The sequence below is a fragment of the Pseudomonas sp. LF-5 genome (genome assembly GCF_037626295.1).
Taxonomy (GTDB): domain Bacteria; phylum Pseudomonadota; class Gammaproteobacteria; order Pseudomonadales; family Pseudomonadaceae; genus Aquipseudomonas; species Aquipseudomonas monsensis.
Genome location: NZ_JARKMT010000013.1, coordinates 1 through 57,671 on the forward strand (window position 1 = coordinate 1; position 57,671 = coordinate 57,671).

Genomic DNA, 57,671 nt, shown 5'->3' on the forward strand with positions numbered 1-57,671 from the left:
AAATCCTGAGCGCCCTGAAATTAAGGGCGCAATGGACTAGCAACCGTAAGACCAAGGCGACAGTTACCTTGACACGTACCGGTTTGTAAAAAAAGTGAGTCGCCGTAAGGGCGAAACCGTAATCAGCAACACCCGCAGCAACGGATATACACCCAAAGCGCTAGATATACCGAGATAGACACTCCCCCAAGAAAAACGATATTTCCGAAGCCCCCCAAATCCCCGCTACCCTAAAAACACAACCACCTCCAACTCCCCGGGGACTCCATGGAAAGATTCACCCTCAAGCCACTATTAATCACCCTCGCACTAACCGCCATAGCCCCGATCGCCAACGCCGCCACCACCCTGGTCTACTGCTCCGAAGCCAGCCCCGCCGGCTTCGACCCCAGCCAATACACCAGCGGCACCGACTTCGACGCCTCCGCCGAAACCGTCTTCAACCGCCTCACCCAATTCAAACGCGGCGGCACCGACATCGAACCCGGCCTGGCGACAAAATGGGACGTCTCCAGCGACGGCCTGCAATACACCTTCCACCTACGGCAAGGCGTGAAATTCCACACAACGGAATATTTCACCCCGACCCGCGACTTCAACGCCGACGACGTCCTCTTCACCTTCCAGCGCCTGCTCGACCCGGACAACGCCTTCCGCAAGGCCTACCCCGCCGAGTCCCCGTACTTCACCGACATGGGCCTGAACACCACGATCAAATCCGTGGAAAAGATTGACGACCAGACCGTGCGCTTCAACCTGAACAACGTCGACGCCGCGTTCGTGCAAAACCTCGCCATGAGCTTCGCCTCCGTGCAATCGGCCGAATACGCCGCGCAACTGTTGAAGGAAGGCAAAGCCGCCGACCTCAACCAGAAACCGGTGGGCACCGGCCCGTTCGTGTTCAAGCGCTACCAGAAGGACTCGCAAATCCGCTACGCCGCCAACACGGCGTACTGGAAACCCGAAGACGTCAAAATCGACAACCTGATTTTCTCGATCACCCCGGACGCCGCCGTACGCTTGCAAAAACTCAAGGCAGGCGAATGCCAGGTCAGTGGCTACCCACGCCCGGCCGACATCGAAGTGATGGAAAAAGACTCGAACCTGCGCGTGCTCAAACAAGCCGGTTTCAACCTCGGCTTCCTCGCCTACAACACCACTCACCCGCCACTCGACCAGCTCAAAGTGCGGCAGGCACTGGACATGGCCATCGACAAACCGGCGATCATCAAAGCCGTTTACCAAAGCGCCGGCCAACTGGCCCAAAACGCCTTGCCGCCGGCGCAATGGTCGTATGACCCGAACATCAAGGATGCTCCGTACGACCCGGTCAAAGCGCGGGCGCTACTGAAAGAAGCCGGGGTTGCACCGGGTACAACCATCAATCTCTGGGCGATGACGGTGCAGCGCGCCTCGAACCCGAATGCGCGAATGTCGGCACAAATGATCCAGCAGGACTGGGACAAGATCGGCATCAAGGCCAACATCGTCAGTTACGAATGGGGCGAGTACATCAAACGCGCCAAGAATGGCGAACACGACGCGATGATCTATGGTTGGACAGGTGACAACGGCGACCCGGACAACTGGCTCGGCGTGCTCTACAGCTGCGCGGCAGTGAAAGGCAGCAACTACGCCAAATGGTGCGACCCGGCATACGACAAACTGGTGCAGCAGGCCAAGGTCTCCACCGACAAGGCGCAACGGGTAAAACTGTATCAACAGGCGCAACTGATCCTTAAACAGCAGGTGCCGATCACGCCGATTGCCAACTCCACGGTGTTCCAGCCGCTGCGCAAGGAAGTCACTGACTTCCGCATCAGTCCGTTCGGGCTGACCCCGTTCTATGGCGTGGGTATAAATAAGTAACACCAAGCCCCAAGGCGGCGCGCATAACGTGACCCGCGCACCAATTTGGGGCCTCGTTTGCACCGTAAAAACCACCCGCAAACGGTCAAATGCGTCAGAAGTTACACAGATGCGACATTAAGGTACGTTCGTGCCACGCTTTGAGGCCAGCAGCCGCTCTGGATCTTGCAATGGGTATGGTCGCTGCATAAGTATCCGCAGGCACGACTCACGAGGTCGTACCTCAAATCAAAAAATGACAACAAATCATGAGGCCAACATGCTTAAACACGCGGTCATTCCGTTTTTAGTCGGCGCAGGCTTGTTAGCCTCCGCACCTTTCGCATCCGCTGCGACTAACCTGGTGTTTTGCTCCGAAGGGAGCCCGGCTGGATTCGACCCAGGCCAATACACCACCGGAACCGACTTCGACGCCTCAGCCGAAACCATGTTCAACCGCCTGACCCAGTTCGAGCGCGGCGGCACCGCCGTGATTCCTGGTCTGGCGACCAAGTGGGACATTTCCGAAGATGGCCTGACTTACACCTTCCACCTGCGTGAAGGCGTCAAGTTCCACACCACCCCGTATTTCAAGCCGACTCGTGAGTTCAACGCCGACGACGTGCTGTTCACCTTCAATCGCATGATTAACAAGGATGACCCGTTCCGTAAGGCGTACCCGACCGAATTCCCGTACTTCACCGACATGGGGATGGACACCAACATCACCAAGATCGATAAAGTCGACGACCACACCGTCAAGTTCACGTTGAAAGAAGTCGATGCCGCGTTCATCCAGAACATGGCCATGAGCTTCGCCTCGGTTCAGTCCGCTGAATACGCAGCGCAGCTGTTGAAAGAAGGCAAGGCAGCCGACATCAACCAGAAACCGGTCGGCACCGGCCCGTTCGTGTTCAAGAGCTACCAGAAAGACTCCAACATCCGCTACACCGGCAACAAGGACTACTGGAAGCCTGACGACGTGAAGATCGACAACCTGATCTTCGCCATCACCACCGACCCGTCGGTACGTATCCAGAAGCTGAAAAAGAACGAGTGCCAGATCACCCTGTTCCCGCGTCCAGCGGATCTCGCGGCCCTCAAGGCCGACAAGACCCTGAAGATGCCTGACCAGGCCGGTTTCAACCTGGGCTACATCGCCTACAACGTGATGGACAAGGTCAAAGGCAGCAACGAACCGAACCCGCTGGCTGACCTGCGCGTGCGCCAGGCGCTGGACATGGCCGTGAACAAGCCACAGATCATCGACTCGGTTTACCAGGGCGCCGGCCAGTTGGCCGTCAACGCCATGCCGCCGACCCAGTGGTCTTACGACACCACCATCAAGGACGCCAAGTACGACCCTGAGAAAGCCAAGCAGCTGCTCAAGGAAGCCGGCGTCAAGGAAGGTACCGAGATCGTGCTGTGGGCGATGCCGGTGCAGCGTCCGTACAACCCGAACGCCAAGCTGATGGCTGAAATGCTTCAGTCCGACTGGAAGAAGATCGGCCTGAACGTGAAGATCACCAGCTACGAGTGGGGCGAGTACATCAAGCGCTCCAAAGGTGGCGAGAACCAGGCCATGATCATTGGCTGGAGCGGTGACAACGGTGACCCGGACAACTGGCTGAACGTGCTGTTCGGCTGCGATTCGCTCAGCGGCAACAACTTCTCCAAGTGGTGCGACAAGAAGTTCGACGGCCTCGTCAAGGAAGCCAAGCGCACGACCGACCAGGCCAAGCGCACCGAACTGTACAAAGAGGCGCAACACGTCCTCAAAGATGCAGTCCCTATGACACCTATCGCTCACTCGACGGTGTACCAACCCATGCGCGCCAACGTGCAGGATTTCAAGATCAGCCCATTCGGCCTGAACTCCTTCTACGGCGTCAGCGTCAGCAAATAAGGCACGGCGACGGCGACGTTTTTAACGTCGCCGTTGTTTTTCCTGCCGGGAAGTTAGGAATTTGCCTACATCCAAATCCGCTGCGGATGACTGCATCGGTATAGGACGTGTCGCCTTTTCCTACGAGTATTCAGGCAATTACGCATTTACTGCCAGACCCACGGCCCCTACCGTCGGGATCCGACCAGTTTCTGCGTGGGCCACCGGCTTGCCGTACGCACTGGATTGAGCTCAATGCGACCACACCGTCTCCGGATGAGACTGCGGCGCATTGCACAACACTAAAAAAGAGGGAGCGTCATATGCGCCATACCTTGGTTTTTTCCGCATTGCTGGGCGCCGGCCTGTTGGCCGCCACGTCCGCCAGTTACGCCGCCAGCAACAGCCTGGTGTTCTGTTCCGAAGGCAGCCCCGCTGGTTTTGATACCGCGCAATACACGACGGCGACGGACAACGACGCCGCCGAGCCGCTGTATAACCGTCTGGTGGAGTTCGAAAAAGGCGCAACCAATGTCGTCCCAGGCCTGGCAACCAAGTGGGATATTTCCGAGGATGGTCTCAAGTACACCTTTCACCTACGTGAAGGTGTGAAATTTCATACCACGCCTTATTTCAAACCGACCCGCGATTTCAACGCCGACGACGTGCTGTTCACGTTTAACCGCATGCTCGATCCGCAACAGCCCTTCCGTAAGGCTTATCCGACCGAGTTTCCGTATTTCAACGGGATGAGCCTGAACAAGAACATCGCCAAGGTCGAAAAGACCGGGCCACTGACCGTGGAGTTCACGCTCAACAGCGTCGACGCCGCGTTCATCCAGAACATCGCCATGAGCTTCGCGGCCATCCTGTCCGCCGAATACGCCGACAAACTGCTGGCAGAAGGCAAGCCGAGCGACATCAATCAGAAGCCGGTCGGCACCGGGCCGTTCGTGTTCAAGAGTTATCAGAAAGACTCGAACATTCGTTACACCGGTAATAAACATTACTGGGACCCGAGCCGGGTCAAACTCGACAACCTGATCTTCGCGATCAACACCGATGCTTCGGTCCGTGTGCAGAAACTCAAGGCCAACGAGTGCCAGATCACCCTGCATCCGCGTCCGGCCGATGTCGATGCGCTGAAGAACGATCCGAAACTGCAACTGATCTCCAAGCCGGGTTTCAACCTCGGCTACATCGCCTACAACGTACGCCACAAGCCTTTCGACCAGCTCGAAGTGCGCCAGGCGCTGGACATGGCGGTGAATAAACAAGGGATTCTCAACGCCGTTTACCAAGGCGCCGGCCAACTGGCCGTCAACGCCATGCCGCCGACCCAGTGGTCCTACGACGATACGATCAAGGACGCCGCCTACAACCCGGAAAAAGCCAAAGAGCTGCTCAAGGCTGCCGGCGTGAAAGAAGGCACCGAGATCACCCTGTGGGCGATGCCGGTGCAGCGTCCGTACAACCCCAACGCCAAATTGATGGCCGAAATGCTCCAGGCGGACTGGGCGAAAATCGGTCTGAAGGTGAAGATCGTCAGCTACGAATGGGGCGAATACATCAAGCGCACCAAGAACGGCGAGCACGACATCAGCCTGATCGGCTGGACCGGTGACAATGGTGACCCGGACAACTGGCTCGGCACGCTGTACAGCTGCGACGCCATTGGCGGCAACAACTACTCCATGTGGTGCGATCCGGCGTACGACAAGCTGATCAAACAGGCCAAAGTCGTCACCGACCGCGACCAGCGCACCACGCTCTACAAACAGGCACAGCAATTGCTCAAGCAGCAAGTGCCGATCACGCCTGTCGCCCACTCGACGGTCAACCAACCGTTAAGCGTCAAAGTTGAAGGGTTCAAAGTCAGCCCCTTCGGCCGCAACGTGTTCTCGGGTGTCGGTATCGATTAAACCAGCCGAATAGCCGCAACGCTGAGGGGGGCCGTCTACCCCCTTCACGCAAGCGCTTTGCCGAAATTCGCCAATCCGGCGCTTTGCAAACGTTTGCGATGTGTGAACGAGTTCTAAACCAAAAACCGGCATACCAAAAAAAGCCGGCATAAAAAGAAAGTAAAGGAGCTTCACCCATGAAACTGAGCAGCACCGCGATACTGGCTCTGGCCATTAGCAGCATCACCGCCACGGCTTATGCGGAACCCCAAAGTCAGGCGTTCACCCCGGTCACCGTTAACACCAAGAGCGCCCAGGCAGAAGCGACCGGCTTTGTCGAAGGACAGTCGATTACCGGTACGACGCGTAACTGGTACGCCAACGAACAACTGAAGCGCGGCGGTAAGTTCGCCTACAAGAAGAATGGTTCGCTGGCCGAAACCGACCGCCGGATCAACTGGGTTCAGGGCACCATAGTCAAGTACAACTCGGGCTTCACCGAGGGCACCGTAGGTTTCAGCACTGAAGTGGCAGCCTATAACGCGATCGCCCTGGAGCGTGACCGCGAGAACCTCGCGGCCGGTAACGGTGGCGCGCCAAAAACTGGCACGGCGTCGGGTAACAACCGCACCCTGACTCACAAGAACAACGGTGAAGCCGTCGATCAGTGGAGCAAAGTCGGTCTGGCTAACATCAAGGCCCGCGTCTCCAACACCACCCTGACCGCCGGCCGCATGGGCTTCAGCAGCCCGCAAGTCGACGTGATCGGTAACCGTGCTCTGCCTTCAAGCTTCGAAGGTATTTCCCTTCACAGTGAAGAACTGAATAACCTGTCCTTCGATCTGGCCACCTTTGACCGCGTGTCGCCACGTTCGGAACAAAGCCTGCAGAAATTCCGTGCTGAATATGCCAACGGTCGTGTCGAATCCGACCACGTCAATACTGCCGGCATCAGTTATCAGCCGCTCGAAAGCCTGAAAACCAGCCTGTGGGGCACTCAGGTCGAAGACCTGTGGAACCAGTACTACTTCGGTGCCACCCATGAATTGGGTGACAGCAGTGTCCTCGCCCTGACCACCGGCCTGAACTACTACAAGACCGTGGATGAAGGCAAAAAGCTGCTGGGCGACATCGACAACGATACTTACTCGCTGTCGTTCGGCCTGACTCACCAGGCCCACAACCTGACCTTCTCCTACCAGCAAGTGAACGGTAACGAGTACTTCGACTACCTGCACGAAACCAACGGCATCTACCTGGCCAACTCCCTGCTGTCAGACTTCAACGGCCCGAACGAGAAATCCTTCCAGGTTTCCTACGCCATCAACATGGCTGAATACGGCGTTCCAGGCCTGAAGTTCAACATCTACCAGGCGCGTGGCTGGGGCATCGACGGCACCCACTACAACGGCAACAAAGGCGTGGCAGGCAAGGGTTATGACGGCATCCAGGAACAGGATGGCGAACACCACTATGAATACGGTATCGGGGCGACCTATGCCGTACAAAGCGGTCCTCTGAAGGCCACGACCATTCGCGGCACTTACACCGCGCACCGTGCAAGCGAGTTCCAGTCCGATGGCAGCATCAACGAGTTCCGTCTCGTGACCACCATTCCGTTCAACATCCTGTAAAAACCGCCAACCGACGGCTGACTCATGATGAGTCGGCCGTTCGGTTTTTGTCTTCAACCGATTGCAGAGGGTTATCGATGAAAATGCTTCCCCTACGTGCGGCCGTCGCTGCCGCGTTGTTGAGCGCCGCCATCGGCGTCTCAGCCAAACCCTTGGTGGTCTGCACCGAAGCCAGTCCGGAAGGCTTCGACATGGTCCAGTACACAACTGCAGTCACTGCCGATGCGGTGGCCGAAACCATCTTCAACCGTCTGGCGGACTTCAAGCCCGGCACCACCGAGGTGATTCCGGCGCTCGCCGAATCCTGGGACATCAGTGAAGACGGCCTGACCTACACGTTCCACCTGCGCAAAGGCGTCAAGTTTCACACCACCGAATACTTCAAGCCGACCCGCGACATGAACGCCGACGACGTGGTCTGGAGCTTCCAGCGTCAGCTGGACCCGAATCACCCATGGCACAAACTGTCGAGCGTGGGCTTCCCGTACTTTGAAAGCATGGGCTTCAAAGAACTGCTCAAAAGCGTAGAAAAAGTCGACGACAACACGGTCAAGTTCACCCTGACCCGCCGCGAAGCGCCGTTCCTGGCCGACATCGCCATGGCGTTCTCCTCGATCTACCCGGCCGAATACGCCGACCAGTTGCTCAAGGCCAACAAGACCGGCGACCTCAACAACAAGCCTGTCGGCACCGGCCCGTTCATCTTCCAGCGTTATGCCAAGGATGCGCAGGTGCGCTTCAAGGCCAACCCGGACTACTTCCGTGGCAAGCCACCGGCCGACGCGTTGATTCTGGCGATCGCCACCGACAACAACGTGCGCCTGCAGAAGCTCAAGGCCAACGAGTGCCAGATCGCGCTGTATCCGAAACCGGATGACATCCCGAGCATCAAGAAAGACAGCAACCTGAAAGTCGACGAGCTGGACGCGATGACCGTCTCGTACATCGCCATGAACACCCAGCACAAATACATGAGCGACGTGCGCGTGCGTAAGGCCATCGACATCGCCTTCGACAAGGAAGCCTACGTCAACGCCCTGTTCGGCAAAGGCAACGCCTCGGTTGCGGTCAACCCGTACCCGCCGACCCTGCTGGGTTATAACCACGACCTGAAGAACCCGCCTCGCGATCTGGACAAGGCCCGCGCCCTGCTCAAGGAAGCCGGGGTTCCGGAAGGTACTGTGTTTACCCTGTTTACCCGTAACGGCGGCGGTCCGACCAACCCCAACCCGATGCTCGGCGCACAGATGATGCAGGCTGACCTGGCGAAAGTCGGGATCAAGATCGACATCCGCGTGATGGAATGGGGCGAAATGCTCAAGCGTGCCAAGGCCGGCGAACACGATATGGTGTCGGCCGGATGGGCGGGCGACAACGGCGACCCGGACAACTTCCTGACGCCTATGCTCAGTTGTGAAGCGGCCAAGAACGGCGAGAACTACGCGCGCTGGTGCAATGAGAAATTCCAGGCGCTGCTGGACGAAGCACGGGCTAAAGTAGATCCGGCCGAACGTGCGAAACTCTACGAGCAAGCCCAGGTCCTGTTTAATCAGGATCAGCCATGGATCAGCATGGCCCACACCCGGATGTTTACCGCAATGCGCAACAACGTAGAGGGTTATCACATCAGCCCTCTCACCACTAATAACTTCGCCACTACCCAGGTGAAGTAGATAAGAAACTCCCGGCCTCCCTGACCCCAGGGAAGCCGGGCACGCCTAACCGGCTGATGAGGTACCACACACGATGTTTAGTTTTATTGCCCGCCGACTGGGGTTGTTGATCCCCACGTTTTTCGGCATCACCTTGCTGACTTTCGCGTTGATTCGCATGATTCCGGGCGACCCCGTGGAAGTGATGATGGGCGAACGTCGGGTCGACCCCGAAATGCACGCTCAGGCAATGGAACGCCTAGGTCTGAACAAGCCACTGTATGCCCAGTACCTGGACTACATCGGCAAACTGGCCCACGGCGATCTCGGCGAATCCCTGCGCACTCGTGAGAGCGTATGGACCGAGTTCACCTCCCTTTTCCCGGCGACCCTGGAACTGTCCATGGCCGCCCTGCTGTTCGCCGGCATCCTGGGCCTGTTGGCCGGGGTGATTGCGGCCCTCAAGCGAGGATCCCTGTTCGACCATGGGGTGATGGGTATCTCCCTGGCGGGGTACTCGATGCCGATCTTCTGGTGGGGCCTGATCCTGATCATGTTCTTCTCGGTGAGCCTGGGCTGGACTCCGGTGTCCGGGCGGATCGACCTGCTCTATGACATCGAGCCGCGCACCGGTTTCATGCTGATCGACACGCTGCTGGCCGATGACATGGGTGCGTTTCTCGATGCCCTGCATCACCTGATCCTGCCGGCCATCGTGCTCGGCACCATTCCGCTGGCCGTGATCGCGCGGATGACCCGTTCGTCGATGCTCGAAGTGCTGCGTGAGGACTACATCCGCACCGCCAAGGCCAAAGGCCTGTCGCCGTCGCGCGTGGTGTTCGTGCACGGTCTGCGTAACGCGCTGATTCCGGTACTCACCGTGGTCGGTCTGCAAGTCGGCACCCTGCTGGCCGGTGCGGTCCTGACCGAAACCATCTTCTCCTGGCCCGGTATCGGTAAATGGCTGATCGAAGCCATCGGCGCCCGGGACTACCCGGTTGTGCAAAACGGCATCCTGTTAATCGCCTGCCTGGTGATTCTGGTCAACTTCGTAGTGGACATCCTCTACGGCTTTGCCAACCCACGCATCCGTCATCAGCGCTGAGGTCCATACCATGAGCACTCCAACATCCTCAGTAGCCACTTCCGCCCCAAACGCGGATCAAAGCCTGCTGTACCCGTCTCCGTACAAAGAATTCTGGCAAGCCTTCTCCAAGAACAAGGGCGCGGTGGCCGGCCTGCTGTTCATGCTGCTGATCATCTTCTGCGCGATCTTCGCGCCATGGGTCGCGCCGCATAACCCGAGCGAGCAATACCGTGACTTCCTGCTGACGCCGCCGGCGTGGCTGGAGGGCGGGCAGTTGCAGTTCCTGCTCGGCACCGATGAACTGGGCCGTGACCTGCTGTCGCGTCTGATCCAGGGTTCGCGCCTGTCGCTGCTGATCGGCCTGTCGTCGGTGGTGATGTCGCTGATCCCGGGGATCCTGCTGGGTCTGTTCGCCGGTTTCTTCCCGAAGATGATCGGCCCGACCATCATGCGTCTGATGGACATCATGCTGGCCCTGCCGTCGCTGCTGCTGGCGGTGGCGATCGTCGCCATCCTCGGCCCAGGCCTGATCAACACCGTGATCGCCATTGCTGTGGTATCGCTGCCGTCCTACGTGCGTCTGACCCGTGCAGCGGTGATGGGCGAACTGAACCGCGACTACGTGACCGCTGCGCGCCTGGCCGGTGCCGGCCTGCCACGCCTGATGTTCATCACCGTGCTGCCCAACTGCATGGCACCGCTGATCGTTCAAGCGACCCTGAGCTTCTCTTCGGCGATTCTCGACGCGGCGGCGCTGGGCTTCCTCGGCCTTGGCGTACAACCGCCAACCCCTGAGTGGGGCACCATGCTGGCCTCGGCCCGCGACTACATCGAACGCGCCTGGTGGGTGGTGAGCCTGCCTGGTTTGACCATTTTGCTCAGCGTGCTGGCAATCAACTTGATGGGCGACGGCCTGCGCGATGCGCTGGACCCGAAACTCAAGAACGCCGCCTGAGGAGATTCCCATGTCACTGCTAGAAATCAAGAATCTCAATGTTCGCTTCGGCGACAAGACCGCGACGCCCGTTGTCGACGGCCTCGACCTGAAAGTCGACAAGGGCGAAGTACTGGCCATCGTTGGCGAATCGGGCTCGGGTAAATCCGTGACCATGATGGCGCTGATGGGCCTGATCGAGCATCCCGGCATCGTCACCGCCGACGCGCTCAGCTTTGACGGCAAGGACATGCTCAAGCTGAGCAATCGTCAGCGTCGGCAAATCGTCGGCAAAGACCTGTCGATGGTGTTCCAGGACCCGATGACCGCGCTCAACCCGAGCTACACCGTCGGTTTCCAGATCGAAGAAGTGCTGCGCCTGCACCTGAAGATGTCCGGCAAGCAAGCGCGCAAACGCGCCATCGAGCTGCTGGAAAAAGTTGAAATCCCGGGCGCCGCCAGCCGCATGGACGCCTACCCGCACCAACTGTCCGGCGGCATGAGCCAGCGTGTGGCGATTGCCATGGCGATTGCCGGCGAGCCGAAACTGCTGATCGCCGACGAACCGACCACCGCGCTCGACGTAACGATTCAGGCGCAGATCATGGATCTGCTGCTGGCGTTGCAGAAAGAACAGAACATGGGCCTGGTGCTGATCACCCACGACCTCGCGGTCGTGGCCGAAACCGCCCAACGCGTGTGCGTGATGTACGCAGGGCAAGCCGTTGAAGTCGGTCAGGTGCCGCAACTGTTCGACATCCCGGCGCACCCCTACAGCGAAGCGCTGCTCAAGGCGATTCCCGAGCACAGCCTGGGCGCCTCGCGCCTGTCGACCCTGCCGGGCATCGTTCCGGGCCGTTACGACCGTCCGCAGGGTTGCCTGCTGTCGCCGCGCTGCCCGTACGTGCAAGACAGCTGCCGTGCGCAGCGTCCGAGCCTTGACCCGAAAGCCAACAGCCTCGCCCGCTGCTTCTACCCGCTGAACCAGGAGGTGGCGTAATGGCCGTCGTACTTACCGCCCGCGACCTGACCCGTCATTACGAAGTCTCCCGTGGCCTGTTCAAGGGCCATGCGACCGTGCGCGCACTCAACGGCGTGTCGTTCGAGCTGGAGGCCGGCAAGACCCTCGCCGTGGTCGGCGAGTCGGGCTGCGGCAAATCCACCCTCGCCCGCGCCCTGACGCTGATTGAAGAGCCGTCGTCCGGTTCCTTGAAAATCGCCGGCCAGGAAGTCGCCGGTGCCGACAAGGCCCAGCGCAAACAGCTGCGCAAAGACGTGCAGATGGTGTTCCAGAGCCCGTACGCATCGTTGAACCCACGGCAGAAAATCGGTGATCAGCTGGCTGAACCTTTGTTGATCAACACCAACCTGTCGGCGACCGAACGTCGCGAGAAAGTCCAGGCGATGATGAAGCAGGTGGGCTTGCGTCCCGAGCACTATCAGCGCTATCCGCACATGTTCTCCGGCGGTCAGCGCCAGCGCATTGCGCTGGCCCGGGCGATGATGCTGCAACCGAAAGTGCTGGTGGCGGACGAACCGACCTCGGCGCTGGACGTGTCGATTCAGGCGCAGGTGCTCAACCTGTTCATGGATCTGCAGCAGGAGTTCAACACGGCTTACGTGTTCATTTCGCACAACCTGGCGGTGGTGCAACACGTGGCCGATGACGTGATGGTGATGTACCTCGGTCGCCCGGTGGAACTGGGCCCGAAAAACGACATCTACGAGCGCCCGCTGCACCCTTACACCCAGGCACTGCTGTCGGCGACCCCGACCATTCACCCGGACCCGAACAAGCCGAAAATCAAGATCGTCGGCGAACTGCCCAACCCGCTGAACCCGCCCGCTGGCTGCGCTTTCCACAAACGCTGCCCGTATGCGACCGAGCGCTGCAGCACGGAAGAGCCGGCGTTGCGCCAACTCGATAGCCGGCAGGTGGCTTGCCACTACGCCGAGCAGTTCCTCGACGGCGCGGCATAAGCAAATCCGGAGAGCGATACAAAACACTGTGGGAGCGAGCTTGCTCGCGAAGGCGTTGGATCATTCAACATAGATGTCGCCTGATACACCGCTTTCGCGAGCAAGCTCGCTCCCACAGGGATCGCATTTCAAACAGAGTGACGTGTTAACCAAACCCCTTCCGTCTCGATTGCGCATCAGTCGAGGCAGAAGGGGTTTTCTTTTGCCTGCGGTTTACGTCTGGCTGTCGCCTTCGTCGTCCGGATCATCGGTAGTCGAGTCGTCGTCATCGGCGCTGCCACCCTGCCCCTGATCGCCCGGCTCGGATTCAGACTTGGCGAGCATCAAGCCGCTGTGCCCGACCTGGCCGTTAAAGGCCTGGGAATCGTGATCCTCGCACTCGGCCCAGGCCGTCGCGGTGCCGAGGGACAGCATGACCATCACTTTCAATAGCAATAAAACCCGTAGCAATCTGCTTTTCATAGCCGACTCCATCCTTTTTCAGGTGAGACATGCGTGCCTGACTGGCGCTGTGTGAAATCTAGTTCCGATCCATCGGGTTCACCAGATAGGACGTCGACGGGCAGGCAGAAATGCCCTGCGCAGACAGACAGGTTTCGAATAACGTCTATCGCGGGATCAGCTAAGCGGACGGGTCGCTTGCCACGTCAAGGGAATCGACATCAGTACCAACACGGTGCTGCTCAGCCAGACACTGTGGCCGCCGAACTGACCGTACAACTGAGCGCTGAGCACCGGCGACAACAACGCGCTGGCACTCCAGCTCATAAAGAACAGGCCAAAGTACTGACCGCTTTTGCCACTCTGGGCAAACTGCATCACCAGCACATTCAGCGGCGGCATGAACAACGCCTCACCCAAAGTCCAGATCAGCGTCGACAGACAGACGAACGCCAGTCCGGAACCGAACGGCAACATGCCCAAGCCGCCGGCCAGCAACAAACTCCCTGCGAGCATTTGCCACCGCGTCCCCCAACGCTCGCCGCAGTGCGACAGGGGAATCTGCAGCGCGATCACCAGCAACGCATTGAGCCCGAACTGCCAGCCGATCGCCTCGGTGCTCAACTGGTAGTAATCGCGCAGATAGTTACCCAGCGTGCTGTAGACCGTGTCGAAGGCGATGCCGAGCACGGCCGTCGCTGCCAGCAACCACAGGAACGGTTTGTCACGAAACGGCCCACCCGACCCACTTGTACCGCTCGTGGATGGCTCGTCATTGATCAGCACCGGCCGCTGCCACGTGGTGCGAACAAACCACAGTAACGCCAGCAACGTCATCGCCGCACTGCCAAAAAATACCCAGCGAAAATCCGTCTGCGCCAACACCCCTCCCGCCACGCCCGCGGCGGCCATGCCGAGGTTGCGCGCAACGCGACTCAAAGCCTGCGCACGCGAACGCTGCGCCACTTCGCAATATTCCATGATCAGGCGCTGATGCAGCGTGCGAATGGCGCCATCAATGGCTCCGCTGAGCAACAGCAATGCCGCGAGCAACGGCACTTGCGTCACCAGCCCCAGCAGAATCAACACCCACACCGAAACAAAGAACAACGTCGCGGTCAGCCGCGCCGTACGCACATGATCACTGAGCCAGCCACCGAGCATCGAACCGACCAGCAACCCCGCACCATACGCCGACAGCAACCAGCCCACGGTCTCAATCGCCAGCCCCAACTCCTGACGCAGGTACAACGCCATGAACAGCTTGACCATGCTACTCAGGCGATTGATGAACAGCAGCGCACCGAGCACCCAGGCCATCACACCGAAATAACTGCCGAGGCGCAGCAGGTGAGTCAGTCGACTCGTCATTCCATTGACCTCTCAAAGCGACGTGCGTGGAGCTGGAACACTAACGATCAGCATGCCGTTTGTCGCGTTCGGAACATCGTGATCACAAAATCGGAGCCGAAGATCAAAAGCCCCTCACCCTAACCCTCTCCCGGAGGGAGAGGGGACTGACCGCGGTGTTTGGGCGAACTACGCCGACGTGCGATACCGCGTTGAACTCCGGTTCTGAAAAGCAAACAAATCGGCCTCTCACCCTCCCAGAGAGAGGGGCTGATCGCGGTGTTTGGGCGAACTACGCCGACGTGCGATACCGCGTTGAACTCAGGTTCTGAAAAGCAAACAAATCGGCCTCTCATCCTCCCAGAGAGAGGGGCTGATCGCGGTGTTTGAGAGAGCTACGCCGACGTGCGATACCGAGTCGAACTCAGATTTTGAAAAGCCCACAAATCGGCTCCCTCTCCCTCGGGAGAGGGCTGGGGTGAGGGGCAAGAACACCACAAATCCAAAGCCAAACACCCGCTCTTCACCACTCAATAGGCCGAGTGTCAGCTCGCCTGCTTTTGATCTTGATCCACGGGCGACGTCGGAAGGCTGAGTGGAGGGATTGATCCGGGCGTGGGAGCGCAGCGACCGTTTGGCGCAGCCAAACACAGCGGGAGTAGGTGCAGCGAAGCAAACCGGAGACGCTGCGCCCGGATCGATCCCGCAGCGAAGGAACCCCGAGCCCCAGCGAGCGGGCCGCACGTAGGAGCAAGCGTTTTTTTGCTTACTTTTTTTAGGCGTTTGTAAAAAAAGTGAGTCGCCGTAAGGGCGAAACCGTAATCAGCAACACCCGCAGAAACGGATACCCCCCCAAACCCACCAAGCAAAAAAAGCCCCCTAGGCACACACCGAGGGGGCTTTTCGAACAAACCAGCTCAACGCTTAATGATGCTCACGCGTCGCCCGGAACTTCACATCCGGCCAGCGCTCTTCCATCAACGCCAGGTTAACCCGCGTCGGCGCAAGGTAGGTCAGATGCCCACCACCATCCAACGCCAGGTTTTCCACAGCCTTGTTGGAAAACTCCTCAAGCTTCTTCTTGTCGCTGCATTCAATCCAGCGCGCAGAGTAAACAGTGATCGGCTCATAAGAGCACTCAACCTTGTATTCCTCCTTCAAACGACTGGCGACCACATCGAACTGCAGCACACCCACGGCGCCAAGAATGATGTCGTTGCTGCGTTCCGGGAAGAACACCTGCGTTGCGCCTTCTTCGGCCAACTGCTGCAGGCCCTGACGCAGTTGCTTGGACTTCAGCGGATCACGCAGACGCACGCGGCGGAACAGTTCCGGGGCGAAGTGCGGGATACCGGTGAAACCGAGGACTTCACCTTCGCTGAAGGTGTCGCCGATCTGGATCGTGCCGTGGTTGTGCAGACCGATGATGTCGCCGGCGTATGCCTCTTCCAGCTGTTCACGCTCGGAGGAGAAGAACGTCAGGGCGTCACCGATGCGCACGTCCTTGCCGGTACGCACGTGGCGCATCTTCATGCCTTTTTCGTACTTGCCCGAGCAGATGCGCATGAAGGCGATGCGGTCGCGGTGTTTCGGGTCCATGTTCGCCTGGATCTTGAAGATGAAGCCCGAGAACTTCTCTTCCACCGGCTCCACGGTGCGCTCGTTGGCCACGCGCGCCAGTGGGCGCGGCGCCCAGTCAACGACGGCGTCGAGCACGTGGTCGACACCAAAGTTGCCCAGTGCAGTACCGAAGAACACCGGGGTCAGTTGACCGTCGAGGAATTCCTGCTGGTTGAACTCGTGGCAGGCGCCCTGCACCAGTTCCAGTTGTTCGAGGAAACGCTCGTACTCATCGCCCAGGTGCGCACGCGCTTCATCGGAGTCGAGTTTCTCGATGATCTTGGTTTCGGTGCGTTCGTGACCATGACCGGCGGTGTAGACAATGATGTAGTCGTCGGCCAGGTGGTACACGCCCTTGAAGTCGCGGTAGCAACCGATCGGCCAGGTGATCGGCGCTGCCTTGATCTTCAGCACGGCTTCGATTTCGTCGAGCAGTTCGATCGGGTCGCGGATGTCGCGGTCGAGTTTGTTGATGAAGCTGACGATCGGCGTGTCACGCAGACGGCAGACGTCCATCAGGGCGATGGTCCGTGGCTCTACACCTTTACCGCCGTCGAGAACCATCAATGCCGAGTCGACCGCCGTCAGGGTGCGGTAGGTGTCTTCGGAGAAGTCTTCGTGGCCCGGGGTGTCGAGCAGGTTGATCATGTGTTCGCGATACGGGAACTGCATGACCGACGTGGTAATGGAAATACCCCGTTGTTTCTCCATCTCCATCCAGTCGGATGTCGCATGGCGATCGGATTTACGGGATTTCACCGTACCGGCCACCGCAATCGCCTTGCCCATCAACAGGAGCTTTTCGGTGATCGTGGTTTTACCGGCATCGGGGTGGGAAATAATGGCGAAAGTGCGGCGTTTCGCGACTTCGGCGGCCTGGTTGGTCATGGGAAATCGCCTGGCGGTGATTCAAAAAAGGGCCGCGATTATAGCCCAACTCGATGCAATAACCGAACCGTTGAGCACATTAAGGGTGGCCAAATGCTGCCTCAGATGGGAACCTTTTAAAGCACGGAGACGTCCATCCCCTGTTACGACATTTCGTCAGGGGCTGAAAAATCAGCAAGTTAGCCTGACGAGGCTGCGCTCATGGCTCGCTTTCAGACCGCTTTTTGCCGGTGCTGAGGGAGCTGCTTCTCGCGAACGTTTATTCCCGGCAGCCAAGGCTTGGCATGCCACTCGGGAGAGCGTTCGCCGACTACAAAAAAAGGAGTCCGCCTGTGGCTATCCGCTATGGCAAAGGGCTGATGGGAGGTGCGGTGGTGATCGCGCTCCTGGCCCTGCTGGTCCACTGGATCGGCATCAACACGATCGAACACTACCGCGACGATTTGTTGTTTTACCTGCAAGCTCATCTGATTCTCGTCCTCGCTTCAATGCTGGCCGCCCTGGTCGTGGGCATCCCCGCCGGCATCTTCCTCAGTCGCCCGACCATGGTCGGCCGCGCTGAACGCTTCATGCAGATCTTCAATATCGGTAACACCGTGCCACCGCTGGCCGTACTGGCGATTGCCCTGGGGATTCTCGGCATCGGCAGTGGTCCGGCGATCTTCGCTTTGTTCCTCGCCTCCCTGTTGCCGATCGTGCGCAACACCTATGAAGGCCTGAAAAACGTCCAGGGCTCGCTGAAAGAAGCCGCCGTCGGCATCGGCATGACCCCGCGCCAGGTGCTGTGGAAAGTCGAATTGCCCAACGCCGTGCCGATCATCGTCGGTGGTGTGCGTGTCGCGCTGGCAATCAACGTCGGCACCGCGCCATTGGCGTTCCTGATCGGTGCGAACAGCCTCGGCAGCCTGATCTTCCCCGGCATCGCCCTGAACAATCAGCCGCAACTGCTGCTCGGCGCCGCGTGCACCGCGCTGCTGGCCCTGCTGCTCGATGGCGTCGTCACCCTCGCCAGCCGACTCTGGCTGGAACGCGGTTTACGCCCGTCTTAAGGCTTTGTGAAGGAATACCTATGAAACGATTGAGCTTGATTCTGGGCTGTATCCTGCTGTTCGCAGGCGTCGCCCAAGCCGCTGAAAAACCGGTTATCCGCCTCGGCGCACGAGTCTTCACCGAGCAGACCCTGCTCGCGGAAATCACCGCGCAATACCTGCGCAGCAAAGGTTACGACGCGCAGATCACCGGCGGCCTGGGCAGCAACCTGGCCCGCAGCGCCCACGAAAGCGGGCAACTGGACATGCTCTGGGAATACACCGGCGTGTCGCTGGTGGCCTACAACCATGTCACCGAAAAACTCGACAGCGAACAGTCCTACGCCCGGGTGAAAGAACTCGACGCGAAAAAAGGCCTGGTCTGGCTGACCCCGTCGAAATTCAGCAACACCTACGCCCTCGCCCTGCCGAAGAAAGTGGCTGAGGAATATCCGCAGATCAACAACATCAGCCAGTTGAACGAAGTGCTGCGCGCCGAGGCCAAGACCAATCACCTGGTGGCGCTGGATACCGAGTTCGCCAACCGCTCCGACGGTCTGATCGGCATGGTCGATCTTTACGGCATGAACCTGACCCGCAAGAACATCCGCCAGATGGACGCGGGTCTGGTCTACACCGCGCTGCGCAACGGCCAGGTGTTCGCCGGTCTGGTCTACACCACTGACGGTCGCCTCAACGCGTTCGGCCTGAAACTGCTGGAAGACGACAAGCACTATTTCCCCGACTACACCGCCGCGCCGGTGGTGCGTCAGGCGTATCTCGACGCGCACCCGCAACTGGCCGAGCAACTCAAGCCGCTGGCGGAGCTGTTCGACGACGAAAGCATGCGCCAGCTCAACGCGCGGGTCGATGTCGATCACGAGAGCCCGTCGAAAGTCGCCGCCGATTTCCTGCGCCAGCATCCACTCAACTAAGGAGGAAAAGTCATGGAATTTCTGAACGCCTTTTCCCACCTCGACTGGCAGCAGGTGATGCACCTGACCTGGCAGCACATCACTCTGGTCGGCATCGCGGTGACGCTGGCGATCCTCATCGGCGTGCCGCTGGGGATCCTGATGACGCGTTTCCCGAGCCTCGCCGGTCCCTTGCAGGCCAGCGCCACGGTGCTGTTGACCGTGCCGTCGATTGCCCTGTTCGGCCTGCTGCTGCCGTTCTACTCCAAGTTCGGCCAGGGTCTGGGGCCGATGCCGGCCATCACTGCGGTGTTCCTCTATTCACTGCTGCCGATCATGCGCAACACCTACCTCGCCCTGACCGGTGTCGAACCGGGCATCCGTGAAGCCGCACGCGGTATCGGCATGACTTTCGGCCAGCGCCTGCGCATGGTCGAGCTGCCGATTGCGGTACCGGTGATCCTCGCCGGCGTGCGCACCGCCGTGGTGATGAACATCGGCGTGATGACCATCGCCGCGACCATCGGCGCCGGTGGCCTCGGCGTGTTGATCCTCGCCTCTATCAGCCGCAGCGACATGTCGATGCTCATCGTCGGCGCGCTGCTGGTCAGTCTTCTGGCGATCTTCGCCGACCTTCTCCTGCAGTGGCTGCAACGTACGCTGACTCCAAAAGGACTCCTCAAATGATCGAACTTCAAAACCTCAGCAAGACCTTCCAAAGCAACGGCAAAGATGTCAAAGCCGTGGATTCGGTAAGCCTGACCGTCAATGAAGGCGAAATCTGTGTGTTCCTCGGGCCATCGGGTTGCGGCAAAAGCACCACGCTGAAGATGATCAACCGCCTGATCAAACCGACCTCGGGCAAGATCCTGATCAACGGCGAAGACACCACCGACCTCGACGAAGTGACCCTGCGTCGCAACATCGGTTACGTGATCCAGCAGATCGGCCTGTTCCCGAACATGACCATCGAAGAGAACATCGTCGTCGTGCCGAAGCTGCTCGGCTGGGACAAACAGAAATGCCACGACCGCGCCCGCGAGTTGATGAGCATGATCAAGCTCGAACCCAAGCAGTATCTGCATCGTTATCCGCGTGAACTGTCCGGCGGCCAGCAACAACGGATCGGCGTGATCCGCGCATTGGCGGCGGATGCGCCGCTGTTGCTGATGGACGAGCCGTTCGGTGCGGTCGACCCGATCAACCGCGAAATGATCCAGAACGAGTTCTTCGAGATGCAACGGGCGCTGAACAAGACCGTGATCATGGTCAGCCACGACATCGACGAGGCGATCAAGCTGGGCGACAAGATCGCGATTTTCCGCGCCGGCAAACTGCTGCAGATCGATCACCCCGATACCCTGCTCGCGCATCCGGCGGACGATTTCGTCAGCAACTTCGTCGGCCAGGACAGCACGCTCAAGCGTCTGTTGTTGGTGAAGGCAGAAGATGCGGCGGACAACGCGCCGTCGGTGAGCCCGGAAACCCCGGTGGCCGATGCCCTGGAATTGATGGACGAGCATGACCGCCGCTATGTGGTCGTCACCTGTGCCGAGAACAAGGCGCTGGGCTATGTGCGTCGTCGCGACCTGCACCGCCAGACCGGCACCTGTGCGCAATTCCTGCGTGAGTTCAACGCCACGGCGGCGTACGACGAGCATTTGCGCATCCTGTTGTCGCGGATGTACGAGTTCAACCGTTCGTGGCTGCCGGTGATGGATGCCGAGCGAGTGTTCCTTGGCGAGGTGACGCAGGAGTCGATTGCGGCTTATCTGAGCTCGGGGCGCTCGCGCGGGATGAAGACCAGTATCGTCTCGCCTGCTGAAGCGGTAGTCGCCTAAAAAATACACAACCTGTGGGAGCGAGCTTGCTCGCGAAAGCGGAATATCAGTCAACAACGATGTCGACTGTGAAAATGCCTTCGCGAGCAAGCTCGCTCCCACAGGATCCGGGTGATTTTTTCTTCACTCATCAGGCGGAAAAGAATCTCAACACCGAATAAGCCCACAGTCTGTCTAAAGCGACCTTCGAAACAGCCAAAATCCCTCTCACACCCCGCTCTCGCGGCCAACGTCGCCGATGTTGTCGCCATCACACTTACCCACGATTTAGCCGACAAAAGCCGCGAACGTGCAGGTATTTTTAACACTTGAAAATTCTCGGGGAACATCTGTCCGTCATCTCGGTCGGCTACAAAGAGTGATGAACGCGACGCACGTCAGAAGCGTGCAAAAACGCGACATTTTTAGTTGATCTCACGCCCCTCACGCCCTAAAGTTCGCGCCGAACGTCCATGCTGGAAACGATCCATCCGGCTCAAGTACTGACGACGAGACAGCAAGGCCAAGGGCAACGCCCCATGGCCTTTTTGCTTTCGGCGACATGCCTTGGGAAGTAGGCGAACCAAAGTGGGGATACGGAGGACGTTCATTTGCACCCATTGTTTAACTTAGTTTGCCAGTAGGAGTTCCCAGCATGTCGATCCAGGTCGAAGACTATTTCGCGCGCGCTACATTCGACAAAATGAAGGCGTTCGCCGACAAACAGGAAACCCCGTTCGTGGTGATCGACACCGCGATGATCGCCCAGGCCTACGATGACCTGCGTGCCGGTTTCGAATTCGCCAAGGTCTACTACGCGGTCAAGGCCAACCCGGCCGTCGAGATCATCGACCTGCTCAAAGAAAAAGGTTCGAGCTTCGACATCGCCTCGATCTATGAGCTGGGCAAGGTGATGGATCGTGGCGTCAGCCCGGACCGTATCAGCTACGGCAACACCATCAAGAAATCCAAGGACATCCGCTACTTCTACGAGAAGGGCGTGCGTCTGTTCTCCACCGACTCCGAAGCCGACCTGCGCAACATCGCCAAGGCTGCACCGGGTTCGAAAGTCTATGTGCGCATCCTCACCGAAGGCTCGACCACGGCTGACTGGCCGCTGTCGCGCAAATTCGGCTGCCAGACCGACATGGCCATGGACCTGCTGATCCTCGCCCGCGACCTCGGCCTGGTGCCTTACGGCATCTCGTTCCACGTCGGCTCGCAGCAACGCGACATCAGCGTCTGGGACGCCGCGATCGCCAAGGTCAAAGTGATCTTCGAGCGTCTGAAAGAAGAAGACGGCATCCACCTGAAGCTGATCAACATGGGCGGCGGCTTCCCGGCCAACTACATCACCCGCACCAACAGCCTGGAAACCTACGCCGAAGAAATCATCCGCTTCCTGAAGGAAGACTTCGGTGATGACCTGCCGGAAATCATTCTCGAGCCGGGCCGTTCGCTGATCGCCAACGCCGGGATCCTGGTCAGCGAAGTGGTATTGGTTGCACGCAAGTCGCGCACTGCCGTCGAGCGCTGGGTCTACACCGATGTGGGCAAGTTCTCCGGCCTGATCGAAACCATGGACGAAGCGATCAAGTTCCCGATCTGGACCGAGAAAAAAGGCGAGATGGAAGAAGTGGTCATCGCCGGCCCGACCTGCGACAGCGCCGACATCATGTACGAAAACTACAAGTACGGCCTGCCGCTGAACCTGGCAATCGGTGATCGTCTGTACTGGCTGTCGACCGGTGCGTACACCACCAGTTACAGCGCCGTAGAGTTCAATGGCTTCCCGCCGTTGAAGTCGTTCTACGTCTAAGAGCAGCTGCGCGTTTCAAGCTGCTAGCGGCAAGTGAAAAGCCCATGACGTGTCATGGGCTTTTTTGTGTCTGTGCGTTCGGCTTGAAGTTTTGCGGGGTACTTGAGACCGAGGCCCCTCACCCCAGCCCTCTCCCAGAGGAGAGGGAGCCGACCGCGGTGTAAAGCGTCATTCACCGACCGGAAATACCGCGTCGCTTATGGATTAGGCAAAGCACTTTCAGGTCGACGTACCTCTCCAACATCCCCCAATCAGTCCCCTCTCCCTCCGGGAGAAGGAGCCGACCGAGGTGTAGCACGTCATTCACCGACCGCAAAGACCGCGTCGATTATGGATTCGGCAAAGCACTCTCAGGTCGGCGTACCTCTCCAACATCCCCCAATCAGTCCCCTCTCCCTCCGGGAGAAGGAGCCGACCGAGGTGTAGCACGTCATGCACCGACCGCAAAGACCGCGTCGATTATGGATTCGGCAAAGCACTTTCAGGTCGGCGCACCTCTCAAGCATCCCCCAATCGGTCCCCTCTCCCTCCGGGAGAGGGTTAGGGTGAGGGCTTGCGAATTCAGACGCGCTGCAACTCTGCATATCGAATCGCGAACTGCGCAGCCATCCCTTGGATTCTGGGATCGGGCGCACTCGACAGTGTTTGACTCGCCACCCGCAGAAAATTCAGATTGCCGCCGGCCAAGGCTTTCTCAAGCCAATCGAGCGCCTCATCAATCCGCCCTTCCCCCGCCAACACCGCCGCGAAACTGAACTGCCCGCGAAAATCCCCGCCTTCAGCCGAACGTCGATACCACTCACGTGCCGCAGCAGGATCCGCCGGGCACACCTGCCCTTCTTCCAGATACCGCCCCAGCAGATTCATTGATTTCGCATGACCCCATTCAGCCGCGCGCCGATACAGCGCCAGCGCCTGCCGATGATCCACCGCCACCCCACGCCCGGTCGCGAGCAGATTGGCCAGGTTGTACATCGCCCAATCCAGCCCGGCATTCGCTGCGATCCGATAATGCTGCGCCGCAATTGCCGCATCCGCCGCACAGCCCCAACCGTGCTCGTGGCAGCGCCCGAGCATGTTGCGCGCCATCAGGTGACCTTGCCCGGCAGCGATGCCGAACCAGCGCAGTGCCAGCGGTTGATCCTGGGCGATGCCCTGACCGTCGAGCAGTATTTGCCCAAGCAATGCCTGCGCTTCAACTTCACCCTCACCCGCCGCCAGCAAAATCGCCTGCGCGGCACGGGCCGGGCTTTCTTCGAGCATGGCGCTGAGTTGCGCAGCGTCGAGGACTTCCTCGCGGCGGAGTTGAAAACTCATACCTCGACCCAGCGCCGCAACAGGTTGTGATACGTGCCGGTGAGGCGGATCAACGCAGGGTGATCAGGCATGTCCCGGGTCAGTTGCTGGATCGCCCCGTCCATCTCGAACAGCAACGCACGCTGACTGTCTTCGCGCACCAGGCTTTGCGTCCAGAAGAACGAGGCATAGCGTGCGCCACGGGTGACCGCATTGACCTTGTGCAGGCTGGTGCCGGGGTACAACACCATGTCGCCGGCCGGCAACTTCACCCGTTGCGTGCCGAAAGTGTCCTGAATCTCCAGCTCGCCGCCGTCGTAATCCTCAGGCTCGCTGAAGAACAGCGTGGCCGACAGATCGGTGCGCACCCGTTCGATGCTGCCCTTGGGCTGGCGCACGGCGTTGTCGATGTGGAAATCGAAACTGCTGCCGGCCGTGTAACAGTTCACTAACGGCGGGAACACTTTGTGCGGCAGCGCGGCGGACATGAACAGCGGATTTTTCCACAGGCGTTCAAGCATCGCCGCGCCGATTTCCTTGGCCAGCGGATGACCTTCGGGCAGTTGCAGATTGTGCTTCGCCTTGGCCGACTGGAAGCCGGCGGTAATCTTGCCATCAGCCCAATCGGCCTGCTCCAGCGCCTCGCGGATACGCTGCACTTCGTCTTTCGCGAACAGTCCGGGGATGTGCAGCAGCATGGCAATGTCACCTGATGGCAAAGAGGCGGCAATGGTATTGATTCTTATTGACTGTGTAAAACCCGAGAGACGAATGAACTGGCAAAAACCGTAAGGTTAAATTGTAAAGAATGTAAATTAAGTGCGAATAACAATGTTTCGCAATTGATACGAATACCTGTTTACCCTATATTCCGCCGCCTCAAATCCTTGGGGAGGGGAATAAAAATGGCACGTCAACACGCACAATTACCGGTCAGTTCACCACGTCTGCTCGCCTCTGCAATCGGTGTGGCAATCACCGCCGGCTCCGCTGGTCACATGGTGTTCGCCGCAGAAAAACCCGACAGCAAAGCCACCGGCAATGCCATCGCCCTGGACGCCACCTCGATCACGGGCGAAGCCCAGGATTCGACGTCCTATCAGGTCGAGAAAGCCTCCTCACCCAAGTACACCGCGCCGCTGGTCGACACGCCGCGCTCGGTCACCGTTATTCCGCAACAAGTCCTGAAAGACACCGGCGCGCTGAACATGCAGGACGCCCTGCGCACCGTGCCGGGCATCACCTTCGGCGCCGGTGAAGGCGGCAACCCGCAGGGCGATCGCCCGTTCATTCGCGGCTTTGACGCCCAAGGCGACACCTACCTCGACGGCGTGCGCGACACCGGTTCGCAGAGCCGCGAGATCTTCGCCGTGGAAAACATCGAAGTCAGCAAGGGCCCGAACTCTGCCATTGGCGGTCGCGGCGCGGCGGGCGGCAGCATCAACCTGGTGAGCAAGAAAGCGCACTTGGGCAATTCGTTCGACGGCGGCTTCACCTGGGGCTCCGACCAGACCCAGCGCTACACCCTCGACGGCAACTACCAGTTCAGCGACACCGCTGCTGGCCGGCTGAACCTGATGAGCCACGAAAGCAACGTCGCCGGTCGCGACAAGGTCGACTACGACCGCTGGGGCATCGCCCCGTCGCTGGCGTTCGGCCTGGGCACCGACACCCGCGTCAACCTCGATTACTACCACCTCGAAAGCAATGACACCCCGGATTCGGGCATCCCGTACACCATCCCGGCTGGCGGTTCGGCTGCACGCACCAAGTCCAACCCGGACAAGCCATACGCCGGTGGCGATCACAGCAACTTCTACGGTCTGGATCGCGACTTCCGCAAGGGCCGCACCGACACCGCGACCTTCGCCATCGAGCATGACCTGAGCGATTCGCTGACCATCAAGAACACCCTGCGCCACGGCACCAGCATGCAGGATTACATCCTCACCCAGCCGGACGACAGCAAGGGCAACGTCAACAATGGCAGCCTCTGGCGTCGGGCGAATACGCGGGTGAGCAACACCGAGACCACCACCAACCAGACTGACCTGTTCGGTAACTTCTACGTCGCCGGCTTCAAGAACAGCTTCTCCACCGGCGTCGAATACACCCGCGAGGAAAGTCAGAAGTCTTCATACAACGTCAACACTGACACTACGCCGCGCACCAGCGCCGCGACCAGCAACTGCACCCCGTCGATGATCGGCGCGTCCAGCGGCTACAACTGCACCTCGCTGTCGAACCCGAACCCGAACGATCCGTGGAACGGCGCGATCTCGCGTAACTACGCCGGCACCGACACCCAGGCCAACACTTACGCACTGTATGTGTTCGATACGCTGGAGTTGAACGAGCAGTGGCTGGTGAACATGGGCCTGCGTTACGACCACTTCGACACCGACTACAAGACCTACAACGCTGCCGGCACCACCACGTCCAAGGGCGATGACACCAGCGAGTTCGTCACCGGTCAGTTCGGCGTCGTCTACAAGCCTGCGGAAAACGGCAGCATCTACGCCTCCTACGCCACCTCGGCCACGCCACCGGGCAACACCTTGGGCGAAGGTCAGGAAGGCAACCCGTTGGGCGGCACCCCGGATCGCAGCGGCAACCTGCTGAGCAGCGACATGGAGCCGGAAACCACCAAGAACTATGAAATCGGCACCAAGTGGGATCTGCTCAACGATCGCCTGTCGCTGACCGCTGACATCTTCCGCACCGAGAAAGAAAACGCCCGCGTACAAGTCGACACCACCTCGTACGAAAACGCCGGCAAGACCCGCGTGCAAGGTGTCGAGCTGTCGGCCAGCGGCAAGATCACCGACAAGTGGCAAGTGTTCGCCGGTTACGCCTTCATGGACAGCGAACAAGTAGACGGCGGCCCGATGGGCAAGGCCAACGATGGCAACGAACTGCCGAACACGCCGAAAAACAGCGCCAGCCTGTGGACCACTTACCAGGTCACCCCGAAGCTGACCATCGGTGGCGGCGCGTTCTACGTCGACGACGTGTACGGCAGCGTGGCCAACACCACGATGGTCGATTCGTATGTACGTTATGACGCGATGGCCGCCTACAAGCTGACCAAGAACGTCGACCTGCAACTCAACGTGCAAAACCTGACCAACGAAACCTATTACGACAAAGCCTTCTCGACTCACTTCGCCAACCAGGCGGCGGGGCGTACGGCGCTGTTGAGCACCAACTTCCACTTCTAAGCAAGGTGGAATCTGTGAAACCTGTGGGAGCGAGCTTGCTCGCGAAAGCGCTGGGTCAGTCAGCCTTCATGTCACTGACAGATTGCATTCGCGAGCAAGCTCGCTCCCACAGGTGATGTGATCAAAAGGCTTGGCCCCGTTCATTCCATTGAACGGGGCTTTTGTGCGTAATAAAGAACGCTTCTCGATAACCCACGGCATAATGCGCGCCGTGAAAACAACTTTCGAACGGACGACGAGTGACGTGTTGAAGAAAACCCTGTTCCAGTTGCACTGGTTTTTTGGCATCACCGCAGGCCTGGTACTGGCGCTGATGGGCATCACCGGCGCGGCCTATTCGTTTCAGGACGAAATCCTGCGGGCGCTGAACCCTTCCGTGCTGCAGGTGGAAAAACACGTTGCCGGCGTCCTGCCGCCCGTTGAACTGGTCGAGCGCATCGAAGCCACGTCAGGCAAGAAAGTCTCGATGCTCTGGGTCGAAACCGACAGCGGCAACGCAGCCAAGGTGTTTTTCACCCCGCCCAAAGGCGAGCGGCGTGGCGAGATGCGCTACTTCGATCCGTACACCGGCGAGTTCATGGGCAATGCGGTCGGCCAGGATTTCTTTGGCCTGATGCTGCAACTGCACCGTTTCCTCGCCATGGGCGACACCGGGCGTAACATCACCGGCGCCTGCACCCTGATCCTGTTGTTCTTCTGCCTCTCCGGCCTGTACCTGCGCTGGCCGCGCCAGTGGAACAGCTGGCGCGTGTGGCTGACCCTCGACTGGCAGAAAAAGGGCCGCGCCTTCAACTGGGATCTGCATTCGGTGGCCGGCACCTGGTGCCTGCTGGTGTACCTGCTGCTGGCGCTGACCGGGTTGTCGTGGTCGTACGAGTGGTACAACAAAGGCCTGACCAAATTACTCTCCGACGCGCCGCAGAACGAGCGCGTGCGCGGTGGTCGCGGCCCGGCACCGGAAGGCCCGGCGCCGACCGCCGATTACGCGGCGATGTGGAGCAGCATCTACAGCGCCGCCGGCCCGGGCCTGGCCGCCTACAACATCCGCATGCCGGCCGTCGCGGGCCAGCCAGCGACCGTGTTCTATCTGCTCGACAGCTCGCCGCACGATCGCGCGCTGAACCAGATCACCCTCGACCCGGCCACCGGCGTGGTCAAACGCGTCGACCGCTACGCCGACAAGAGCTTCAAGGCACAACTGCTGACCAGCATTTACGCGCTGCACGTCGGTAGCTATTTCGGCCTCGTCGGGCGAATCATCATCACCCTCGCTGCCGTGTGCATGCCGCTGTTTTTCATCACTGGCTGGCTGCTGTATCTGGATCGCCGCCGCAAGAAAAAACAGATCCAGGACGCGCGCCAAGGCCTCGCCCAACCGACCGGCGATGGTTCGCCGTGGCTGATCGGCTTCGCCAGCCAGAGCGGTTTCGCCGAACAACTGGCGTGGCAGACCGCCGGTCAACTGCAGGCGGCGGGATTGCCGGCGAAGGTGCTGCCGCTGGCGAATGTCAGCCAGCAGGATCTGCGCGAATCGCCCCATGCGCTGTTCGTCGTCAGCACCTTTGGCGATGGCGAAGCACCGGACAGCGCCCGTGGGTTTGAACGCAAGGTACTGCGCAACGCCGCGAATCTCGATGGGCTGAACTACGCCGTACTGGGTCTGGGTGACCGCCAGTACGCACACTTCTGCGGCTTCGCCCGACGCCTGCATCAATGGCTGAGCGAGCACGGCGGCAAGACTTTGTTCGCCCCGGTCGAAGTCGACAGCGGCGCCCCCTACGCCCTGCGTCACTGGCAGACTCAGCTCGGCCTGATCACCGGACAAGCGCCGGTCGACACCTGGCAGGCGCCGAGCTACGAAAACTGGACGCTGGTGCGCCGCGAACTGATGAACCCCGACAGCAGCGGCTCACCGGTCTACCTGCTGGGCCTGAGCGCACCGAGCACCAGCAGTTGGCTGGCCGGCGATCTGGTGGAAGTGCTGCCGCGCAATTGTGCATGGGCGGTCGAGCATTTCCTCGACGGTCTCGGCATTCGTGGCGAAACCCGAGTGAAGATCAATGGCCTCGAAGAGCCGCTGGACGTCGCCCTCGCCTCGCGCCAGTTGCCTGAACATCGCGCACATCTGGTCGGCCTGCACGCCCAGGCGCTGGTCGATGCCATGGTGCCGCTGGCCATGCGTGAATACTCGATTGCCTCGATTGCCGCCGACGGTGTGCTGGAGCTGATCGTGCGCCAGGAACAGCATGCCGATGGCCGCCTTGGCATCGGTTCCGGCTGGCTGACCGAGCATGCCCCGGTGGGCGGCAGCATCAGTTTGCGCGTACGTCGCAACAGCGGTTTCCATCTGCCGAACGCGCCGGTGCCGATGATTCTGCTCGGCAACGGCACCGGACTCGCCGGGCTGCGCAGCTTGCTCAAGGCGCGGATTGCCGACGGTCAACAGCGCCAGTGGCTGCTGTTTGGCGAGCGCAATCGCGAACACGATTTCCTCTGCCGGGCAGAGCTGGAAGAGTGGTTGATCAATGGCGATCTGGCGCGACTGGACCTGGCGTTTTCCCGGGATCAGGCGCAGAAGATCTATGTGCAGGATCGCCTGCGCGAATCCGCTGACGAACTGAAAAAATGGCTGGCTGAGGGTGCGGTGATCTACATCTGCGGCAGCCTGCAGGGCATGGCCTCCGGCGTCGATCAAGTGCTCAACGACGTATTGGGTGCAGCCGAAGTCGAGCGTCTGATCGAACAAGGCCGCTACCGCCGCGACGTGTACTGACACAACCAAAGCCCCCCTCACCCTAACCCTCTCCCGGAGGGAGAGGGGACTGATTGGGGGATGCCAGATAAACACGCCGCCCCGAAGGTGCTTTACCGAATCCATAATCGACTCGGTCGTTCAGGTCGATGAACAACTCGACACAACTCCGCAGGCCCCCTCTCCCGGAGGGAGAGGGGGCTGATTGGGGGATGCCTGATAAACACGTCGACCCGAGGTGCTTCACCGAATCCATAATCGACTCGGTCGTTCAGGTCGATGTACAACTCGACACAACTCCGCAGGCTCCCTCTCCCGGAGGGAGAGGGACTGATCGCGGGATGCTGTAGCAATACACCGGCCTTAAAGTACTTCACCGAATCCATAATCGACCCGGTCTTTCAGGTCGATGAACAACTCGACACAACTCCGTAGGCCCCCTCTCCCGGAGGGAGAGGGGAATGATCGCGGGATGCTGTAGCAATACACCGGCCTTAAAGTACTTCACCGAATCCATAATCGACCCGGTCTTTCAGGTCGATGAACAACTCGACACAACTCCGTAGGCTCCCTCTCCCGGAGGGGGCACTGACTGGGGGATGCCTGATAAATACGCCGACCCGAAGGTGCTTCACCGAATCCATAATCGACTCGGTCGTTCAGGTCGATGAACAACTCGACACAACTCCGTAGGCTCCCTCTCCCTCCGGGAGAGGGCTGGGGTGAGGGGCCTCGGCTACAGTGAGATTTCCAGCCACTTCACAAGGATCGTGAAGCATGCAAAATCGCCTCACTCTCGCTCAGTTTGCCCGCCAGTTACGCGCCAACCAAACCAACTGCGAACAATTGATTTGGCAAAAGCTTCGGTCACGGCAGATCGCCAATCTGAAATTCCGCAGGCAGTTTCCGTATCCACCCTACGTCCTGGATTTTTACTGCGTAGAGCTGAAGCTGGCGATTGAGCTGGATGGGGGGCAACACTATGAAACGGCGGGCCTGATCCACGATCAACGTCGGACGCTTTTTCTGGAACGTCAGGGCATTGAAGTTATGCGGCTCAGTAATCTTGAAGTGATGCAGCAGATGGAAGATGTACTGGAGCAAATCACGAGAATGGCGACGAATAAAAAAATGCCCTCCCCCTAACCCTCCCGAAACGTCGGTCGGCCCCCTCACCCTCCGGGCGGTCCGATGTTTCGGGAGAGCTGGGTGAGGGTAGTTTTTGATCTTCAAACCGGCTGCAATTTCTGCTCGAACACCGCGACCCCATTCAAATCCCGCAATACCACGCTCATCTCCCCGCTCTGCCCCTCAATGTTCACCTCGCCAAAGAACTGAAATCCGGCGAACGGTGACATGTTCTGCGCCGTAGGTGCTTTCTGGAACACCACTTCAGGACCAAAGGTTTTATCCAGCGGATTGGGCCCGAAGCTCCCGGCATTCAGCGGTCCGGCGACAAACTCCCAGAACGGCTCGAAATCCTGAAATGCCGCGCGATCCGGATGGTAATGATGCGCCGCGCAGTAATGCACGTCGGCGGTGAGGAAAACGAAATTGCGCACTTGCTGCGCCCGCAGAAAACCGAGTAATTCGGCGACTTCCAGTTCACGCCCCTGAGCCGGGCCGGGGTCACCGTTGGCCACCGCCTCCCAGCGCGCCACGCCCGGGCTGACTTCACCGTCCGGCACACCGAGGCCGATCGGCATGTCGGCGGCGATCACCTTCCACTGCGCCTTGGAGCGCTGCAGCCCACGCTTGAGCCAGTCCAGTTGCTCACGCCCCAGAAACGGCTTGGCCGCGCCGAGATTGTCGTCGTTGGCGCCGCGATAGCTGCGCATGTCGAGCACGAACACATCGAGCATCGGCCCGTAGCTGAGCTTGCGATAAATCCGCCCGCCGCCGTCGGCCGCCTGCAGACGCATCGGCGAATATTCCAGCCAGGCCTTGCGCGCACGGCCGACCAGGGTGTGGATATCTTTCTCTTGATAACGCTCGTCGAGCTGCTTGCCCGGCGACCAGTTGTTGACCACTTCGTGGTCGTCCCACTGCCAGATCTGCGGCACTTCGGCGTTGAAGCGACGGACGTTTTCGTCCATCAGGTTGTAGCGGTAATTGCCACGATAGTCGTCCAGCGTCTGCGCGACTTTGCTCTTGGCTTCAGTGGTGAGGTTGCGCCAGATGCGCCCACCCTCGGTGGTCAGTTGCGCCGGCACCGGGCCGTCGGCGTAGATGGTGTCGCCGCTGTGGATAAAAAAGTCCGGCAGGCGCAGGCGCATGGATTCGTAGATGCGCATGCCGCCGATGTCCGGGTTGATGCCGAAGCCCTGGCCGACGGTGTCACCGCTCCACACGAAACGGATGTTGCGCCGCGCCGTCGGTGCGCTGCGCAAGTGGCCGAGCCACGGTTCGCTGGCGACGCCGGTTTGCGCGTCCTTGAAATACACCCGATAGAAAATCGCCTGATCGGCGGGCAACCCGGTCAGTTCGACCCGGGCGGTGAAATCTGTGCGCGCATCGGCCAGCGCCGAGATCACCCGGCGCGGGTGGCGAAACTGGCTACGGGTGTCCCACTCGACCACCATTCGCGCCGGACGGTCGCTGCGGCTCCAGATCATCGCGCGGTCGCCCTGCAGGTCGCCGGACTGCACGCCGTCCGTCAGTTGCGGCCGATCCTTGACCGACGCGATCACCGCTGGCGCCAGCCCCGGCATCAGCAGACCGGCACCGACCACTTGCATGACCCGCCGACGACCGAGATTGAAATCGCTCATGGAGTTCTCCCTGAAAAAAGGAAAACTTAAGCACGGCTGTATGACTCCGCCATGACACCTGCTCTTGTAGGAGTGAGCCTGCTCGCGATGGCGGTGTGTCGGTCAACATTGATGTCTTGGACAGAGTGCTATCGCGAGCAGGCTCACGCTTACTGAGATCGGTGTCAGGCTTTGGCGGGTTCCATCGCCAGCTCGGCCGCTTCCGGGCGCTTGACCGTCGCATAGACCACAGCGGTCAGCAGGCTCCCCGCCACAATCGCCAGCAGATACAGCAACGCATGGTTGATCGCATTCGGGATCGCCAGCACAAACAGACCACCATGCGGCGCCATCAGTTTGCAGCCGAAGTACATCGACAGTGCGCCAGTCAACGCACCGCCGGCGATGCTCGCCGGAATCACCCGCAGCGGGTCCTTGGCGGCAAACGGAATCGCCCCTTCGGAGATAAAGCACAGCCCCAGCACCAGCGCCGCTTTACCCGCCTCGCGCTCGGTCTGGGCGAACTTGCGGCGGGCGATGAAGGTGGCGATGCCGAGGCCAATCGGCGGCACCATCCCGGCGGCCATGGTCGCGGCCATCGGCGCGTAACTCTGCGACGCCAGCAACCCCACCGAGAACGCATACGCCGCCTTGTTGATCGGCCCGCCGAGGTCAACGCACATCATGCCGCCGAGCAGCACGCCAAGCAGAATCGCGTTGGTGGTGCCCATGCTGTCGAGGAAATGCGTCAGCGCCGCGAGCATGCCGGCGACCGGTTTGCCGACCACGTAGATCATCACCAGCCCGGTAAACAGGCTGGCGAACAGCGGGATGATCAGAATCGGTTTCAGCGCTTCAAGGCTCTGCGGCAAGGCGACGTAGCGACTGATGGCCTTGGCCGCATAACCGGCGATGAACCCGGCGACGATGCCGCCGATGAACCCTGCCCCCAACGTACTGGCGAGCAAGCCACCGATCATCCCCGGTGCCAGGCCCGGACGGTCGGCAATCGAGTAGGCGATGTAGCCGGCGAGCAGCGGCACCATCAGCTTGAACGCGGTCTCGCCGCCGATCTGCATCAGTGCCGCCGCCAGCGTGCCTTCTTCCTTGAACGCAGTGATGCCGAAGACGAACGACAAGGCGATCATCAAACCACCGGCCACCACCATCGGCAGCATGAACGACACACCGGTCAGCAGGTGTTTGTAGACCCCGGTTTTCTCTTGCTTGGCCGGGGCCCTGCCGTCACTCGCGGTGCTTTCCACCTGACCTTCGGCCAAGGCTTTTTTCAGCGTGGCTTCGGACTGCTTCAAGGCAATCCCGGTGCCGCAACGGTAGATTTTCTTGCCGGCGAAACGCTCGGTGGCAACTTCGATGTCCGCTGCCAGCAGCACCACGTCGGCCTCGGCAATCGCCGTGGCGCTGAGCGGGGTTTTCGCGCCGACAGAGCCTTGGGTTTCGACGTGCAGCTCATAGCCCAGACGCTTGGCGGTTTGCTGCAATGCCTCGGCGGCCATGAAGGTGTGGGCGACGCCAGTCGGGCAGGCAGTGATCGCGACGATGCGCGGTGTACGCGGCGCCGCGACAGCCGGCGCCGCCTCTGCAGCGACATACACTTCAGCCTCTTCAGCGCCACGACGCAGCACCGCTTCGACATCCTGCAGCGCTTGCGCCGGGGCAATGCGGAACACGCGCTTGCCGACGAAACGTGTCATGTCGATGTCGCCGGTGGCCACCAGCAACACCCATTCTGCCGCTTCGATGGTCGCCGCCGACAATTCACGCTCCGGGTGCGCCGCATCGACCACTTCAACACTGGTGCTCCAGCCCTGGCGCTGCGCGGCGGCATCGAGCAAACGCGCACACAGCACACTGGTGACCATGCCGTTCGGGCAAGCCGTAACAATGGCTAATTTCATGACAAACCCTCTTATTGTTCTGTCAGGGGACGCACGCGCACGCCCTGTTCGAGCGGCGTCAATTGCGCCACATCGTCGATGCCAAAGCCGATCTGCGTCACCGCCAGTGCAGCAATCGCCGTGGCTGTACGCAGGGTTTGCTCGGGTGTGTGGGCGTTGAGCAACCCGTGGAGCATGCCGGCCAACAGCGAATCGCCGGCGCCGACGGTGCTGGCGACCGTGACCTTCGGTGGCGTCGCGTGCAGCGCCGAGCCGACGCTGAACCAGTTCACACCGTCAGCACCGTGGGAAATCACCACATGCTCGATGCCTTGGGCGTTTAAACCTGCAGCCGCCAGCGCCTCTGCTTCGTGGGACACCACCTCGCAACCGAGCGCATCGGCGAGCTCTTCCGTGTTCGGCTTGATCAGCCACGGACTGGCCTGCAACGCCGCGCGCAACGCTTCGCCGCTGGTGTCGAGGGCGACTTTCAGGCCGAGCTGATTCAGCCGTTCGATCAACTCACGCAACCATTGCGCGCTCACGCCACGGGGCAGACTGCCGGCGACCACCACCGCGTCATGACCCGGCGCGATCTGCACCAGACGTTCGAGCAACGCCTGCTGCGCCGCCGCGTCCACCACCGGTCCCGGACCGTTGATGTCGGTGATACGGCCGTCGTGCTCGGCGACTTTGATATTGCTGCGGGTTTCACCTGGCACGCGGATAAACGCGTCGACAAAGCCGCGTCTGGCGAACAGGGTTTCAAACGCTTGCAGATTGTCTTCGCCGAGAAAACCGCTGACCGTCAATTGATGACCCAGGTCAGCCAGCACCTGGGCAACGTTCACACCTTTGCCGGCGGCGTGGGTGTGCATCTCGTCGCTGCGGTTGACCTGACCGGCCTCCAGGCGTGACAACTCGACCGTAAGGTCCAGCGCCGGGTTGAGGGTCAGGGTGAGAATCTTGGCCATTACAGGGCCTCCACTAATGCACGCACTTCATTCGCGCTGCCCACGGTGAGGGCTTGTTGAGCAAGGGTTTGCGCCTGGGTCAGGCTGAGTTCGCGGATGCACGCCTTCACCTCGGCGATGCTGCGCCCGGACACGCTCAGCTCATCGACGCCGAGGCCGACCAGTACCGGCACCGCCAGCGGGTCCGCCGCCAATTCGCCGCAGACGCCGACCCATTTGCCGTGGGCATGGGCCGCGCGCACGGTGATGTCGATCAATTGCAGCACCGCCGGATGCAAGCCATCGGCCTGGGCCGAGAGCGTCGGGTGACCACGGTCGATGGCCAGGGTGTATTGCGTCAGGTCGTTGGTGCCGACGCTGAAGAAGTCCACTTCTTTCGCCAGCACCGGCGCCAGCAAGGCAGCGGAAGGCACTTCGATCATGATCCCCAATTGCAGGTCGGCAACCGGGATTTCCAGGCGCAGACGCTCGGTCATGTCGCGGGCCTGACGCCATTCTTCGACGCTGCCGACCATCGGGAACATGATGCGCAACGGCCGGTTGTCCGCCGAACGCAACAAGGCGCGCAGTTGCGCCTCCATGACCTGCGGACGCTGCAACGTGAGGCGAATGCCGCGCACACCGAGGAACGGGTTTTCTTCCTTGGCGATCGGCCAATACGGCAGCGGTTTGTCGCCGCCGACGTCCAGCGTACGCACCACCAGCGGTCGCCCGGCGAGGCCGTCGAGGACGCGGCGGTACTCGGCTTCCTGAGTCGCTTCGTCCGGCGCCTGCGGGTGGGCCATGAAAATCAGTTCGGTGCGCAGCAGGCCGATGCCTTCGGCGCCCTGCTCCACCGCTGCGGTGACCCCGGCGCTTTCGCCGATATTGGCGAACACTTCCACGGCGTGACCGTCGATGGTGTGCGCCGGTTGATGACGCTGTTCGGCCGCGATCTTCAGGCGTTGCTCGCGGGTGTCGCGTTCTTCGGCAGCGCGTTGCAGGGTCGCGGCATCGGCGTCGACGTGCAGGCGACCGCGCTGGCCGTCGAGCAGCAACGGCGTGCCCGGTTTGAGCAACAACACCGCAGCGCCGGCACCCACCAGTGCCGGGATGCCCAAGGCACGGGCGACGATGGCGCTGTGTGCGGTGGCACCGCCGCGAGCGGTGAGAATCCCCGCCACACGCGCCGGATCGAGTCGCGCCACATCCGACGGGCCGACTTCGTCCATCACCAGAATGTACGGTTGCTCCGGCTCGCTCGCCGTTTGCACGCCACACAGTTGCGCCAGTACCCGGCGACCGATGTCGCGCAGATCCGCCGCCCGCTCGGCGAGCAGCGCATCCTGCAGCGATTCCTGTTGTCTGGCCGCCGCTTCGATCACCGCCATCCACGCCGCTTCGGCGCTTTCGCCTTGCTTGAGGCGAGTGTCGACTTCGTCGGTCAGTTCCGGGTCGTCGAGCATCTCCTGATGAGTGATGAAAATCTCGCGAATGGCCTTGGCCTTGCTGCGTTCGATCAGGCCCTGGATGTCAGTTCTTACGTCACTCAGGGCTTGCTTGAGACGCTCGCGCTCGACGGCGGCGGACTCACCGCGCAACGGGTAATCAATGGCTTGCTGCACCTGAATGTGCGCCGGGCCGATGGCGATGCCCGGTGCCGCCGGGATCGCTTGCAATTGAGCGCCGGACGCCGGCGCGATCAGCACTTCAGCGATATCGGCAATGACTTCGCGTTGCTGGCTTACCACTGGCAACGGTTCGACTTCTTCACCCAGACCTTCTTCGATCGCGGCCAACAGGGCCGGCAAGGCATCGGCGGCGATGCTCGGCTCGGCGATCAACTCCAGCACCTGACCGCGCCGGGCGCCGAGGCTGAGCAACTTGCTCAGGCTCTTCACCGACACGGCACTGTCCTGGCTGTCGACGATGCGCACGCGAATCTCGCCATCGAAACTCTTCGCCAGTTGCGCGAGGATCTTCGCCGGGCGCGCATGCAAACCGTGGGCGTTGGCCAGCGCGATACGGGCGCTCGGCCAGTCGGCCGGCAGTTCGCCGCCGAGCACTTCGAGGACCTTGCGGCTGCTGGTGGCGCGGCCCAGTTCATGGCCGCGACCTTCAATCAACAACGCGCACAGACGCTCGAGCAAGGCCTGATGGGCCTCACCGAGACTGGCCAGGCAGAACAGCCCGCTGAGCGGCTGACCGAGGTAACGCATCGGTTTGTCCGGAGTGACGAACGCCAAGCCAGGACGCTTCACGGTTTGCTCGCTGTGCAGCCACCACAAGCCATCGCCCAGCGGCAGCGCTTCGACTTGCTGCAATACGCCGGCAAAGCCATTGCTCACACAATCGGCCTGACGCAACAGACGCGCGCCACGCCAGACCAGTTCTTCGAAATCGTCTGCCGACACACCGAGGCCGATCATCTGTGCATCGAGCGCCAGTTCCTGCGGCGCGCCTTGCAGCAGTTTCAGCAGCGCTTCGGGCGAGCTGGCGCGCCGCAGCGCCTGGCCCAGATCGGTCTCGCCGAGCGCACGGGTCAGCAGTTGCAGCAGGCGCAGGTGTTCATCGGATTTGGCGGCGATGCCGATCGCCAGATAAACGATTTGCCCATCGCCCCAATCCACACCCTCGGGAAACTGCATCAGGCGCACGCCGGTGGCGAATACCTGATCACGGGTTTGCGGGGTGCCGTGGGGGATGGCAATACCTTGACCGAGAAAGGTCGAGCCCTGGGCTTCCCGTGCCTGCAGCCCGGCGAGGTAGCCGTCGGCGACCAGACCATCGGCGACCAGGTGATTGGCGAGCAATTGCAGGGCGGCGGGTTTATCCACAGCCGATTGGCCCATGGATATCTGCTCTATAGTGAGCTCGAGCATGCGATCTCCTTTTTGGCGCCTGATGACGCCAGGTATTGTTTTGAATGGTTGCAGCTTAGGCGCTTGTCAGCTTCCCTTTCAGGGGCAGTTTTGGCGGTTTCACGGCAGAACCGGCCAAAGGCGTCTAAAACGTAGAAAATACGCCTGCTGAAACGTTTAATCTAGATTGATCGGCACGTTACTCGATAATGTCTCATCCTTGAAGTCCAACTTGTCGGATGCGCTGCGACAATAGTCGCCTGCCCTAATCGGGTAGGATTGGCGAAAATCTCGGCGCACGCTCGAAAAAACAAGGAAATCCCGGGTTGAAACTCAGTGATATCGCGCGGTTGGCCGGAGTGTCCGTGACCACCGCCAGCTACGTCATCAACGGCAAGGCCGAACAGCAACGCATCAGTCACGCGACCGTCGAGCGGGTGCGGGCGGTGGTCGACCTGCATGGCTTTACACCAAACCCACAAGCGGCCGGGCTGCGCAGCCGGCATACGCGCACGTTGGGGTTTATTCTGCCGGATCTGGAAAACCCCAGTTACGCGCGGATTGCCAAACTGCTGGAACAAGGTGCGCGGGCCCGCGGCTATCAGTTGTTGATCGCCAGCTCCGACGATGCGCCGGACAGCGAGCGCCAGTTGTTGCAACTGTTCCGCGCCCGCCGTTGCGATGCGTTGATCGTCGCCAGTTGTCTGCCGGCCGGTGACGACAGCTACCGCCAGTTGCAGGCCAAGGGCCTGCCGATCATCGCCATCGACCGGGTCATGGAACCGGAGCATTTCTGCTCGGTGATCAGCGACGACCGCGAAGCCAGCCTGCACCTGACCCAGAGCCTGCTCGATCCGCAACCGAAGCAGATCGTCCTGCTCGGCGCCCGCCCCGAGCTGAGCATCAGCCAGGAACGTGCCGCCGGGTTCAAACAGGCCCTGGTCGATTTCAAAGGTGAAGTGCTGGTCGAGCATGCCGAATCCTTCAGCCGCGAATGCGGCAAACAACTGATGGAAGAACTCCTGCAACGTCTGGGGCATTTGCCGGATGCGCTGGTGACCACTTCCTACGTGCTGTTGCAAGGTGTGTTCGACGCGCTGCATGACTTCCCGCTGAAATCACGCCCGCTGCGCCTCGGCACCTTCGGCGATACGCAGTTGCTGGACTTCCTGCCGCTGCCGGTCAACGCCATGGCCCAGCAGCACCAGTTGATCGCCGACAAGGCGCTGGAACTGGCACTGGCCGCCGTCGAGCAAGCCGAATACAAGCCCGGTGTGCAGGCCATTCCCCGTACCTTCAAGCAGCGCATTTTGCGGGACTGAGCCTTGGAGCTGATCGACAGCCACACCCACCTCGACTTCCCCGACTTCGACGCCGATCGCCCGGCGTTGTTGGCGCAAAGCCGCGCCCTCGGCGTGCGGCGCATGGTGGTGCTGGGGGTCTATGAGGGTAATTGGCAACGGGTGTGGGGTCTGGTGCAGAGCGATCCTGATTTATACGCGGCGTTCGGTCTGCACCCGGTGTACCTCGATCAGCATCGCCCCGAGGATTTGCAAACGCTGGGCGACTGGCTGGCGCGATGGCGCGGCCACCGCCAGTTGTGCGCAGTGGGCGAGATCGGTCTGGATTACTTCATCGAAACCCTCGACCGCGAGCGGCAACAGGCGTTGTTCGAGGCGCAGTTGCAACTGGCGGTGGATTTCGCGTTGCCGGCGCTGATCCATGTGCGCCGCAGTCATGCCGCGACGATTGCCACACTCAAACGCTTCAAGCTCAAACGCGCCGGGATCATCCACGCCTTCGCCGGCAGCCGTGAAGAGGCGCGCGAATACATCAAACTCGGTTTCAAACTGGGTCTGGGTGGCGCCCCCACCTGGCCGCAAGCGCTGCGCATGCATCGAGTGCTGGCCGAGCTGCCGCTGGAGTCGATCGTGCTGGAAACCGATTCACCGGACATGGCGCCCGTCATGTTCCCCGGCCAGCGCAACAGCCCGGCGCATCTGCCGGCGATCTGCACGGCGCTCGCCGAACTGATGAACATCAGCCCGCAACAACTGGCCAGCGTCAGCACCGCCAACAGCTGCGAAGTGTTCGGCTGGTAATCAGTCGGCGTGGGCCTTGGCCGCGTCGAGAATCAGCGTCAGATCCTGTCGCTGACGCGCATGACGCACGAACACGAAGTACACAAAAATCGTAATCAGCGAAGCATTCAGTTGCTCGCTGACACTGAGCAGCCCAATCCACTCCATCACCAACGCCACCAGCAACGCGGTGCACACCGTGAGCGAGGCGCTGAAGCGCAACAACGCCAGCGAATCGAGGGACTTGAAGCGCTTCCTCTGTTGCGGGCAGCGCAGCTCGAGGGTTTTCTGGCAATGCTCGCAGGTGAAGGCTTCATTGATTGCGATCGCGTTGAGTTGCCAGGGCTTGAGCACAAGCGTGGTATGGCAATGAGCACAACGGCCCTGGATTCCCAGGGTTGCGACAGACATGAGCGGGGCGCCTCCTGTTGGCGATCAACGGAGCAAGGATACTGGCTGATGAATGACAAAAAGCCAGCAGCTGGAGGCAAACAGGAATTGGCTTACGACCGTCAGCCAAAAAGGACTACAAAAGATTCAGACAAGACGCTGCCCCCTGTGTAGGAGTGAGCCTGCTCGCGATGGCGGTGTGCCAACTAATCAAGACTTGGCTGACACACCGCCATCGCGAGCAGGCTCACTCCTACAAGGGATTAGCGTTCTACCTACACACGAAAGGCGCTGATCAGCTGTTTCAGCTCCACCACCTGGGCCGAGAGCGCACGGCTGGCGTCTTCGGTCTGGTGGGCGCCTTGCGCCGTGCGCTCGCCGGCACGGTTGATCTCGACGATGTTCTGGTCGATGTCATGGGCCACCGCAGTCTGTTGCTCTACCGCGGCGGCAATCTGCTGGTTCTGATCGACGATCATGCCCACCGCACCGAGGATGTTTTCCAGCGCCTGCTGGACCTTTTCCGACTGCCCCACGGTGCCGTTGGCCATTTGATGGCTGACCCCCATGGCCTTGACCGCCGCCCCGACACCGCCGTGCAGCTTGGCGATCATCTGTTCGATTTCTTCGGTCGATTGCTGGGTGCGTTTGGCCAGGGTGCGCACTTCATCGGCGACCACGGCAAAACCACGGCCCTGCTCGCCTGCGCGCGCCGCTTCGATCGCGGCGTTAAGCGCCAGCAGATTGGTCTGTTCGGCGATGCTCTTGATCACCTCCAGCACGCGACTGATCGACTGGCTGTCGCTGGCCAGCTGGTTGATCACCAGCACCGACTGATCAATCTCGCTGGCCAGTGCGGCAATGCTGCCCTGCTGTGACTCGACCAGGCCGCGACCGCTGAGGGTCTCGTCGTTGACGCTGTGCGCACTGCTCACCGCCGCAGCGGCACTGCGTGCCACTTCCATGGACGTGGCCGACATCTGGTTCATCGCCGTCGCCACCTGCTCGATCTGCGTGCGCTGCCCGGCCACTGCCAGATTGCTTTGCGCCGAGACGTTTTCAACCTGCCCGGCCTGGCGCTCGACCTCAGCAACGGTCTGGCCGACGCGCTCGATCAGGTCGTGAATCTTTCTCACTGTGCCATTGAACACTTCGCCCAGCTCACCCAGTTCATCGCGGCTGTTGGCTTTGAAATTGACCGTCATGTCGCCCGCTGCGACCTTGTCCATCATCGCGCCGAGACGTTTGAGCGTGGTGCGGGTCGAGGCGTAGAAGCCGCCGTAAAGGTAGAAAATCAGCACAAACACCAGCGATAGCGCGACAGCCTGCAAGACCATGTGCGTGCGGTTCTGCGTCAGACGCTGCTGCAATTGGGTGTCGAGGTAGTTCAACGTGGCTTCGTTGAGCTGGTAGGTGTTGTCCATCAACGCCGTGACCTGATCATAAAAGGCCTGCCAGGGTGCATCGAGGGTGTCAGCCATCACCACCTGTTCTTCGAACAATTCGCTGGCCTGCTTCAACGTCGCCTTGCTGGTATCGGCCTGCGCACTGAGCGCGGCGCTGGCGGCTTTGCTGGAGCCGAGGGCGTCCTGCAACTTCAGGCCGTACTCGGCCTGGAGCTTCTCGATCTGCACCAGCAATTCATCAAACCGGGTGCTCGAAGAACTGTTGAGAAAGCCCTGCCCCAACGAATACGAGCCCATGGCCCGGCCTTCGCCAAGGGTTTGCGTCACTGTCGGCGTAATCAGGGTAACCAGTTCGCTGAGCTGGCGGATATCGCTTTGGTTATCGCGGCTCAGACCAGCCTGACTGGTGATGATCTGACTGAAAAGCTGCGCACTCGCCAGCAGTTTGCCGATCAGCGCACTTTTGCTTTGCAGTGAGTTTTCCGCTTGCTGAGCCTTGAACGCGGCAATCATTTCATCGCGTTTGCCGTCGAACACCTTGATCTGCTCGGGATCGTCGGTCATTGCCGCCAGCCCTTGCAGGCGCGCCAGCACCGCTTGTTCCAGCGTGGTGATCTGCGCTTCGACGTTACCGGCCTTGCCGGACTGGCCAAGGGTGACGTTGATTTGCACCAGATTGTTGAGGGTCTCCAGATCCCGGCGCAGGGTCAGGCTGCTGCCCAGCAGGTCGAGGCTTTGCAGCTCGACGCGGGTACCCTGGAACTCACGATAGGAATCGCGCACCAGATAGAAATTGGTCACCAGCATCGGCACCAGGAACAGCACGCTGATCAGGCTGAACTTCATGCCGAAGCTCAGACGGTTCATCAGCGAGACAGCGGGATAGAGCAAGCTCTTCACTGGAAGTCTCCCTTGGCTTTTCTTGTTTTTATTGGCAGGCGCGGGGCGACAGCAGATAGCCACTATCGAGCGCCATCTCTGTATAGCTCAAATCGAAGGGAGGTTTTGTAACTTAAGGTTAACGGCTACAGCGGCAGACCACCGACCGGTGGCGAGGGGATTTATCCCCGCTCGGCTGCGCAGCAGTCTTAAAACCAAACACCGCAGACTTTCTGACACACCGCGTGTGCTTGATTTGCGGCCGCTGCGCAGCTGAACGGGGATAAATCCCCGCGCCACACGTGCTTTCACTGAAGTGATCAGTGAACCAGTACGGTCCACAAGGCAAACCCGGCATACCACAACACCGCCGCCCGCAGCAGCAGTTCCCACAGGCAATCGAGGGTGTTGATGCCTTCCGGTCCGGCCACCGGTGGCGGAATTTCTCCAGCCGCCAGACCGACCTTGTCGATCAGTTGCGCAGCGCTGATGTTCCAGTTCAGCAGTTCGTGCAGCATCACCCGGCTGACGGCGACAAAGTTGCCGACCAACGCCAGACTCGCGGCCAGCAGACGCACCGGCACCCAGTCGAAGGCATGGCGCAATTGCCCGGCGCGCTCGACCAATGCCGGGTTCTGACCATGCGCTTCGGCCAGCGCCAACAAGCGATAGGCCAGCGCCGCCACCGGGCCGAGCAGGAAATACCAGAAGATCACCGCGAAGAAGCTCTGATAGGCCTGCCACAGCAAGTGCCGCTGCACGCTTTCGAGCAATTGCTCGCCGCTGTCGGCGCAGATATTCAGGTCACGTTTGGCGACGTGGGCCGCCGCTTGCAGATCCTCACGGCGCCAGGCGTCGCGAAACGGTCCGAGGCCACCCAACAGATCACCGCGTCCGAGGGCATAGATGACCACCAGCAGATGCACCGGCAATGCCAGCAAGCCATACGCCACAGGCTCCAGCACCCACAGCAGCAGACCCAGCAGCGCCACCGGCAACAGCACCAGAATGGTCAGTATCAGCCACGGTTTGTCGGCCAGCCGGGCGCCGGTTTCGAGTTTGTTCAGCTCGCGGATCCATCCGCCATCGCGTTGAATCCGATGACGCAGGGCCGAGAATTTCTCGATCCAGACCGCCAGCAGTAACACCAGAAAACTCATTGTCCTTCCTCTTGTGCCAGGGCCGCGCGGTAACGCGCCCAGTCGAATGCCGGGCCAGGATCGGTCTTGCGCCCGGGTGCAATGTCGCTGTGCCCGCAGATGCGAGCGCCGGTGATCGCCGGAAATGCTGTTTGCAGCTGACGCGTCAGCGTGATCAACGCCTGATACTGCGCCTCGGTAAAGGGCAGATCATCGGTGCCTTCGAGTTCGATGCCCACGGAAAAATCATTACAGGTTTCGCGGCCTTCGAACATCGACACACCCGCATGCCACGCCCGCTCAAGACAGGAGACAAACTGGGTCACCGTGCCGTCACGTTCGATCAGAAAATGCGCGGAGACGCGCAGGTCGGCGATGCCTGCAAAATAGGGATGTTCGGTGACATCCAGACGATTCTGGAAAAATTCCTGCACCTTGCCGGTGGCGAATTGCGCCGGTGGCAGGCTGATGTTGTGGATCACCAGCAGGGAAATTTCGCCCGCGGGGCGTTCATTGAAGTTGGGCGATGGGCAGACCTGCACCCCGTGACACCACCCGCTAGCGGGATCCAACTGCATACCGATTCCTTCAACGCCGACTGTGTTGCGCCCAGTATGCCGTGATCGGCACCCGACGCGCGATCACTTGGCGCGATTGAGGCGCCGCAGATTGCCCAGCACCGACTCGAGCGCCCGGTCAAACAGCAAGGTGTCGTCCAGTGCCCGTGCCGCCCCCCGGCGGAACTCAAGGGCCAGCCCGGTGCGGCTGTGTTCGAGGACTTTCATGCCGGTGCGGTCGACAAACACATACTTGCCGGTGGCTTCGATGATTGCGGCAAGCTTGCAGCGCAGGGTGTGCTCTTCATCTTCCTGAAACACGACCCAACTGCCCGGCCGCAGTTGATCGACCTGGCGCACACTGGCGTCGTCGTGGCCCAGACGTACCGGGCTCAGCGCCATCGCGCCCTCCTCCGCGCCGGGCAGGACGATCTGCTGCGAGACTTCGATCAGCTCCGGCCCTTCGGCCTGAGCGGACTCGCTGGACGGTTCGAGCACTCGCACATGCAGTGCCTCGAGCTCGCTGAAAAATTCGCTGGTGGCAAACGGGTCGAATGCCGAACGGGTCAAACCGTCACGCAATGACTTGAGCAGACCCGGGACCAGCGCCAGCAAGCGCAGGCCGGCTGCCGCATCGTCATGACGCTGCACACTCCAGATCAGTTGCTCCAGGGTTTGCACATCGGCCTGCCATTCGGCGGAGCGATCGCCATGCTTGAGGCAGGTCAGCAACAACACTTTGCTCCAGGCGTTCTGCGCGAACATGACCACGGTGGGCGGCAGCACCTTGCCCAACAGTGCCTGGTTCAACGCCTGCTCGACTCGCCGCCTGGCGAGCTCGGTCTTCGCCCGGCCCTCTTCGGCATCGCGCAAACGCTGTTCAAGCAATTCGCTGCGCCGGCGTTCATCGCTGGTGAAGGCGAGGAAGTCGGCGAGCAGCTCGGAGAAAATCGCCGGGTCATCGACAAAATCACTCAACAGCCGCTGCACCACTTGTTCGATGCGCAGGTACAGGCTGTCGCGCGCCTCGCCATTGCAATCGCCCCAGCCCATGGCGGCCTCGGCGATTTCATTAAGCAGGCGCCGTGCCGGGTGGCTGCTGCGGCTGAAGAAACTCTTGTCGAGTACCGCAACCTTCAGCATCGGGATCTGCAACCGGGCAATCAATGCCTTCAGCGAGTCCGGCAGGTTGCGATCCTCGAGCATGCAGTCGAAGACCATGGCAATCAGGTTGATCACATCTTCATCGGCGCCGTCCACGACCCGCGACTTGCCGCTTCTGACGCTGACCCGGGTCAGCAGTTGTTCGAGCTGATTGCGCAGATCGAAGTCGTCCTGCGCCGCCAGCGCCGGCACGTACTGTTGCAAGTGTGAGAGCAGCCGCAGCAGGTCGCGGGTGGTAATTGGCTGGGCGGCAGCGCTGGGCTCCAGGGTCGGCGCGACACTGCCGCGCACCTGCACCAACAAGGCCTGCAAGGCGCTGAAGACTTCCTGCACGCCTTCGTCCGCCGGCTGCAGATCATCACTTTCTTCGTCGTGCACACTGGCCACCGCGCGGTCGATTACCCGGCGCGCCGGTGCCGGTTTCAACTGCGGTAAGACGCCGGTGGCGAGCAGCAGCTGATTGGCTTCGGCATACAATTGTTCGGTGTCGGCCAGCACATAGCGTTCGAACAGCTTGAGCAGGATCAGCTTGACCTTGATCTCCACGCCCAGGTTACGTCCGGCCTGCAGAAAGTACTCGCAGAGCATTGCCGGACCGAGCGGGTTGTGTTGATCGTCAAGGGTATTGTCGAGCAGCGCATTGAGGCGCAGGGTCAATTGGTCGAGGGCAAAGCCATCACGCTTGAGCACCCGGCCGACCATGGTTTCGACGGCGACATTGCGTTCCATGTCATCGGTGCGGGGCGCCGAATCTTCGTAGATCAGCGAACCCGACAGCGCGTTGTGCGTGGCGTCGTGTCGGGTCAGGGCGACGAATGCTTCGAAGAATTGTTCGAGAAAACCACGCTCGATGTTTTTGCGCTTGAGGCGCAGGTCGCGCATGGCTTCGAAGAAAATGTTCTGCTCGACGTCGTTGCGCGCCCGATCGGCCATTTCAAACAGCGTGTCGTCAGCGTTATCGAACAGTTCCTGCAAACCGTGGCGCAGTTGCTGGGCAGCCTTGTCGCGAACCTGAAGCAGAATCACAGGCAGGCGGGCGAGCGGCGAGTGATTCGCCTGATCGGTAGTGGCCTTGTACAAAGGCACTACTTTCCCGTCGTTGTGCATCCAAGCCTCCTGAAACGGTGATTCGTTCGATCAAGCAAACGCTGCCCCTGTGGGAGCGAACCTGCTCGCGAGAGCGGTGTGTCAGCCGCATCAATGTCATTGAAAGAATGCATTCGCGAGCAGGCCCGCTACCACAAGTTCCAATCAGGACGTCAAAGCTATGACGTCAAATGCAAGGCGGATTATCTTGCAAAAGTCGTCCCCGGCGCTATAGCCGTCAGGGTTTCCCCTATGCCTCGCCCCCTCTCAATGACCACGACTGAACCGGCTTTACTCACAAGAAATCGACCAGATGCAGTCAGGCACGCGAGTTCTCGCCTTGGGTTGGCTCGCGCCATGCCCCTATAATCGAACCACTTTGTTTGTGGAGCCCGTTATGCCGAATCTACGTCTCGCCGATTTGACCGCCGAAATCGAAGCCAACGTGCGCCGTGCGTTGCTCGAAGACATCGGCAGCGGCGACATCACCGCGCAACTGATCCCGGCCGAACGCCTGGCCAAAGCCACCATCATCACGCGCGACGCAGCCGTCATTTGCGGCACGGCGTGGGTCGATGCGGTATTTCGTCAGCTCGATCCGCGCGTCGCGGTGCATTGGCAAGTGGTCGATGGCGAACGGGTCAAGCCCAATCAGCCGTTGTTTCATCTGGAAGGCCCGGCGCGCTCGCTGCTGACCGGTGAGCGCAGCGCATTGAATTTCCTGCAGCTGCTGTCTGGCGTGGCGACACGTGCGCAATACCTGGCAGATTTCGTCGGCGCCACTCAGGTCAAGCTGCTCGACACCCGCAAAACCCTGCCAGGCCTGCGTCTGGCGCAGAAATACGCGGTAACCTGCGGCGGTTGCCACAACCACCGCATCGGCCTGTACGACGCGTTCCTGATCAAGGAAAACCACATCGCCGCCAGCGGTGGCATCCCGCAGGCCATTAGCGCGGCCCACAAGATTGCCCCGGGCAAGCCGGTGGAAATCGAAGTGGAAAGCCTGGATGAATTGAAGGAAGCGCTGGCCGCCGGCGCCGACATCATCATGCTGGATGAGCTGAGCCTGGACGACATGCGCGAAGCCGTGCGCCTGAACGGCGGCAAGGCGAAACTCGAAGCCAGCGGCGGCATCAACGAAAGCACGTTGCTGCCGATCGCCGAAACCGGGGTGGATTACATCTCGATCGGCGCGATGACCAAAGATGTCAAAGCGGTGGATCTGTCGATGCGCTTGAGCCTTTGACAGCAGCGGCAAGTTTCAAGCTACAAGTTGCAAGCCACAGCGCTTTTGCTTTGACTTGCAGCTTGCCGCTTGCCGCTTGCCGCTTGAAACTCATAGCTGCTTTTATACGACGAGATTGTTCATCTCGCAGTACTCGTCCCACTCGACACCCAACACTTCAGCCGCCTCTTTGTGCAGCACGAGGCGCTGTGCCTCGAACTCTTCCGGCGTGCTCGTGTACTTGAGCGTCAGCTCCCACGGCTGCAACCCCTGGGCTTCAGCTTCGTCTTCGAATGCCCACTGGATCTGGTCCTTCTGATCATCGGGACTCAGGTCCTTGATCTCTTCTTTCAGGTCCGGGACGTCCAGAATGTATTTTTCCAGCGCTAGTTCGTGACGTTGCTCTTGAGTTAATTCGGTCATGGCGTTCTCGCTGATCGTAAGAATGGAGGATGGATCTGGATCATCAAGGATCTCTCTGACGCGGATTGTCCGGCCTTCGGAACCATTCGGGATCATCTGAAAACTGCTGGGCGATGCTCATGCAGGCACCGAATATAGGACGTTTGCGTGACGAATTACACGGCTCTTTACATCTCAAGCGCAAAAAGTTGACTTGCGGAACATAAATCCGCTTTCCAAGTCATAGCGTTGTGCCACTTCGGCACCCACCCTCGCTGTTCACAAGGAAAACCAGTGATGCGCAGCTTTTCGAAGATTTGCTCCATTGTGTCTGCCAGTACCTTGCTCGCCGCCATGATGCTGCCGGCAAGCGCCATGGCGCTGGAACTGAGCACCAGCAGTTCCTCCTACGGCGACAAAGTTTCATTGATTCACAACGATTACGGCAAAGAGGTTGTCATCAAAAGCGATATCAGCATTGATGAACTGCAAAAGATCCGCGATACCGTCCGTGACCAGTCACGCCAGATTGAAGAACTCAAACGCAGCAGCGGTTCCAGCTCGAGCGCCGGCAGTAAAGAAGTCGACGACCTGAAGAACAAGCTCAAGGAGCAGGATCGCCAACTGGAGACCCTCGGTCGCCAGGTCGAAGACCTCAAGCGCAACAGCGGTTCCAGCTCCAACTCGAACAACAGCGAGATTTCGAGTCTGAAACAGAAGATCAACGATCAGGATCGTGCAATGGACCAGCTCAAACGTACCGTCGAGGACCTGAGCCGCAAAGTGAAATAAGGGAAGTGGTGCCCGAGACAGGAATCGAACCTGCGACCTTCGCGTTACGAGTGCGCTGCTCTACCGGCTGAGCTACACGGGCGGTGGGCTAAACCTAGCACCGGTTTTCACAAAAGCAAAGATCGCAGCCTGCTTCGGCTCCTGCGGAATCGGGTTATCACCGCGTTTTTACCAGCGCTGCCGCAGGCTGCGAGCTTTTGATCTTTATGGCAGACAAAAAAATGCCCCGCCGTTTTCACGGCGGGGCATTTTCATTGAGCTAAAGCGAGGGGGTGATTACACGCCCGATGCCTTGGCCGCTGCCACGTCTTTGATGGACAGCTTGATACGGCCGCGGTTGTCCACGTCCAGTACCAGCACTTCCACTTCCTGGCCTTCTTTCAGGATGTCGGTCACTTTCTCTACGCGAGCGTCGCTCAGCATGGAGATGTGCACCAGACCGTCCTTGCCTGGCAGGATGTTGACGAATGCGCCGAAGTCGACGATGCGCTCAACTTTACCCACGTAGATCTTGCCGATCTCGGCTTCAGCGGTGATGCCCAGAACGCGCTGACGAGCAGCTTCAGCGGCTTCCTTGGTTTCGCCGAAGATCTTGATCGAACCGTCGTCTTCGATGTCGATCGAAGCCTTGGTTTCTTCGCAGATCGCACGGATGGTCGCGCCACCTTTACCGATAACGTCACGGATCTTGTCGGTGTCGATTTTCATCGCGATCATTGTCGGAGCGTTGGCCGACAGTTCGGTACGCGACTGGCCAATGATCTGGTTCATCTGGCCGAGGATGTTCAGGCGCGCTTCCAGGGCTTGGCCCAGAGCGATTTCCATGATCTCTTCGGTGATGCCCTTGATCTTGATGTCCATCTGCAGCGCGGTGACGCCTTTGGCGGTACCGGCTACCTTGAAGTCCATGTCGCCCAGGTGGTCTTCGTCACCGAGGATGTCGGTCAGGACGGCGAACTTCTCGCCCTCTTTAACCAGACCCATGGCGATACCGGCAACCGGCGCCTTCATCGGCACACCAGCGTCCATCAGGGCGAGGGAAGCGCCGCAAACGGAAGCCATCGAGCTCGAACCGTTGGATTCGGTGATTTCCGACACGACACGAATGGTGTACGGGAACACGTCAGCGGCTGGCAGCATGGCCGAAACCGAACGACGGGCCAGACGGCCGTGACCGATTTCACGACGACCAGCGCCACCCATGCGACCACACTCGCCCACCGAGAACGGAGGGAAGTTGTAGTGCAGCATGAACGGGTCTTTTTTCTCGCCTTCCAGGGTGTCCAGCAGCTGTGCGTCACGGGCGGTGCCCAGGGTCGCGACTACCAGAGCCTGGGTTTCACCACGGGTGAACAGCGCCGAACCGTGAGTCTTCGGCAGAACGCCGACTTCGATGTTCAGCGGACGTACGGTCTTGGTGTCGCGACCGTCGATACGTGGCTTGCCGTTAACGATGTTTTCGCGAACGGTGCGGTATTCGATTTCGCCGAAAGCGGCTTTGACGTCGGCAGCCGAAGGCTGGCCTTCTTCACCGGACAGCTTGGCAACAACCTGATCCTTCAGCTCGCCCAGACGTGCGTAGCGGTCAGCCTTGACGGTGATGGTGTAAGCCTGGGAGATCGCATCGCCGAACTCGGTACGGATAGCGCCCAGCAGTTCGGTGGCTTCTGGCGCCGGAGCCCAGGTCCAGGTTGGCTTGGCAGCTTCAGCGGCCAGTTCCTTGACGGCGTTGATCACCACCTGGAACTCGTCGTGAGCGAACAGTACCGCGCCCAGCATCTGGTCTTCGGTCAGCTCTTTGGCTTCCGATTCAACCATCAGTACGGCGTCGGAGGTACCGGCAACGACCATGTCCAGGCTCGAAGCGGCTTGTTGTTCGTAAGTCGGGTTCAGCAGGTAGCCGGTGCTTTCGTGGAAAGCGACGCGAGCGGCGCCGATCGGGCCGTCAAACGGGATGCCCGAAATAGCCAGGGCAGCCGAAGTACCGATCATCGCAGCGATGTCCGGATCGGTCTTTTTACTTGTGGAAACGACGGTGCAGACAACCTGCACTTCGTTCATGAAACCTTCCGGGAACAGCGGACGGATCGGACGGTCGATCAGTCGGGAAGTCAGGGTTTCTTTTTCGGAAGGACGGCCTTCGCGCTTGAAGAAACCGCCAGGGATCTTACCGGCAGCGTAAGTCTTTTCCTGGTAGTGAACGGACAGAGGGAAGAAGCCCTTGCCCGGATCGGCTTGCTTGGCACCAACGACGGTCACCAATACGCTGACGTCGTCGTCAACGGTGACCAATACTGCGCCGGAGGCCTGACGGGCGATACGGCCAGTCTCGAGGGTAACGGTCGACTGACCGAACTGGAATTTTTTGATTACCGGGTTCACGGTGTCCTACCTTCTTTGTGGCTCTTGGGGGAACTGGTTTCTTGCGAAATTCTTGGGCAATGTCGGGAATCGGCCCAACGCTTGTCCGGGGTAAAACGTGTATCCAGATAAAACTTGAGGCTGGGAGCCTGCAAGGCGCCAGCGGTAAACCGCCGACGTCCCACAGACCACCAACCTCATAGCGCAATCGCTGATTAGCGACGCAGACCCAGGCGAGCGATCAGAGCGCTGTAACGGCTCACGTCCTTGCCTTTCAGGTAGTCCAGCAGCTTGCGACGCTGGTTTACCATGCGGATCAGACCACGACGGGAGTGGTGATCTTTACCGTTGGCCTTGAAGTGACCTTGCAGTTTGTTGATGTTGGCGGTCAGCAGTGCAACTTGCACTTCTGGCGAACCAGTGTCACCAACAGCTTGCTGGTAGTCAGCAACGATTTGAGCTTTTTCTTGAACGTCGAGAGCCATGAGGCAATCCTTTTATCAGGAAACTGTTTCAGAGAAACAGCTTCAACAGGCCAGGGACAAATCCCTGTATCTATAAATGAGTAGTGACCGTGCCTGTTAACAGCCACACTCGCCGGCACGCTGTAATACGCACCGGTTTCCGGTCATTCTGACCGAATCAAACGACGTGGCGCGATGCGCCCGTCTTCGCTCACTTCACCGATACCGATGAAGCGACCATTGTGATCCTGTACCCGCACCATGCCGAACTTCGGAGCATCCGGGGCGCGTACCGGCTGGCCGTTGAGCCAGTAGAACGCGCTCGCTTCCGAAAAGTGCAGCAACGGCCAATCCTGCAGGCCGCTGTCCGATGGCATCAGGAAGCGATCGACCGCTTCGTTGCCGCCTTCGGCATGTACCGCTTCGAGCTCTTCGAGGGTAACGGTTTGCGCCAAAGTGAAAGGCCCGGCCTGGGTACGGCGCAATTCTGCGACGTACGCACCACAACCGAGTTGCTCACCGATATCCTCCACCAGGGTACGAATATAGGTGCCTTTGCTGCAATCCACTGCAAGACGCGCAGTATCGCCTTCGAAGGCCAGTAATTCCAAGCGCGCAATAGTAACAGAACGCGGTTCGCGCTCCACTACTTCGCCTGCACGGGCCAGCTTGTACAGCGGCTGGCCATCACGCTTGAGTGCCGAGTACATCGGCGGTATCTGACTGATTTGACCACGAAATTTCGGCAGGACCGCTTCGACGTCGGCGCGACCAACGGTCACCGGACGCTCCTGCAAAACCTCACCCTCGGCGTCTGCCGTGGTGGTGGTCTTGCCCAGTTGCGCCAGGGTTTCATAACCCTTGTCGGAATCGAGCAGGTACTGCGAGAACTTGGTGGCCTCACCGAAGCACAGCGGCAACACGCCAGTGGCCAGCGGGTCGAGGCTGCCGGTGTGACCGGCCTTCTCGGCGTTGAGCAGCCAGCGAACCTTCTGCAACGCGGCGTTGGAGGTGAACCCCAACGGCTTGTCGAGCAGGATGATACCGCTGACGTTACGACGGATACGTTTGACCTGAGCCACCGAATTACTCCTTGGCGTCTTCAGGTGCAGGCGCGGCGACGTGCTGATTGTCTTCAGCCACGGCGCGCTCGATCAGGGCCGACAGGTGCGCACCACGGACAACGGATTCGTCGTAGTGGAAGTGCAATTGCGGCACACTGCGCAGCTTCATTTCACGGGCCAGTTGCATGCGCAGGAAACCTGCGGCGGCATTGAGCACCTTGATGCTTTGCGCGATATCTTCGGCGTTGTCCTGCCCCATCACGGTGATGAAAATCTTCGCGTGACCGACGTCACGGCTGACTTCCACAGCGGTAATGGTGACCAGGCCGACGCGCGGATCTTTGACTTCGCGACGGATCAGTTGGGCCAGCTCGCGCTGCATCTGATCGCCGATACGTTGGGTACGGCTGTATTCTTTTGCCATGATTTTGTTACCTGTTACTGCCCCACGGTGAAACCCGCAAGGTCTGAAAGCGGCAAACGCCCGGCCTGACAAATGCCAGACCGGGCGTTGCGTTTAGAGTCCTGACGCCGTGGCGCGCATCTGCATGCGGCGGCTCGGCGTGGCCCTTGAAGTGCGCGAGTTAGAGGCTGCGAGCAACCTGAACCTTCTCGAAGACTTCGATCTTGTCGCCGACTTTGACGTCGTTGTAGCTCTTCACGCCGATACCGCATTCCATGCCGGCACGTACTTCGGAAGCGTCATCCTTGAAGCGGCGCAGGGATTCCAGCTCGCCTTCGAAGATAACGATGTCTTCACGCAGTACACGGATCGGACGGTTACGGTGCACAACACCTTCGATCACCATGCAACCGGCGATCGCGCCAAACTTCGGCGAACGGAACACGTCGCGCACTTCGGCCACGCCCAGGATGTTCTCGCGAACATCGCTGCCGAGCATACCGGTCAGGGCTTTCTTGACGTCTTCGATGATGTCGTAGATCACGTTGTAGTAACGCATGTCCAGACCTTCCTGCTCGACGATCTTCCGTGCGCCAGCATCGGCACGCACGTTGAAGCCGAACAGTACAGCGTTGGAAGCCAGTGCCAGGTTGGCGTCGGATTCGGTGATACCACCGACACCGCCACCGACCACGCGCACTTGCACTTCGTCGTTGCCCAGGCCATTCAGAGCGCCCTGCAATGCTTCCAGCGAACCACGGACGTCGGATTTGAGGACGATGTTGAGCGTCTTCTTCTCTTCCTGGCCCATGTTTTCGAAGATGTTTTCCAGCTTGCCGGCGTGAGCGCGAGCCAGTTTGACTTCGCGGAACTTGCCTTGACGGAACAGAGCCACTTCACGGGCTTTCTTCTCGTCGGCAACCACGCTCATCTCGTCGCCAGCGTCCGGAGTACCGTCAAGGCCGAGGATCTCGACCGGAATGGCCGGACCTGCTTCCTTGATCGGCTTGCCGTTCTCGTCGAGCATGGCGCGCACGCGGCCATAGTTCGAACCGACCAGCACCATGTCGCCTTGACGCAGCGTACCGTCCTGAACCAGAACAGTGGCTACCGGGCCACGGCCCTTGTCGAGACGCGATTCGACCACAACACCACGGCCAGGCGCCGACGGAGTAGCGGTCAGTTCGAGCACTTCGGCCTGCAGCAGAACGGCTTCGAGCAGTTCGTCAACGCCGGTACCCATCTTCGCGGAAACCGGAACGAATGGAGTGTCGCCTCCCCACTCTTCGGAAGTCACGCCATGCGCCGACAGTTCGCTACGGATGCGATCGAGATCAGCACCTGGCTTGTCGATCTTGTTCACCGCAACCACCAGCGGAACGCCAGCAGCCTGAGCGTGCTGAACGGCTTCGATGGTTTGTGGCATCACGCCGTCGTCCGCCGCAACCACGAGGATCACGATGTCGGTCGCCTTGGCACCACGGGCACGCATGGCGGTAAACGCAGCGTGACCCGGGGTATCGAGGAAGGTGACCATGCCGCGTTCGGTTTCAACGTGGTACGCACCGATGTGCTGGGTGATACCGCCGGCTTCGCCAGCAGCAACCTTGGCACGACGGATATAGTCGAGCAGCGAGGTCTTACCGTGGTCAACGTGGCCCATGACGGTCACGACTGGCGCACGAGGCACCGCTTCACCTTCGAACTTCAGCGACTCGGCCAGGGAATCTTCCAGGGCGGTGTCGCTGACCAGGGTCACTTTGTGGCCCAGTTCTTCAGCTACCAGTTGGGCAGTTTCCTGATCCAGTACCTGGTTGATGGTGGCCGGAGTACCCAGCTTGAACATGAACTTGATGATTTCGGCAGCCTTGACCGACATCTGCTGGGCGAGATCGCCAACAGTGATGGTTTCGCCGATCTTCACTTCACGCACGACAGGGCCGGTCGGGCTCTGGAAACCGTGAGCGTTGCGTTTCTTCAGCTTGGCCTTGCCGCGACCACCACGACGGAAGCCATCGCTTTCTTCGTCGGTAGTGCGTGGTGCCACACGTGGCGCCGGCGCTTTTTCTTTGACCGATGCGCGATGCGGAGCGTTTTTGCGCTCGCCATCACCACCGCCACGACGGTTGTTGTCGTCGGCACGCGGTTTGTCCGGACGGCGCTGTTCGTCACGCTTGCGAGTGTCGGCAGCCGGCGCAGCAGCTACAACCGGCGCAGCTTCGCGCACTGGTTCAGCCACTGCAGCTGGGGCAGCAACAGGTTCGGCAGCAGCGGTCGGAGCGGCAGCAGGCTGGCGGCGCGCTTCTTCTTCGGCGCGCTGCTTGGCTTCTTCTTCAGCCTTTTGACGGGCAGCATTTTCTACTGCGCGACGCTCATCCAGTTCACGCTTGCGCTCGGCTTCGATTTCTTCCGGGCTACGCTGTACGAAAACTTTCTTCTTGCGAACTTCAACGCTGATGCTCTTGCTACCAGCCACACGCAGGGTGCTGGTGGTTTTACGCTGCAGCGTGATCTTGCGTGGTTCTTCCACTTTCGCCTTGTGGCTGCTCTTCAAGTGAGTCAGCAGGGATTGCTTCTCACTGTCAGTCACATTTTCTTCGGCGGCGGTGTGCGGCAGACCTGCCTCACGCATCTGCTGCAACAGGCGCTCTACCGGTGTTTTGACCTCATCGGCCAGTTGTTTCACCGTGACTTGCGTCATGCACTTCTCTCCTCAGGCCGCGCCTAATTACTCGAACCAGTGGGCTCGGGCGGCCATGATCAACTTGCCGGCACGATCATCGTCAATGCCGTCGATGTCGAGCAGGTCGTCAATAGACTGCTCGGCCAGGTCTTCGCGGGTAATTACGCCGCGCACCGCCAGTTCCATCGCCAAATCCTTGTCCATACCCTCAAGCGAGAGCAGGTCTTCGGCCGGATGGGCGTCTGCCAGCTTTTCCTCAGTAGCGATGGCTTTGGTCAACAAACGATCCTTGGCACGAGCGCGAAGCTCGTTGACGATGTCTTCGTCAAAGCCGTCGATGTTGAGCATTTCTTCCAACGGTACGTAGGCAATCTCTTCCAGGCTGGTGAAGCCTTCATCAACCAGCACCTGAGCCAGTTCTTCGTCGACTTCCAGCTCGTCGATGAAGTTGCGCAGGATATCGCCGGTTTCTGCTTGCTGCTTAGCCTGGATGTCCGATTCGGTCATCACGTTCAGGGTCCAGCCAGTCAACTGGCTCGCCAGACGCACGTTCTGACCACCACGACCGATGGCCTGAGCCAGATTGTCTGCGCCAACGGCGATGTCCATGGCGTGGGCATCTTCGTCAACAATAATTGCCGCAACCTCGGCCGGGGACATGGCGTTGATCACGAACTGAGCCGGGTTGTCGTCCCACAGCACGATATCAACACGCTCACCGCCCAACTCGCCCGACACTGCCTGGACGCGCGAACCGCGCATACCGATGCAAGCGCCCTGCGGGTCGATGCGTTTGTCCTTGGAGCGAACGGCGATCTTGGCGCGCGAACCCGGATCACGGGACGCAGCCATGACTTCGATCAGGCCTTCAGCGATTTCCGGCACTTCGATGCGGAACAGCTCGATCAGCATTTCCGGAGCGGTACGCGACAGGATCAGCTGCGGGCCGCGGTTCTCGGTGCGGATTTCCTTGAGCAGCGCACGCAGACGCACGCCGACACGGAAGGTTTCGCGCGAAATGATGTCTTCACGGGCCAGCAACG

The 57,671-nt window shown here is 60.2% G+C and carries 42 protein-coding genes, 1 tRNA gene and 1 pseudogene (1 of these 44 running past the window's edge); 21 read left to right on the top strand and 23 right to left on the bottom strand.

What is annotated here, in order from left to right; genetic code table 11:
* Window positions 1–267: 267 nt before the first annotated feature.
* The 9 genes from PseuLF5_RS25415 to PseuLF5_RS25455 all read left to right on the top strand — a co-directional run bounded on the left by PseuLF5_RS25415 (window position 268) and on the right by PseuLF5_RS25455 (window position 12,921).
* Window positions 268–1,869, top strand: a complete 1,602-nt coding sequence (locus PseuLF5_RS25415; protein WP_340134940.1) for an ABC transporter substrate-binding protein — start codon at window positions 268–270, stop codon at window positions 1,867–1,869.
* A gap of 259 nt (window positions 1,870–2,128) precedes the next feature.
* Entirely contained in the window at window positions 2,129–3,754 is a 1,626-nt protein-coding gene (locus PseuLF5_RS25420) for an ABC transporter substrate-binding protein (RefSeq protein ID WP_222833664.1), read from the top strand.
* A 302-nt stretch (window positions 3,755–4,056) separates the two neighbouring features.
* Window positions 4,057–5,655 carry an ABC transporter substrate-binding protein gene (locus PseuLF5_RS25425; RefSeq protein ID WP_128616059.1) on the top strand — a complete coding sequence of 533 codons (1,599 nt, stop codon included), beginning with the start codon at window positions 4,057–4,059 and terminating at the stop codon, window positions 5,653–5,655.
* A 176-nt stretch (window positions 5,656–5,831) separates the two neighbouring features.
* The gene (locus PseuLF5_RS25430) at window positions 5,832–7,268 is read left to right on the top strand and encodes an OprD family porin (protein ID WP_340134941.1); all 1,437 of its coding nucleotides are present in this window, start codon (window positions 5,832–5,834) and stop codon (window positions 7,266–7,268) included.
* A gap of 77 nt (window positions 7,269–7,345) precedes the next feature.
* Window positions 7,346–8,941 (top strand): ABC transporter substrate-binding protein, encoded by a 1,596-nt coding sequence (locus tag PseuLF5_RS25435; RefSeq protein WP_186748606.1) that lies wholly within the window; start codon window positions 7,346–7,348, stop codon window positions 8,939–8,941.
* A 73-nt stretch (window positions 8,942–9,014) separates the two neighbouring features.
* Entirely contained in the window at window positions 9,015–10,025 is a 1,011-nt protein-coding gene (locus tag PseuLF5_RS25440; protein WP_007953665.1) for an ABC transporter permease subunit, read from the top strand.
* A 10-nt stretch (window positions 10,026–10,035) separates the two neighbouring features.
* Window positions 10,036–10,962: an ABC transporter permease subunit gene (locus PseuLF5_RS25445; protein WP_123464594.1), complete on the top strand. Its 927-nt coding sequence runs from the start codon at window positions 10,036–10,038 to the stop codon at window positions 10,960–10,962.
* 10 nt (window positions 10,963–10,972) lie between these two features.
* Window positions 10,973–11,941 (top strand): ABC transporter ATP-binding protein, encoded by a 969-nt coding sequence (locus PseuLF5_RS25450; RefSeq protein WP_123464592.1) that lies wholly within the window; start codon window positions 10,973–10,975, stop codon window positions 11,939–11,941.
* Window positions 11,941–12,921: a peptide ABC transporter ATP-binding protein gene (locus tag PseuLF5_RS25455; protein WP_025109499.1), complete on the top strand. Its 981-nt coding sequence runs from the start codon at window positions 11,941–11,943 to the stop codon at window positions 12,919–12,921. The genes PseuLF5_RS25450 and PseuLF5_RS25455 overlap by 1 nt, the downstream gene beginning before the upstream one ends.
* A 213-nt stretch (window positions 12,922–13,134) precedes the next feature.
* Here the strand turns inward: PseuLF5_RS25455 and PseuLF5_RS25460 are convergent, their stop codons facing one another.
* The 3 genes from PseuLF5_RS25460 to PseuLF5_RS25470 all read right to left on the bottom strand — a co-directional run bounded on the left by PseuLF5_RS25460 (window position 13,135) and on the right by PseuLF5_RS25470 (window position 17,220).
* Window positions 13,135–13,383 carry a hypothetical protein gene (locus PseuLF5_RS25460; protein ID WP_123464589.1) on the bottom strand — a complete coding sequence of 83 codons (249 nt, stop codon included), beginning with the start codon at window positions 13,381–13,383 and terminating at the stop codon, window positions 13,135–13,137.
* A 156-nt stretch (window positions 13,384–13,539) separates the two neighbouring features.
* A complete protein-coding gene (locus PseuLF5_RS25465; RefSeq protein ID WP_340134942.1) occupies window positions 13,540–14,733 on the bottom strand; it encodes an MFS transporter in 1,194 nt (397 codons plus the stop codon).
* A 903-nt stretch (window positions 14,734–15,636) separates the two neighbouring features.
* The gene (locus PseuLF5_RS25470) at window positions 15,637–17,220 is read right to left on the bottom strand and encodes a peptide chain release factor 3 (protein ID WP_007965665.1); all 1,584 of its coding nucleotides are present in this window, start codon (window positions 17,218–17,220) and stop codon (window positions 15,637–15,639) included.
* 359 nt (window positions 17,221–17,579) lie between these two features.
* Here PseuLF5_RS25470 and PseuLF5_RS25475 point away from each other — a divergent pair, with 359 nt between their 5' ends.
* The 5 genes from PseuLF5_RS25475 (at window position 17,580) to PseuLF5_RS25500 (ending at window position 22,801) form a co-directional block, all read left to right on the top strand.
* Window positions 17,580–18,269 (top strand): ABC transporter permease, encoded by a 690-nt coding sequence (locus tag PseuLF5_RS25475; protein ID WP_172667905.1) that lies wholly within the window; start codon window positions 17,580–17,582, stop codon window positions 18,267–18,269.
* A gap of 20 nt (window positions 18,270–18,289) precedes the next feature.
* Entirely contained in the window at window positions 18,290–19,183 is an 894-nt protein-coding gene (locus PseuLF5_RS25480; protein WP_340134943.1) for a glycine betaine ABC transporter substrate-binding protein, read from the top strand.
* 12 nt (window positions 19,184–19,195) lie between these two features.
* The gene (locus PseuLF5_RS25485; RefSeq protein WP_007965673.1) at window positions 19,196–19,849 is read left to right on the top strand and encodes an ABC transporter permease; all 654 of its coding nucleotides are present in this window, start codon (window positions 19,196–19,198) and stop codon (window positions 19,847–19,849) included.
* Entirely contained in the window at window positions 19,846–21,003 is a 1,158-nt protein-coding gene (locus tag PseuLF5_RS25490) for an osmoprotectant ABC transporter ATP-binding protein OsmV (protein WP_034154441.1), read from the top strand. The genes PseuLF5_RS25485 and PseuLF5_RS25490 overlap by 4 nt, the downstream gene beginning before the upstream one ends.
* Window positions 21,004–21,637: 634 nt before the next feature.
* Entirely contained in the window at window positions 21,638–22,801 is a 1,164-nt protein-coding gene (locus tag PseuLF5_RS25500) for a type III PLP-dependent enzyme (RefSeq protein ID WP_340134944.1), read from the top strand.
* Window positions 22,802–23,362: 561 nt separating this feature from the next.
* On the opposite strand, the gene PseuLF5_RS25505 is transcribed toward PseuLF5_RS25500, so the two are convergent.
* Both PseuLF5_RS25505 and PseuLF5_RS25510 read right to left on the bottom strand, forming a co-directional pair.
* On the bottom strand, window positions 23,363–24,118 hold the full coding sequence (locus tag PseuLF5_RS25505) for a tetratricopeptide repeat protein (RefSeq protein WP_322376359.1): 756 nt from the start codon (window positions 24,116–24,118) through the stop codon (window positions 23,363–23,365).
* Window positions 24,115–24,795 (bottom strand): Fe2+-dependent dioxygenase, encoded by a 681-nt coding sequence (locus PseuLF5_RS25510; protein ID WP_340134945.1) that lies wholly within the window; start codon window positions 24,793–24,795, stop codon window positions 24,115–24,117. Before PseuLF5_RS25510 ends, PseuLF5_RS25505 begins: the two co-directional genes overlap by 4 nt.
* A 207-nt stretch (window positions 24,796–25,002) precedes the next feature.
* Between PseuLF5_RS25510 and PseuLF5_RS25515 the strand changes: the two genes are divergently transcribed.
* The 3 genes from PseuLF5_RS25515 (at window position 25,003) to PseuLF5_RS25525 (ending at window position 31,216) form a co-directional block, all read left to right on the top strand.
* On the top strand, window positions 25,003–27,318 hold the full coding sequence (locus PseuLF5_RS25515) for a TonB-dependent receptor (protein ID WP_340134946.1): 2,316 nt from the start codon (window positions 25,003–25,005) through the stop codon (window positions 27,316–27,318).
* 244 nt (window positions 27,319–27,562) lie between these two features.
* The gene (locus PseuLF5_RS25520; protein WP_340134947.1) at window positions 27,563–30,091 is read left to right on the top strand and encodes a sulfite reductase flavoprotein subunit alpha; all 2,529 of its coding nucleotides are present in this window, start codon (window positions 27,563–27,565) and stop codon (window positions 30,089–30,091) included.
* 756 nt (window positions 30,092–30,847) lie between these two features.
* Window positions 30,848–31,216, top strand: a complete 369-nt coding sequence (locus PseuLF5_RS25525) for an endonuclease domain-containing protein (protein ID WP_146189118.1) — start codon at window positions 30,848–30,850, stop codon at window positions 31,214–31,216.
* Between the two features lie 83 nt (window positions 31,217–31,299).
* Here the strand turns inward: PseuLF5_RS25525 and PseuLF5_RS25530 are convergent, their stop codons facing one another.
* The 4 genes from PseuLF5_RS25530 to ptsP form a co-directional block, all read right to left on the bottom strand.
* Window positions 31,300–32,841 (bottom strand): alkaline phosphatase D family protein, encoded by a 1,542-nt coding sequence (locus tag PseuLF5_RS25530; protein ID WP_340134948.1) that lies wholly within the window; start codon window positions 32,839–32,841, stop codon window positions 31,300–31,302.
* A 164-nt stretch (window positions 32,842–33,005) separates the two neighbouring features.
* Window positions 33,006–34,739, bottom strand: a complete 1,734-nt coding sequence (locus PseuLF5_RS25535) for a PTS fructose-like transporter subunit IIB (RefSeq protein ID WP_340134949.1) — start codon at window positions 34,737–34,739, stop codon at window positions 33,006–33,008.
* A gap of 11 nt (window positions 34,740–34,750) precedes the next feature.
* Window positions 34,751–35,692 carry a 1-phosphofructokinase gene (pfkB, locus tag PseuLF5_RS25540; protein ID WP_340134950.1) on the bottom strand — a complete coding sequence of 314 codons (942 nt, stop codon included), beginning with the start codon at window positions 35,690–35,692 and terminating at the stop codon, window positions 34,751–34,753.
* A complete protein-coding gene (gene ptsP / locus PseuLF5_RS25545; protein WP_340134951.1) occupies window positions 35,692–38,553 on the bottom strand; it encodes a phosphoenolpyruvate--protein phosphotransferase in 2,862 nt (953 codons plus the stop codon). The genes pfkB and ptsP overlap by 1 nt, the downstream gene beginning before the upstream one ends.
* Before the next feature lie 305 nt (window positions 38,554–38,858).
* On the opposite strand from ptsP, the gene cra reads away from it, so the two are divergent.
* Together cra and PseuLF5_RS25555 are read left to right on the top strand one after the other, a co-directional pair.
* Complete coding sequence (cra, locus tag PseuLF5_RS25550) at window positions 38,859–39,854, top strand: catabolite repressor/activator (RefSeq protein ID WP_123464561.1); 996 nt, start codon at window positions 38,859–38,861, stop codon at window positions 39,852–39,854.
* A 3-nt stretch (window positions 39,855–39,857) separates the two neighbouring features.
* Entirely contained in the window at window positions 39,858–40,634 is a 777-nt protein-coding gene (locus PseuLF5_RS25555; RefSeq protein ID WP_340134952.1) for a TatD family hydrolase, read from the top strand.
* Here the strand turns inward: PseuLF5_RS25555 and PseuLF5_RS25560 are convergent, their stop codons facing one another.
* From PseuLF5_RS25560 to PseuLF5_RS25580, 6 genes and pseudogenes are all read right to left on the bottom strand, one after another.
* A complete protein-coding gene (locus tag PseuLF5_RS25560) occupies window positions 40,635–41,024 on the bottom strand; it encodes a hypothetical protein (protein WP_222833673.1) in 390 nt (129 codons plus the stop codon).
* A gap of 254 nt (window positions 41,025–41,278) precedes the next feature.
* The gene (locus PseuLF5_RS28360; RefSeq protein ID WP_371921341.1) at window positions 41,279–41,992 is read right to left on the bottom strand and encodes a methyl-accepting chemotaxis protein; all 714 of its coding nucleotides are present in this window, start codon (window positions 41,990–41,992) and stop codon (window positions 41,279–41,281) included.
* 144 nt (window positions 41,993–42,136) lie between these two features.
* A pseudogene (locus PseuLF5_RS28365) lies at window positions 42,137–43,276 on the bottom strand (HAMP domain-containing protein); the annotation flags it as partial.
* A gap of 332 nt (window positions 43,277–43,608) precedes the next feature.
* The gene (ampE, locus tag PseuLF5_RS25570) at window positions 43,609–44,448 is read right to left on the bottom strand and encodes a regulatory signaling modulator protein AmpE (protein WP_267804350.1); all 840 of its coding nucleotides are present in this window, start codon (window positions 44,446–44,448) and stop codon (window positions 43,609–43,611) included.
* Complete coding sequence (gene ampD / locus PseuLF5_RS25575; RefSeq protein ID WP_123464552.1) at window positions 44,445–45,005, bottom strand: 1,6-anhydro-N-acetylmuramyl-L-alanine amidase AmpD; 561 nt, start codon at window positions 45,003–45,005, stop codon at window positions 44,445–44,447. Before ampD ends, ampE begins: the two co-directional genes overlap by 4 nt.
* Before the next feature lie 63 nt (window positions 45,006–45,068).
* Window positions 45,069–47,255 carry a DUF1631 domain-containing protein gene (locus tag PseuLF5_RS25580; protein WP_340134954.1) on the bottom strand — a complete coding sequence of 729 codons (2,187 nt, stop codon included), beginning with the start codon at window positions 47,253–47,255 and terminating at the stop codon, window positions 45,069–45,071.
* A gap of 376 nt (window positions 47,256–47,631) precedes the next feature.
* Here PseuLF5_RS25580 and nadC point away from each other — a divergent pair, with 376 nt between their 5' ends.
* On the top strand, window positions 47,632–48,480 hold the full coding sequence (nadC, locus tag PseuLF5_RS25585; protein WP_123464548.1) for a carboxylating nicotinate-nucleotide diphosphorylase: 849 nt from the start codon (window positions 47,632–47,634) through the stop codon (window positions 48,478–48,480).
* A 102-nt stretch (window positions 48,481–48,582) separates the two neighbouring features.
* Here nadC and PseuLF5_RS25590 read toward each other — a convergent pair whose 3' ends face one another.
* On the bottom strand, window positions 48,583–48,882 hold the full coding sequence (locus PseuLF5_RS25590; RefSeq protein ID WP_122662506.1) for a DUF6388 family protein: 300 nt from the start codon (window positions 48,880–48,882) through the stop codon (window positions 48,583–48,585).
* Window positions 48,883–49,158: 276 nt separating this feature from the next.
* Between PseuLF5_RS25590 and PseuLF5_RS25595 the strand changes: the two genes are divergently transcribed.
* Entirely contained in the window at window positions 49,159–49,653 is a 495-nt protein-coding gene (locus PseuLF5_RS25595) for a hypothetical protein (protein WP_128615781.1), read from the top strand.
* A gap of 6 nt (window positions 49,654–49,659) precedes the next feature.
* Here PseuLF5_RS25595 and PseuLF5_RS25600 read toward each other — a convergent pair.
* The 7 genes from PseuLF5_RS25600 to nusA form a co-directional block, all read right to left on the bottom strand.
* Window positions 49,660–49,735: transfer RNA gene (locus tag PseuLF5_RS25600), tRNA-Thr, on the bottom strand.
* A gap of 194 nt (window positions 49,736–49,929) precedes the next feature.
* Window positions 49,930–52,035: a polyribonucleotide nucleotidyltransferase gene (gene pnp, locus PseuLF5_RS25605; RefSeq protein ID WP_340134955.1), complete on the bottom strand. Its 2,106-nt coding sequence runs from the start codon at window positions 52,033–52,035 to the stop codon at window positions 49,930–49,932.
* A 194-nt stretch (window positions 52,036–52,229) separates the two neighbouring features.
* Window positions 52,230–52,499, bottom strand: a complete 270-nt coding sequence (gene rpsO, locus PseuLF5_RS25610) for a 30S ribosomal protein S15 (RefSeq protein ID WP_011332409.1) — start codon at window positions 52,497–52,499, stop codon at window positions 52,230–52,232.
* Window positions 52,500–52,642: 143 nt separating this feature from the next.
* Window positions 52,643–53,560, bottom strand: coding sequence for a tRNA pseudouridine(55) synthase TruB (gene truB / locus PseuLF5_RS25615; RefSeq protein WP_024011571.1), 918 nt, complete (start codon window positions 53,558–53,560; stop codon window positions 52,643–52,645).
* A 4-nt stretch (window positions 53,561–53,564) separates the two neighbouring features.
* Window positions 53,565–53,966 carry a 30S ribosome-binding factor RbfA gene (rbfA, locus tag PseuLF5_RS25620; protein WP_123464542.1) on the bottom strand — a complete coding sequence of 134 codons (402 nt, stop codon included), beginning with the start codon at window positions 53,964–53,966 and terminating at the stop codon, window positions 53,565–53,567.
* Between the two features lie 160 nt (window positions 53,967–54,126).
* Window positions 54,127–56,646, bottom strand: a complete 2,520-nt coding sequence (infB, locus tag PseuLF5_RS25625) for a translation initiation factor IF-2 (protein WP_222833677.1) — start codon at window positions 56,644–56,646, stop codon at window positions 54,127–54,129.
* Window positions 56,647–56,673: 27 nt separating this feature from the next.
* Window positions 56,674–57,671: the 3' portion of a transcription termination factor NusA gene (gene nusA, locus PseuLF5_RS25630; RefSeq protein ID WP_003221546.1), read on the bottom strand. 484 nt of this gene lie beyond the right edge of the window; 998 of the gene's 1,482 nt are visible here — the last part of the coding sequence; the start codon falls outside the window, past its right edge — the gene reads right to left on this strand; the stop codon is at window positions 56,674–56,676.

Coding starts and splice junctions, on each gene's coding strand:
- PseuLF5_RS25415 (WP_340134940.1), top strand. CDS start 268: ATGGAAAGATTCACCCTCAAGCCACTATTAATCACCCTCGCACTAACC.
- PseuLF5_RS25420 (WP_222833664.1), top strand. CDS start 2,129: ATGCTTAAACACGCGGTCATTCCGTTTTTAGTCGGCGCAGGCTTGTTA.
- PseuLF5_RS25425 (WP_128616059.1), top strand. CDS start 4,057: ATGCGCCATACCTTGGTTTTTTCCGCATTGCTGGGCGCCGGCCTGTTG.
- PseuLF5_RS25430 (WP_340134941.1), top strand. CDS start 5,832: ATGAAACTGAGCAGCACCGCGATACTGGCTCTGGCCATTAGCAGCATC.
- PseuLF5_RS25435 (WP_186748606.1), top strand. CDS start 7,346: ATGAAAATGCTTCCCCTACGTGCGGCCGTCGCTGCCGCGTTGTTGAGC.
- PseuLF5_RS25440 (WP_007953665.1), top strand. CDS start 9,015: ATGTTTAGTTTTATTGCCCGCCGACTGGGGTTGTTGATCCCCACGTTT.
- PseuLF5_RS25445 (WP_123464594.1), top strand. CDS start 10,036: ATGAGCACTCCAACATCCTCAGTAGCCACTTCCGCCCCAAACGCGGAT.
- PseuLF5_RS25450 (WP_123464592.1), top strand. CDS start 10,973: ATGTCACTGCTAGAAATCAAGAATCTCAATGTTCGCTTCGGCGACAAG.
- PseuLF5_RS25455 (WP_025109499.1), top strand. CDS start 11,941: ATGGCCGTCGTACTTACCGCCCGCGACCTGACCCGTCATTACGAAGTC.
- PseuLF5_RS25460 (WP_123464589.1), bottom strand. CDS start 13,383: ATGAAAAGCAGATTGCTACGGGTTTTATTGCTATTGAAAGTGATGGTC.
- PseuLF5_RS25465 (WP_340134942.1), bottom strand. CDS start 14,733: ATGACGAGTCGACTGACTCACCTGCTGCGCCTCGGCAGTTATTTCGGT.
- PseuLF5_RS25470 (WP_007965665.1), bottom strand. CDS start 17,220: ATGACCAACCAGGCCGCCGAAGTCGCGAAACGCCGCACTTTCGCCATT.
- PseuLF5_RS25475 (WP_172667905.1), top strand. CDS start 17,580: ATGGGAGGTGCGGTGGTGATCGCGCTCCTGGCCCTGCTGGTCCACTGG.
- PseuLF5_RS25480 (WP_340134943.1), top strand. CDS start 18,290: ATGAAACGATTGAGCTTGATTCTGGGCTGTATCCTGCTGTTCGCAGGC.
- PseuLF5_RS25485 (WP_007965673.1), top strand. CDS start 19,196: ATGGAATTTCTGAACGCCTTTTCCCACCTCGACTGGCAGCAGGTGATG.
- PseuLF5_RS25490 (WP_034154441.1), top strand. CDS start 19,846: ATGATCGAACTTCAAAACCTCAGCAAGACCTTCCAAAGCAACGGCAAA.
- PseuLF5_RS25500 (WP_340134944.1), top strand. CDS start 21,638: ATGTCGATCCAGGTCGAAGACTATTTCGCGCGCGCTACATTCGACAAA.
- PseuLF5_RS25505 (WP_322376359.1), bottom strand. CDS start 24,118: ATGAGTTTTCAACTCCGCCGCGAGGAAGTCCTCGACGCTGCGCAACTC.
- PseuLF5_RS25510 (WP_340134945.1), bottom strand. CDS start 24,795: ATGCTGCTGCACATCCCCGGACTGTTCGCGAAAGACGAAGTGCAGCGT.
- PseuLF5_RS25515 (WP_340134946.1), top strand. CDS start 25,003: ATGGCACGTCAACACGCACAATTACCGGTCAGTTCACCACGTCTGCTC.
- PseuLF5_RS25525 (WP_146189118.1), top strand. CDS start 30,848: ATGCAAAATCGCCTCACTCTCGCTCAGTTTGCCCGCCAGTTACGCGCC.
- PseuLF5_RS25530 (WP_340134948.1), bottom strand. CDS start 32,841: ATGAGCGATTTCAATCTCGGTCGTCGGCGGGTCATGCAAGTGGTCGGT.
- PseuLF5_RS25535 (WP_340134949.1), bottom strand. CDS start 34,739: ATGAAATTAGCCATTGTTACGGCTTGCCCGAACGGCATGGTCACCAGT.
- pfkB (WP_340134950.1), bottom strand. CDS start 35,692: ATGGCCAAGATTCTCACCCTGACCCTCAACCCGGCGCTGGACCTTACG.
- ptsP (WP_340134951.1), bottom strand. CDS start 38,553: ATGCTCGAGCTCACTATAGAGCAGATATCCATGGGCCAATCGGCTGTG.
- PseuLF5_RS25560 (WP_222833673.1), bottom strand. CDS start 41,024: ATGTCTGTCGCAACCCTGGGAATCCAGGGCCGTTGTGCTCATTGCCAT.
- PseuLF5_RS28360 (WP_371921341.1), bottom strand. CDS start 41,992: ATGAACCAGATGTCGGCCACGTCCATGGAAGTGGCACGCAGTGCCGCT.
- ampE (WP_267804350.1), bottom strand. CDS start 44,448: ATGAGTTTTCTGGTGTTACTGCTGGCGGTCTGGATCGAGAAATTCTCG.
- ampD (WP_123464552.1), bottom strand. CDS start 45,005: ATGCAGTTGGATCCCGCTAGCGGGTGGTGTCACGGGGTGCAGGTCTGC.
- PseuLF5_RS25580 (WP_340134954.1), bottom strand. CDS start 47,255: ATGCACAACGACGGGAAAGTAGTGCCTTTGTACAAGGCCACTACCGAT.
- nadC (WP_123464548.1), top strand. CDS start 47,632: ATGCCGAATCTACGTCTCGCCGATTTGACCGCCGAAATCGAAGCCAAC.
- PseuLF5_RS25590 (WP_122662506.1), bottom strand. CDS start 48,882: ATGACCGAATTAACTCAAGAGCAACGTCACGAACTAGCGCTGGAAAAA.
- PseuLF5_RS25595 (WP_128615781.1), top strand. CDS start 49,159: ATGCGCAGCTTTTCGAAGATTTGCTCCATTGTGTCTGCCAGTACCTTG.
- rpsO (WP_011332409.1), bottom strand. CDS start 52,499: ATGGCTCTCGACGTTCAAGAAAAAGCTCAAATCGTTGCTGACTACCAG.
- rbfA (WP_123464542.1), bottom strand. CDS start 53,966: ATGGCAAAAGAATACAGCCGTACCCAACGTATCGGCGATCAGATGCAG.
- infB (WP_222833677.1), bottom strand. CDS start 56,646: ATGACGCAAGTCACGGTGAAACAACTGGCCGATGAGGTCAAAACACCG.